We start from the raw sequence: 54,999 nt of genomic DNA on the forward strand, positions 1-54,999 counted from the left end.
GTACTAATAGGCCGATAACTTACACCACACACTCCTTTGCGTGAACGGATTCAAAAGACGTTCACACCAGCAGAGGAGTACAAAGAAACAAGACTGCTTGCGTCCACTATGTGGTTCCCAAACAACAAACCCGCCACGGGCACGTTGCTWGAAGGAACCAAAACTGAATAACAACACCACCACCGCCCCGCCACGGGCGGTAGCGGACAAGTTGTAACCACCAGATTTCCCACCCCAGGACAACCCTCACCAGGGCCCCRGGGGCGCGGACACAGGGTTACGGCGGTCATAGCGTGGGGGAAACGCCCGGTCCCATCCCGAACCCGGAAGCTAAGACCCACAGCGCCGATGGTACTGCACCCGGGAGGGTGTGGGAGAGTAGGTCACCGCCGGACATACATTAGGTCGAGAGCCTCCAACCACCAGGTTGGAGGCTCTCCCCCTTTAACCCCAAAAACGTATAGCGCCCCTCCCGCACTCCCGGCGTGCACACCACCGACCCTTGTAAAGTTGATGCCTATGGATAACCTCTTCAGCCACGCCGCGGCAGCCCCGGAACCCGAGCCGGCCGAAGGGCTGGAGCCGGTGGTATGCACCGTCGTTGTCCCCGGCCCCGTGGCTCGGGCTTTCATGGGTTTCACCGAGCACACGCACCTCTGGTGGCCGCTCGAGGGCCACAGCGTCTACGGCCCGGGCTCCTATGTTGAGTTCGAGGAAAGCCTCATTCTTGAGACCGCAGACGACGGCAGGACCGCCATCTGGGGGTCCATCGACGACTGGCAGCCACCCTTGTCCTTCCACGCCACCTGGCATCCCGGGACGCAGGCCCTGTGGTCCACGGAGCTGCGGGTGGCCTTCCGGGCCGTTGAGGGCGGCACCGAGCTCCGGTTGGTGCACAGCGGCTGGGAAGGCGCGCAGGACCCCGCCGCTACGCGAGCGGACTACCAGGCGGGCTGGCCCGGCGTGCTGCAGCGGTTCGTCCGGTTTATGGGCGGCGCCGATGACTGACGGTGAGCTGCCGGTGACCCGGCCCGTGATCCGTCGGTTCGAAGCGGGGGAGTGGAAACAGTACCGCGCCCTACGGCTGGAAATGCTGGAGGATGCGCCCACGGCTTACGTGGAGAGCCTCGACTCGGCCCGGGAGCAAACGGACCGGCAATGGCAGGAGCGCGCCGCGCTGATGGCGGCTTCGGGTTGCGTATCCCTCGTGGCCGGAGATGCCGCGGAGCCGGCTGATAGCCCGCATTCCGCCTCGCCGCTCCCTGCCGGCGGGGTGCCTGCCGAGGTCAAAGTGCCTGCCGGTGAAGACCTTGCCGCTGCCAGGCTGCGGGCACTGATGCGCGTTGTGCCGAAGGTCCCGCAGGATCCTGACCGTCCGCGCCAGGCAGTGCTGCTCAGCGTCTACGTGGGCCCGGAGTTGCGGGGCTCCGGCCTGGCCGACGAGATGCTGCGGCGGGCCATCGCCGGTGCCCGGGATGAGCTCGGCGCCGTGGTGCTGGAACTTGGCGTGCACGAGGCAAACGGCCGTGCCCAGGCGTTCTACTCCCGGCACGGGTTCAAGGACACCGGACGGCGGGAACCCTACCCGCTTGATCCGGACCGCTCGGAGATCATCATGGAACTTCCCTTGGACGCGCCCTGCGCACTAGAAGCACCAGAAGCTACAGAAGCGCCGGCAGAGTACAGCTAGCGCAAGGGTGCGGCGTCGGCCGGCGGGACGGCCGTGCTGGAACGGATCACAAATTTCGTCGGATACTCGGTGTCCGCCGCCGCCGTGTCCGCGCCGCCGTCGAGCCCTGCGAGCAGACGGCGGACCGCCATCGCCCCTTGACCGCGAGGATCCTGGTCGATGGTGGTGAGGCCGAATAGTTCGCCGAGTTCGTGGCCGTCGATGCCGATGACGGACAGATCCTGGGGAACGCGCAGTCCGAAGTCGCGGGCGGCGAGGATGGTGCCGATCGCCATCTCATCCGAGGCCGCGAAGACCGCTGTGGGGCGTTCCGGGGAACTGCCGAGCAGCTGACGGGCGCTGGCGTAAGCACCCTGGATGGTGAAGTCGGCGGAGACCAGCCATTCCGGACGGATCGTCAGCCCGGCGTCGCGCATGGCCTTGGTAAAGCCGCCCTGGCGCGTGCCCGGCAGCCGGAAGTCCTTCTCATACGCCGCGTCACCGGTCATATGCGCAATCCTGCTGTGGCCAAGCTGGATCAGGTGCCGGGCGGCCGCCTGGGCGATGCCCGAGTCGTTGATCCGGATCGTCGAGGCGCCCGGCAGGGGCCCGCCAATCCCCACGATGGGGCGGTGGATGGCGAGCAGCTGCTGGATCTCGGCCTCGCTGAGCTCCAGGGAGACCGCAATGACCGCGTCCACGCGCTTGCGCAGCAGGAAGTCGTTGAGCACGCTGTGCCGGCGCTCCTCGCCCTCGCTGACGTTGTACAGCGTGAGGTCGTAGCCGGCGTCGAGCAGGGTCGCGGATACGCCCTCCACCACCGAGGAGAAGAACCAGCGGTGCACGGACGGAACCACGACGCCGACGTTGTGGTTCCGCCCGGACGCCAGGCTGGAGGCGTGGTATGACAGGACAAAACCGAGCTCGGTTGCGGCGGCCTGGGCGCGCTCACGGCTCTGGGCCGAAACATTGCCCTTGCCGCTCAAGGCGCGCGAAACGGTGGCGATGGAGAGGCCGGCCCGTTCCGCGACGTCCTTGATGCCGGGCATTTTTAGCTCTCCGTGTCCTCGATGTAGATTTCCAGCCAAACAGTTTCACCTGAGCTTAACCGATGGGCGTCTTCACCCTGTTCCCCCGACACGGAGCTGCGCAGCAGCACCTGTCCGGCGGGCAGTTCGAGCGGCTCCTGCCCGACGTTCAGCAGCACCGCGGTGGTGCCGTTGAGGTAGGCCAGCGAGGTGTCCGTGCACCAGTTTTCAATCCAGTTGAGGGAGCCCTGGCCGAGGCTGAGCTCGCGCCGGAGCGCCAGCATCCGCCGGTACAGGGACAGGTGCGACGACGGCGACGCGGCCTGCGCGTCCCGGGCCAGCTCGGCGAAGCTCGCCGGCTGCGGCAGCCACGGATCCGCTCCGGCGCCGAAGCCCGCGTGGGGCTCGCCGGAACGCCATGGCAGCGGCACCCGGCAGCCGTCCCGGCCCAGACGCTCGCCGCCGGTCCGACCGAAGGTGGGGTCCTGGCGCTGGCTGTCCGGAATGTCGATGCCGTCGGGGAGGCCGAGTTCCTCGCCCTGGTAGAGGTACGCGCCGCCGGGCAGGCCCAGCATGAACATGGAGGCCGCCGCGGCCCGGGAGCGTCCGAGTTCCTCGTCCGGCTGCACGTCGGCGGGGCCGATGCCGTCCCCGTCGCGGGGCGCTGGTCCGTTGTAGCCGAAGCGGGTGGCGTGCCGGACGACGTCGTGGTTGGACAGCACCCAGGTGCTCGGCGCACCGACGGCGTCCAGGGCGGTCAGTGACTCCGTGATGACGTGGCGCATCCGGTGCACGTCCAGGCCGGCGTGCAGGTAAGGGAAGTTGAAGGCCTGGTGCATTTCGTCCGGGCGGACCCAGTCGGCGAGCCGGGGGAGCGGGTCCACGTTGGCTTCCGCGCAGAGGATGCGGTCGGGGCCGTATTCGGCCAGGATCCGGCGCCAGGTCCGGTAGATGTCATGCAGCGCCGGCTGGCCGAACATCGGGGCTTCGTGCCCGGGGAAGCCGTGCGAGCTGTTGCCGTCGGCGCGGCCGCCCCATTCGGGCAGGCCCGGCGCCTTGACGAGGGCGTGGGCGACGTCGACCCGGAAGCCGGAGACGCCGCGGTCCAGCCAGAAGCGCAGGACGCGTTCGAATTCGGCGTGGACGGCGTCGTTGTCCCAATTGAAGTCGGGCTGGGAGGTGTCGAAAAGGTGCAGGTACCACTGGCCGGGGGTGCCGTCCGGTTCGATGATCCGGGTCCACGCCGGTCCGCCGAAGTGCGACTGCCAGTTGTTCGGGGGCTGCTCGCCGGAATCACCGCGGCCGTCCCGGAAGATGAACATGTCCCGCTCCGGGCTGCCTGCGGGGGCTGCCAGCGCCGCCTGGAAGGCGGAGTGCTGGTCCGAGCAGTGGTTGGGCACGAGATCCACGATCAGCCGCAGCCCGAGGCGCGTGGCCTCGGCCATCATGGCGTCGAAATCCGCCAGGGTGCCGAACAGGGGATCGACGTCGCAATAGTCGCTGACGTCGTAGCCGGCGTCGCGCTGCGGGGAGCGGTAGAACGGCGAGAGCCAGACCGCGTCGATCTCCAGCTCGGCGAGCTGCGGGAGTTCGGCGGTGATGCCGGCCAGATCGCCGACGCCGTCGCCGTTCAGGTCCCGGAACGAGCGCGGGTACACCTGGTAGATCACGGCGGAGCGCCACCAGCCGGGGGTGTCATCTGCAGCGTGCACCAGGGTCAGCGGGCCGGCCAGTGCGGCGGGGGCTGTGAGTACTGAATCAACGGACATGCCGGTAATCGTAAGTCCCCGACGTCGAAATTGAAAACGCTTCCAGTCGATAAATCTTTTGAGTCTGCTCGGGGAGCCTGGGGTGGATCCGCGGCATGGGCCCGCATGTTCCGCGCCACTAGGCCTTCTAGAGGTGTCTGGCAGTCTCCCAGCGTGGTCGCCGCCCCGCGACACGCCACGCTAGAATGACTTTCCAAAGCGTCCATCACCGTGTAGCTTGGAAGCGCTTGCAGCTGTGAGCCACATCACCGACGATGCCACCGGGCCCAGGAGACTTCCGAAGAGCCCTACGCGTGGATGCAGGATTTTATGAAAGGGACACCAATGAAGGTGCAGAACACCCTCACAACCGGAACCAGCCGCCGGGTATTCACGGCCGGTGCGATCTCCGTTGTTGCAGCGCTGGCGCTCAGCGCCTGCGGCGGCGCAGCAGCCTCCGGTCCGGCCACGGCCACGGCCTCCGCCTCCGCGAAGCCGGACCTCAAGTCCGGCGGCGCCGGCACGATCACCATGTGGGTCGACGCCGAGCGTTCACCCGCTCTGAAGGACATCACCGCGAAGTTCAAGGCTGACACCGGAATCGACGTGAAGCTCGTCGTCAAGGACTTCGCAGCTGTGCGCGACGACTTCATCACCCAGGTCCCGACGGGCAAGGGCCCGGACCTCATCGTCGGCCCGCACGACTGGGTAGGCAAGTTCGTCCAGAACGGCGTGATCGCACCCGTCGAGCTTGGCGACAAGAAGGACGCCTTCCAGGAGTCCTCGATCAAGGCCATGTCCTTCAACGGCTCGGTCTACGGTGTTCCCTACGCGATCGAAAACATCGCACTGCTGCGCAACACGGCCATCGTGCCCGACGCGGCCAAGACCATGGACGAGGTCATTGCCAACGGCAAGAAGGCAGTCGCAGACGGCAAGGCCAAGTTCCCGTTCCTCGTCGGCATGGACCCGAAGCAGGGCGACCCGTACCACCTGTACCCGCTGCAGGCCTCCATGGGCTCGCAGGTCTTCGGCAAGGCTGCCGACGGCGGCTACGACCCGAAGCAGCTCCTGATCGGAGACGCTGCCGGCGTCGAGTTCGCCAAGAAGCTCACCGCCTGGGGCGACAAGGGCGAAAAGATCATCAACTCCAACATCACCGGTGACATCGCCAAGGAGAAGTTCCTCGCCGGCGAGTCCCCGTACTACCTGACCGGCCCGTGGAACCTCCCGGACGTACAGAAGAAGGGCATCAAGTTCGCCGTTGACGAGCTGCCGACCGCCGGCGACCAGCCGGCCCAGCCGTTCATCGGCGTCAACGGCTTCTTCATCAGCGCCAAGAGCGCCAACGCCCTGGCCACCAATGAGTTCGTCACCAACTACCTGACCTCCGAGGCAGCCCAGGACTCCATGTACAAGGCCGGCGGCCGCCCGCCGGCACTGAAGGCCTCCTTCGACAAGGCAGCCAGCGACCCGGTTGTTGCCGCCTTCGGCAAGATCGGCGCCACCGGCGTCCCGATGCCGGCTATCCCGGAAATGAGTGCTGTCTGGGCTGACTGGGGAGCCACCGAGCTCGCCCTGATCAAGGGCCAGGGCGACCCGGCTGCTGACTGGGCCAAGATGGCAGCCAGCATCAAGAGCAAAATCAAGGGTTAGTCCCCGCGCCGGTTCCTGACGCTTCCACGCGCCGGGAACCGGCAGCACCGGGCCGGGCGGCCACCAGGCTGCCCGGCCCGTTCCTGCATCACCCCAGCTTCTCCCAAGGACTGTAGACAGCCATGTCAGAAACCGAACTCCGCGAGGACACCGAGCCCGCAGCGTCGTCCGCCCCGGACCCCGCCACCACAACCTCCGGCCGGCAGGCCAGAACCCTCCGCCAACGCCGGACCGGCCCCGAGGGGGTGAAGGGCACCATCGCCAAGATCGTGCTGCTGGGCCTTGTCGATGCCCTCGCTGTCTACGTCCTGATCATGCTCTTCCTGAGCCAGTCCTGGCTGGCCCTGGGAGTCTCCGCCGCCGTCGTAGTGGTGATCAACTGGATCTACCTGCGCAAGGGCGGCCTGCCCGCCAAGTACCTGGCCCCGGGCGTGCTCTTCCTGCTGGTTTTCCAGGTCTTCGTGGTCATGTTCAGCGGCTACATCGCCTTCACCAACTACGGCGACGGCCACAACAGCACCAAGGATGACGCGATCGCCGCCATCCAGCTCACCGCACAGAAGCGGGTACCCGACTCCCCGGCCTACAAGACAGCCGTGCTGGCCAAGGACAACTCCTTCTACCTGCTCTTCACGGACCCGCAGGGCAAGGTCTCGCTCGGCAGCACCGAGACGCCGCTCAAGGAGGTCTCCGGGGCCGTCAAGGACTCCACCGGCAAGGCCAAGACGCTGGACGGCTACCAAACCCTGAACTTCCAGGAAATCGTGGCCAACCAGCAAAGCATCCTGGACATCACCGTGCCGGTCTCCGCGAACCCGGCCGACGGCACGCTGCGCACCGCGGACGGCAGCAACGCCTACCAGTTCAAGCCGGCGCTGAAGTACGACGCGGCCGCTGACACCTTCACCGACACCACCACGGGTGCGGTCTACCGCGACAACGGCAAGGGCGCCTTCGCCGCGGACAACGGTGAGACACTGTCCACCGGCTGGAAGATCGACGTCGGGATGGAGAACTTCGCCCGAGCCTTCACCGATCCGAGCCTGCGCGGACCCCTGCTGGGCGTCATCCTTTGGACCTTCACCTTCGCCGTGGCCTCCGTCGCGCTGACCTTCGCCATGGGCCTGTTCCTGGCCATCACCTTCAACCGCGAAGACCTCAAGGGCAAGAAGGTGTACCGGATCCTGATGATCCTGCCGTACGCTTTCCCCGCGTTCCTCACCGGCCTGGTCTGGTCCGGCATCCTCAACCCGGAGTTCGGCTGGCTCAACCAGACCCTGCTTGGCGGGGCCTCGATCGGCTGGCTTACGGATCCGGTCCTGGCCAAGATCAGCGTCCTGGTGGTCAACCTCTGGCTCGGCTTCCCCTACATGTTCCTGGTCTGCACCGGCGCCCTGCAGTCGCTGCCTAACGAACTGGACGAGGCCGCCCGGATGGACGGCGCCGGCCCGTGGCGCGTGTTCCGCTCCATCAAGCTGCCGCTGCTGCTGGTCTCGATCGCCCCGCTGCTGATCTCCTCCTTCGCCTTCAATTTCAACAACTTCAACGTGATCTTCATGCTCACCGGCGGCGGACCCCGGTTCGCCGACACCGACCGGGACATCGGAGCCACCGACATCCTGATCACCCTCGTCTACAAGGTTGCCTTCGGGCAGGGCACCGGCCGTGACTACGGCCTGGCCAGCGCCCTCGCCATCATCATCTTCATCATCGTGGCCACCGTTTCGGCCATCAGTTTCAAGCAGACCAAGGCACTCGAGGACGTGAACTCATGAACGGGTCAGCACCGCGCACCGCGGCTCCGGCGCACCAGGCCGAGCAGGGCATCACCACCGGCACCACCGACGTCGAATACCTCAAGTCGCTGCAGCGCCGGCGCCCCTTCGGCGTCTGGTTCAAGGACAAGGGCTGGCGCCACCTGGTGGGCGTCATCGTGACGATCTTCGCCGTCTTCCCGCTGCTCTACGTGCTCTCGGCGGCACTGAACTCCACCGGCACCCTGGTGGGTTCCAACGCGCTGTTCAGCAAGATCGACTTCGGGAACTTCACCGCCCTGTTCGACATGCCCTCGCGGCCCTTTGCGCAGTGGTTCCTGAACACCATGGTGGTGGGCGGCGTGACCTCCGCGGCCACGGTGTTCCTCGGGGCGATGGCAGCGTATGCCTTCTCCCGGATGCGCTTCACGGGCCGCCGGGTGGGCCTGCTGAGCCTGCTCCTGCTGCAGATGTTCCCGCAGCTGCTGGCCGTCGTCGCCATCTTCCTGCTGCTCAGCGGCATCTCCGAGGTCATCCCCGCCCTGGGCCTGGGCAGCCAGCTGGGCCTGATCATGGTCTACCTGGGCGGCGCCCTGGGCGTGAACACCTACCTGATGTACGGCTTCTTCAACACCGTGCCGCAGTCCCTGGACGAGGCCGCCAAGATTGACGGTGCGAGCCACAGCCAGATCTTCTTCGGCATTATCATGCGCCTGGTCACGCCGATCCTGGCCGTCGTGGGGCTGCTGTCCTTCATCGGCATCTCCGGCGAATTCGTGATCGCGTCCGTGGTGCTCACGGACCCGGACAGCCAGACCCTCGCCGTCGGGCTCTACTCCTTCGTGGCGCAGCAGCGCTCCGAGAACTGGGGTGTCTTTGCCGCCGGCGCGGTCATCAGCGCCATCCCGGTGATGGCCCTGTTCCTGTTCCTGCAGCGCTACATCGTCAGCGGGCTCACGCAGGGCTCGGTGAAGGGCTAGGCATGTCCGGCGCTGGCATGGCCGGGCTGCTGCCGCACCACGACGGGTCCGGCCTGCACGCACCGCAAACGGTGGAGGCCGGAGCCGCGGCCCGGCTCCGGATCCGCATCCCGGACGCGTGGGGCCGGGCCAGCCGGGTCTGGCTCCGCTCCGTGCACGACGGCGAACCCCGGTACACGGGCTGCGTGAACATCGGCGAGGCCGACGGCTGGGTGTGGTGGGAAGCTGACATGGCGGTCACCAACCCGGTGGCCCGCTACCGGTTCCTGATCGAGGCCGACGCGCGGTACTGGACCCTCAACGCGCAGGGCCTGTTCAGCAGGGACGTCTCCGACTACGCGGACTTCCGGCTGACTACGTTCCCGGCCGGCCCGCCGTGGCTGCGCCAAGGCACCATGTACCAGGTCTTCCCGGACCGTTTCGCGCGCTCGGCCCGGGCAGCGGCGCACCCGGTCCCGGACTGGGCCGTGCCCAGCGACTGGGACGGCACCGAAGTGCAAGGCTCGTCCGCCGAGACACCCTTCCAGTTCTACGGCGGCGACCTGCACGGTGTCACGGAACACCTGGACCACATCCAGGGGCTCGGGGCGGACATCATTTACCTGACGCCGTTCTTTCCCGCGCGGTCCAACCACCGCTATGACGCCTCGACCTTTTCCATGGTGGACCCGCTGCTGGGCGGCGACGCGGCCCTGGTCGAACTCGTGGAAGCGGCCCACGCCCGCGGCCTGAAAGTGTTGGGGGACCTCACCGCCAACCACTCCGGCGACGCGCACGAATGGTTCCAGCGCGCCCTGGCGGCACCGGACTCCGAGGAAGCCGGCTACTACTACTTCAACGAGGACCACAGCTCCTACGAGGCTTGGTACGGCGTGCCGTCGCTGCCCAGGCTGAACTGGTCCTCGGCCGGCCTGCGGGACAAGTTCGTCTTGGACGACGAATCCCCGGTGGCCCGCTGGCTCCGCCCGCCGTTCAGCCTGGACGGCTGGCGGATCGACGTCGGCAACATGACCGGACGGCTCGGGGAGACCGACCTCAATCAGGAAGTGGCCCGGCTGATCGCGGAGCGGGTCCGCGGAATCAACCCGGACGCGGCGCTGCTGGCGGAGGCGACCAACGACGCCGCTCCGGATTTCAGCGGCGAACATTGGCACGGCGCCATGACGTACTCCAATTTCACCCGCCCGCTGTGGGCCTGGCTCTCCGGCGACGCCGGGCACGTCAACTTCTTCGGCACACCGCTGCCCGGGCCCAACCGGATCGGGGCTGAAGATTTCCTCGCCACGCACCAGGACCTGGCCGCCGCCTTCAGCTGGGACGTCCGGCAGCAGAACATGAATGCCCTGAACAGCCACGACACCGCCCGGGCCGCCACGGTCATGATCGACGGCGGCCAGCAGCTGGGCGCTGTGCTGATGTTCACCCTGCCCGGCGTGCCGGTGGTGTTTGCCGGGGACGAGTTCGGGCTCAAGGGCGACAACGGGGAGTTTTCCCGCACGCCCATGCCCTGGACCGACCCCGCGCGGATCCTGGCCGACCTCCGTGGCACGTATGCCGCGCTTACCGCGCTGCGCCGGGAACAGCCCGCCCTCACCGGCGGCGGACTCCGCTGGCTGCACGCGCAGGGGGACGCGCTGGCCTTTGTGCGGGAAACCGCGGACAGCACGGTGCTGGTGGTCGTGGCCAGGACCGCCGCAGACGTCGAACTCGCCACTGGCCTGCTCTCCGCCGGGCAGCTCGCCGCGCTGGCGCAACCGCATGTCTTTGCTGCCGGCGACATCGTGGCGGAGCCGGGGGCCGCAGGCGCGCTCTTCCGCAGTGGCGGCCCAGCGGCCGCCCTCTGGGTGCTGCCGGGCGTGGTGCTGCCGGCACCCTAGACTGAAGGCCGAGACTGACGGCCGGATTCGACGGAGAACTGGAGAGCGCATGCGCGGCATTGTTGAGGAGTTGACGTCCGCCCTGGGCGGGGCGAAGGTCACCGTGGATGAGGCGGCCCTGGCGGCGTACGCCGTGGACCAGGCGCCTGTACTGGACTACCAGCTCCCGCAGGCCGTGGTCCTGGCCGAATCGGTGGCGGACGTCCAGGCCGCCGTCCGTGCCTGTGCCGCCCACCGGATTCCACTGGTGCCCCGCGGCGCGGGCACCGGGGTCTCCGGGGGCGCCCACGCCAGCGAAGGCTGCGTGGTCCTCAGCCTGGAACGGATGAACCGCATCCTGGACCTCAACCCGGACGACGAGACCGCCGTCGTCGAACCCGGCGTCATCAACGCCGCACTGAACGACGCCGCTGCGATGCACGGCCTGATGTACGCGCCGGACCCGGCCAGCTACCGGATCTCCACCATCGGTGGGAACGTCGCCACGAACGCCGGCGGCCTGCGCTGCGCGAAGTACGGGGTAACGCGGGACTCCGTGCTGGCGCTCGACGTCGTGCTGGCGGACGGCACGCTGATCCATACCGGGCACCAGACCTTCAAAGGTGTGGCCGGCTACGACCTCACGGGCTTGTTCGTGGGCTCCGAGGGCACCCTCGGGATCGTCGTCGGGATCACGGTGCGGCTGAAGTACCTGCCCCGGGAAGTCCACACCATCGCCGCGTTCTATCCCGACTTCCGCAGCGCCGCGGCGGGCGTCCTCGCGGTGGGCAAGGCGCGCGTGCAGCCGGCCATCATGGAACTGCTCGACGGCGGCTCGCTCGCCCAGCTCGACGACGCCCACGGCTCGGACCTGGCCTCGCGGGGCGCCTCGCTGCTGCTGATCCAGACCGACGGTTTCGGCGCCGCCGCGGAGGCCGCCGCGATCCGGCCGCTGCTGGCCGCCGGCGGAGCGGTGGTGACCATGGAAGCCAGTGCCGAGGCCGAACAGCTGGTGGAACTCCGCCGCAACAGCCGCGGCGTCGAGGTCGACGACGAATACCGGGTGGGCGAGGACGTCGCCGTGCCGCGGTCCCGGCTGGTGGACTACGTTGCGGAGCTGGAGGCGATGGCCGTGCGGCACCAGGTCAAGCTCAAGGTGGTGGCCCACGCCGGTGACGGCAACCTGCACCCCACCTTCTGGGTGGACCGGGCCGGCGATGCGGTGGACGCCGCGGCCATGGAACGGCTGGGAGCGGCCCTGGACAACTCGGTCACCGTGGCCCTCGCGATGGGCGGCACCATCACGGGGGAGCACGGCATCGGCCAGTACAAGCTGCGCTGGCTGGGCCTGGAGCAGACGGAACCGGTGCGCGAACTGCAGCGCCGGATCAAGGAGCTCTTCGACCCGGCCGGGATCCTTAACCCCGGCAAGGCGATTTAGACCGGCTGTGCCGGAACCGGTTCCACCCAACTAGCTCGCAATAGTTGTCGTTTTGAACTCTCAAAGCGACAACTAATGCGAGCTAGTTGGGCCGGGAAGCGGGTGTTCAGTCGTCGGAGTCCGGGTATTCGTCGATCGCCTCGTCGTCGCCGTACCGGGACTCCTCGGTTTCGACTTCCAGGATCTTGAGCAGTTCGGTGTCCGGGTTCAGCATGATCGCGGCCTCGTCCCGGCGGTGCCGGAGCTCGGAATCGATGTAGGACTGCACAGCCTCGGCCAGCGGAATGTGCCGGTTCTCCTTCTCGGACATGTACCAGCGGTGCTCCAGGATCTCGTGCACGGCCTCCGCCGGTTCGAGCTTCCCGGAGAGGTCGCGCGGGATCGAGCGGACGATCGGCTCGAAGATCTGGCTTACCCACAGGTGCGCGCTGTATTCCTCGTCCATGCCGGGGTTGTTATCCGCCCGGAAGGAGTCCATGTCGTTCAGCAGCCGCCGGGCCTGGTTTTCCTGCGCATCGAGGCCGGTCAGGCGCAGCAGCCGGCGCTGATGGTGCCCCGCGTCCACCACCTTGGGCTGAAGCTGGATCGTGGAGCCGTTCTGCGTGGTCTTGATGGCGTATTCCTCGACGTCGAAGCCCAGTTCGTTGAGCCGGCGGATGCGTGCGGCCACCCGCCAGCGCTCACCGATTTCGAAGGATTCCTTTTCCGTCAGCTCGGTCCAGAGCCGCCGGTAGCTCTCCATGATGAGCTCGCTGGTGGCGACCGGATCGACCTTTTCCTCGATCAGGCCGCCGTCGAGCAGGTCCATCAGTTCTCCGGCGATGTTGACCCGGGCGATTTCCAGGTCGTACTCGCGCTGTCCGGTGGACAGGTCCGGGTACAGCTCGCCGGTTTCGGCGTCCACGAGGTAGGCCGCGAAGGCGCCGGCGTCGCGGCGGAAGAGCGTGTTGGAGAGCGAGACGTCGCCCCAGTAAAAGCCGATCAGGTGCAGCCGGACCAGCAGCAGGGCCTGGGCGTCGATCAGGCGGGTCAGGGTGTCTTTGCGCAGCATCTGCGAGAACAGCGCGCGGTACGGCATGGAGAACTTCAGGTGCCGGGTGACCAGCACGGGATTCAGCGGCCGGCCCTCCGGGGTGGTGCGGCCGGTGATGACAGCGACCGGCTCCACGCAGGGGACATCCAGCCGGGCGAGCTTGCGGAGCATGTGGTACTCGTGCCGGGCGATGTGCTCCGAGGTTTCCTTGATGGCGATCACCGAGCCGCCCAGGTGGGCAAACCGCACGATGTGCCGGGAGATGCCGCGGGGGAGGGCGGCAAGATATTCCGCCGGCCAGTCCTCCAGGGCGATGTGCCAGGGCAGGTCCAGCAGTTCGGGCTCCGTGGCCGCGGCGGTGATGCTCAGCGAACTGGAGACGGCCTTGTCGTTGGCGCTGGCGGCCTCGTACCGGGGCAGCTTGCCGATCTGGCCGTAGTCAGTGGGTTCGTCGTGCCACTGGGCACCGTTGTCCTCGGTCATGCGGTTTTCCTCGGTCATAACGCAATTCTCCCGTACGAGGGCGGGCCTCGCCTAAAATCTGCCGGTTAACGGCCGACGGCGGCCCTCCCGGAGGAGGACCGCCGTCGGATGCTGACGTGGGCCCACGCCGGCAGGGATCCCTAACCGAAGCGAAGCGAGGTTAGGGGGCCGGTGGGTGGGCCCACGCCGGCAGGGATCCCTAACCGAAGCGAAGCGAGGTTAGGGGGCCGGTGGGGACTAGTCGCCCAGGCGCAGGCCGGTCTTGGTGTCGAACAGGTGCACGTGGCCCGACTGCGGGCGGACCCAGACGGTCTCGCCCTTCATCGGGGGACGGCGGCCGTCGACGCGGGCCACGATGTCGTGGTCCTTGCCGTCCAGCGTGGTGTGGCCGTAGACGTAGGCGTCGGCGCCGAGTTCTTCGACGACGTCGACCTCGACCTGGAGGCCCTCGCCCTGCGGCGCGGTCTCGAGGTCTTCCGGACGGGTGCCCAGCGTGACGGTGGAGCCGGAAGCGTCCTCAAGGACATCGCGCGGGACCGGGTAAACGGTGCCCCCGAACTGCACGCCGCCGTCGACAACGGGGAGTTCGAGCAGGTTCATGGCGGGGGAGCCGATGAAGCCGGCGACAAAGACGTTCTTCGGCTTGTCGTAGAGGTTGCGCGGGGTGTCCACCTGCATCAGCAGGCCGTCCTTGAGCACAGCGACGCGGTCGCCCATGGTCATGGCCTCGACCTGGTCGTGGGTGACGTAGACGGTGGTGACGCCGAGGCGGCGGGTCAGCGACGCGATCTGCGTGCGGGTCTGCACGCGGAGCTTGGCATCCAGGTTGGACAGCGGCTCGTCCATCAGGAACACCTGCGGGTTACGCACGATTGCGCGGCCCATGGCGACACGCTGGCGCTGGCCGCCGGAGAGGGCCTTCGGCTTGCGGTCCAGGTACGGCTCGAGGTCCAGGAGCTTGGCGGCTTCGCGGACACGCTCGGCGCGTTCTTCCTTGCTGACACCGGCAATCTTCAGCGCGAAGCCCATGTTGTCCGCGACCGTCATGTGCGGGTACAGGGCGTAGTTCTGGAAGACCATGGCGATGTCGCGGTCCTTCGGCGGGACGTCCGTGACGTCGCGGTCACCGATCAGGATCCGGCCGGAGTTCACGTCCTCAAGGCCTGCGAGCATGCGCAGCGAGGTGGACTTTCCGCAGCCGGAGGGTCCAACGAGGACCAGGAACTCGCCATCGGCGATTTCAATGTTGAGCTTGTCAACAGCGGGCTTCTCTGTGCCCGGGTACAGACGCGTAGCGTTATCAAAAGTAACTGTAGCCACAGTTATCAATCCCTTCACCGGCAGGTACGTGCCGGACGATCCGTAGTGAATGGTTCTTCATATTCAGTTGTGGCATCCGGAGGTGGATGCGCATGCTCCCCGGCCAAGGCCGAGGAGCATCCAATGACGCCGCACGGTAGTTGTGCGCCACATCACATACAGAGTATGTCAGATTTTTGGCTTTTGGGCTAAAAAGTTACGGATGTCACAGGTGAGGTTGCGCACTCAGGCTCTCCGGGCGGTCTGTATGCTGTGCCCATGACGGCCTTGCAGATCTATGTCAGCTTCCCCGGCACGGCGCGGGAGGCGCTTGGCTTCTACGCGGACGTTTTCGGCGGGGGCTTGTCCCTGTTTACGTATCAGGAGTTCAACCGCACCGACGGCCCGCCGGATGCCATCGCGCACGGGCAGCTTAACGGCCCTGTAGCCCTGGCGGGATCGGATGTGGCGGCGGGCCAGCAGGGTGTCCGGTGCGAAGGCCTGATGCTCTCACTCCTGGGGACCGCCGCGCCGGCCGTCCTGCACGAGTGGTTCGACAAGCTCTCGGCCGGCGGCCGGGTGGTGGACCCCCTGGGCCCGAAGCCGTGGGGCGCCTCAGACGGCCAGGTCGTCGACCGCCACGGACTTCACTGGCTGATTGGTTACGAACCGGAGTCCGCATCCAGCTAATGGGCGTTGAGGCCTTGATCGTCAGCTAATGGGAGTCAGTTTGGTTCGGTTCCGACTCTTTTCGCGGGCGGGCTTTGCGCGTGGGGTCCACCGTGCCATCGGTCCCGTAGTTGCCCTCGGAATACCGTCCGACTTCCGAGTCCGCGGTGCGCGCCGGCGCAGATCCGGCCCCGCCGTAGTCCGCCCTGACGTAGCGTCCCGATTCCCGGGCCTTGTCGCCTAGCGGTTCGGGCAGTCCACCTTCGGATCCCGCCGCGCCGTAGTTGCCTTCAATGTACTGGCCTTCCTCGTCGTCCGCGTGCCGGCCGGACTGTGCGCCGGACTTGCCGAAGTCGCCTTCGACGTACCGGCCCCGGAGGTCTTTTTCCTCGGGGTTCGTGCCGGAACCGGCTGCATCCGAGGTGTTTTCCTTGCCGCTGTTCTTGGTCATGATCGTTCCTTCCCGAAACGAAATCTGCGTCTTGTGCGGCGCAATTTAAGTCTAGCGAGGGCAGGCGGTCATCAACAGGATGTGCCGGGAGCGCCGTGGTGAAGGCGTCCAGGAGCGGAGCGGCGACTGCCTAGGCGCCGACGGCCTTTCGCCGTTCCCGCAGCAGCGCTTCCAGAAACTCGGAGACATGCACAGGCGCCTCCACCCGGAACTCAGCCTGGGTGAAGTCCAATCCGACCTTGACGCCCAGGTCCCCGCGGATGAGGCTGCCCAGGGCGTCCTCGTCCGTGGTGTCGTCGCCGGCGAAGACGACTGCGGTGGCCCCGGTGGCCTGGCGGAGGAATGAGATCCCCTCGCCTTTGGAGGCGTGCACGACGGCGGTTTCCAGCACACGGTTTCCGGTCTTGAGGAAGACGCCCGCGCGGTCCTGCAGAGCGGCCTTGGCGGCCGCCACGGCATCCTCGGCGACGTCGTCGGCGGCCAGGCGGGTATGCAGCACGACGCCGGCGGGCTTGTCTTCGAGCAGGGTGCCGGGCGCGACGTCCACGATCTCGGCCAGGATCCGCCGCACGTCCGCGAGCAGTTCCCGCTGCGCGTCGTCGAGCTGGAGTTCGGTGGAACCGGGGCCCATCCAGACTTCCGCGCCGTGGCTGCCGATCAGCAGGGTGTTCTCCGGCGGCGAGGCGACCGCCCGCAGGCTGTCCAGGGCCCGGCCGGAGATGAGCGCCGTCGTCGTCCGCGGCAACTCCGCGAGGGCGGCGAAGGCGGCGGCCGAGCGGGGCAGTGCCCGGGCGTCCCCCGCATGGTCCACCAGCGGGGCCATGGTGCCGTCGAAGTCCATGGCCACCAACAGCTGTTCCGTGCCGGCGACGCGGTGCACGGCCGCCAGCAGTTCGGGGGAGAGGGAGAGGCTGGTCCGGGCTGGGTTGGGCTCAGGAGTCATCGCGGACCACCTTTTCCTTGAGCGCGCTGAGGAAGTCCGCGGACCAGAGGTCGACGTCGTGGGTGAGGATCTGCTTGCGCATCGCGCGCATCCGGCGAGCGGCCTCGGCGGGCTGCATGTTGACCGCCTTCATGATGGTGTCCTTGAGGCCGTCGATGTCGTGCGGGTTCATCAGGAGCGCCTGTTTGAGCTGGTCCGCGGCGCCGGCGAATTCGCTGAGCACCAGGGCGCCGTCGTTGTTGGTCCGGGCCGTGACGTATTCCTTGGCGACCAGGTTCATGCCGTCGCGCAGGGCGGTGACGAGCATGACGTCGGCGGCCAGGTACAGGGCCACCATTTCCTCGATCGGGTAGCTGTGGTGCAGGTACCGGACGGCGGTGTTCTGCATCGTGTCGTAGGTGCCGTTGATGTGGCCGACGGTGCCTTCCACTTCTTCGCGCAGCAGTCGGTACTGTTCGACGCGTTCGCGGCTGGGGCTGGCAACCTGGATCAGGGAGGCGTCCTCCACCGTGACCTTTCCGTCCTGCAGGAGTTCCTCGTAGGCCTTGAGCCGGTGCCGGATGCCCTTGGTGTAGTCCAGCCGGTCGACGCCCAGCAGGATGGTCTTGGGGTTGCCGAGGTCGCGGCGGATCTGCTTGGCGCGCTCGATGATCTCCGGCTTCCGCGCCAGTTCACTGATCTGCTTCACGTCGATGGAGATCGGGAAGGCCTGCGCGCGGGCAATGTGCGTGGTTTCGCCGTCGGCGCCCTTGACGTGGACCTGCTGCTGTTTGACGCTGGCCCCGAGGAAGCGGCGGGCGGAGCGCATGAAGTTCCCGGCGTCGCTGCTGCGCTGGAAGCCCACCAGGTCCGCGCCCAGGAGCCCGTCGATGATTGCGCGGCGCCACGGCAGCTGCGCGAAAATCTCCGGTGGCGGGAACGGGATGTGGTTGAAGAAGCCGATCTTGAGGTCCGGGCGCGCCTCGCGGAGCATCTTGGGGACCAGCTGCAGCTGGTAGTCCTGCACCCAGACAGTGGCGCCCTTGGCGGCATGGCGGACGACGGCGTCGGCGAACCGTTTGTTGACCTTGCGGTACGAGTCCCACCAGGCGCGGTGGAACTCGGGAGGGGCGATCACGTCGTGGTAGAGCGGCCAGAGCGTGGCGTTGGAGAAGCCCTCATAGAAGAGCTCGATATCCCGCGTGCTGAGCTGGACCGGGATGAGGTCGATGCCGCCGTGGCTGAACGGCTCGAGGTGCTCGTCGGGGGCGCCGTGCCAGCCCACCCAGGCGCCGTCGGTCTTGGTCATCATCGGCGCCAGCGCGGTCACCAGGCCGCCGGGGGAACGGCGCCAGCCGTCCTCGCAGCCGGGCTCATCCGGGGAGCACCGGTCGACCGGCATGCGGTTGGACACCACCATGAAATCGAAGGTGGCGCCTGGCTCCGACGCGTTGGCGTGCATTTCGGTGGCGGGCTCGGTGTGTTGCCCCCCGTCGGCTGTCTGTGCAGTCTCCTGCTCGGCGCGCTGCTCAACGCTCTCGGTTGCTTGCATTGGTGCCCCCTGGGGTCGCTTGTGGCTCTCATCCACCCTAGCCGGGCGGAATCTTCTGTGCTATTCGTCCGTTGGGCACACGGAAGGAAACTTGAAAGCGCAAGCTCCTCAGGTTTCTCCCCTAAAATGATGAAGTTGCCACCCAGTGGACCATCCCAGGCCGATCGACACGAGGAACCAATGAGCGCCGCAAACGAACCCCGTCAGTCCAAAGCGGAGCGCACCGCCGCGGCCCGCGAGAAAGCCCGTGAGATCCGCGAGGCGCAGCTGAAGAAGGAAAAGCGCAACAAGCTGCTCATCGGCTGGGGCATCGTGGCCGCCGTCGTCGCCATCATCGTGATTGTGGCCCTGGTGGTCACCTCGAACATCAAGAACAACGCCCCGGTAGCCGACTCCGGCCCGACGCCGGCCAACGGCAACGTCCACGGCGGCGTCACCCTGCTGGCCAACACCGCAGTGGCGAAGACCGAACCGGCCACCGTCAATGTCGCGGACCTGCCCTCGCCCGCCGCGACGCCTCCCGCCGACATCAAGGCACCCGGCGCCGAGGCCGAGGCCGGCAAGCCGGTCAAGGTGGTCCTCTACATCGACTTCATCTGCCCGGTCTGCAAGAACTTCGAGGCGCAGTACAACCCCACCCTCACCAAGCTGCGCAACGAGGGCAAGATTACGGTCGAGTACCGTCCGCTGGGCTTCCTGGACAGCCGCTCCAGCACCAATTACTCCTCGCGGGCCGCCAATGCCGCGGCCTGCGTCGTGAACGAATCCCCGGAAAAGTACTCGGACTTCGTTGACGCCCTGTTCGCCAAGCAGCCGGCCGAGGGCACTGCGGGCCTCTCCGACGCGGAGCTCAAGACGATGGCGACCGACGTCGGGGCCAAGAGCATCGACAAGTGCGTGGATGACAAGACGTACCGCCCGTACGTGAAGTACACCACCCAGGAGGCGGCGGCCATCGGTGTCACGGGTACGCCGACGGTCTTCGTCGAGGGCAAGCAGTGGGGCAAGGGCGCCAGCGCGCAGACCCCGTTCGAGCAGTTCCTGCAGGCCGCGGTGGACGCCAAGAAGTAACCGCCGCACGAAACAGCAGCCCGGCCCCGGATCCGTCCGGGGCCGGGCTGTCTCGTTTCCGGCATTTTTCTCCGGCGGGGGTCCGTGGGCTACCCTTATCTAGCAGTCAGCGTCGGGCCGGATTTTCGGTCAGGCGACGACGGCGGATTGCCTCCTTAGCTCAGTTGGCCAGAGCACCGCTCTTGTAAAGCGGGGGTCGTCGGTTCGAATCCGACAGGGGGCCCCACGAACCCCTCCGTCCCGGCGATTTTGCCCGGGATGGAGGGGTTTTTTGTGCGCTTGGAGCCTGCCTGCGCCGCCGTTTCGACGGTTCCCTGCGCACTCGATGCTTCTCAACGTCGAGTGCGCAGGGAACCGTCGAAACGGGTCCCTGGGGAAGGCCGAGTTGAGCTGCCAGGGCTGCTGACCGAGGAGGCAAGCCTCAGGGAGGAGGTGCCCCGGAGCCGCCGCCGCTGCTTCGCCGCCGGAGCAGCCGCACTGCCCACGCGACAAGCAACGTCACGCCCTGCACCACAGCGGCTGCAGCCACTAGGAGTAGCAGGAAGACCGTGATATTCCAGCCCTCGAGTCTCATGGAGCTGTGATCCTGATCCCGGCGACCGCCCCGGTCCAGGCGCCGTCCGGGTGGACGCGGGTGAGCTGGGCGCCGACGGGCCCTTCCGCCAGCTGAACTACCTGCGTCTGGGTCCGTGAGCAGTCAACCTCGAATACCGTATGCTCGGTTCCGCTGTCCGTGTCCTGGGAGAGGTAGATCTGGGCATGCGGAATGCCGACGCAGGCCATGGTGACAGTATGCTGACCGGCCGACGGGACGGCCGCAGCCTTGCTGAATCCCACTCCCGGACCGTCGGCGGGGCCCGAGTCGGCCAGGATCACAGGCCCGAAAGCCTTCGCCAAGCGCCGCTCCAGTTCCGCGTAGTTGCGCGCCTCCACCGCCAGGACATCGGGATCCTTCGTCGCAGTGCTGGGCGCCGCCCCGTGGCTTTGGCTAGCCGTGCGTTGCGGATCGCCCGGATCCTCGTAAGTGCAGCCGCCCAGGCCCGCGGCCAGCAGCAGGCTGATGGTGAATGCCGCAATGGAGCGGACTGCCTTCGTTCCCCCAAAACCAGACATGCGCCGAGTCTACGGCCCCATTCCGCCACTTCGACGGTTCCCTGCGGATTCGACGCCTTGAAACGTCGAATTGGCACGGAACCGTCGAACCGGCCACTCACCCGCTCCTCACCCGCCCCTCACCCCTCCGGACGGGTGGCCTCTTCCAGGATTTCCAGCAGGTGCCGGTAGGAGTGGCCGGTGGCCTTGGACATGCCCAGTTCGCAGGTGCGGTTCGTTGAGGCGTAGGCGTCGAACTCGCGTTCGTTGATTTCCCGGGCCTGCTTGTCCGTGGCGGAGTCGGTCAGTTCCGGGTGCAGCAGGCCGCGGTCGCCGGCGAAGGCGCAGCAGCCCCAGTTCAGCGGCACAAACACGTCCCCGGTCACGGCCCGGGCGATGTCCATCAGCGCACCGTTGGTCCCCAGCTGGGTGGAAGAACAGGTCGGATGCAGGGCCATGGATCCCACCGGCGCGGTGACGGTCAGTTGCCCGAGCACGTGCTGGTGCACGAACTCCACCGAGTCCACGAACCGCAGCCCGGCGTACCGTTCCCCGCCCTCGGCCGCGAGCCGCTTCATGGTCTCCAGGCCCTCGGTGCAGGAGGCGGCGTCGCACACCACCGGCAGCCGGCCCTGGCCGCTGGCCTCGTAAAGGCCGTCCAGGACCTTCGCGGACATCGCCGCGTAGCCCTGCGCGAAGCCCTTGGATTTCCACGGGGTGCCGCAGCACAGGCTGCCGATGTCGTCCGGAACGGTCAGCCCCACGCCGGCGCGCTCGCAGAGCTCCAGGAACGCCTGGGCCGAGCCCTTGGCGGGGCCGCCCGCACCGCCCTCAGCGCCACCGGGCGTGTCCGCGGGGCCGAACATGGTGCCGATGCAGGCGGGGAAAAACACGGCGACGCTGTCCGGGTCGCGCCGCGGCCGGCGCCTGGAGCCGCCGCCGGGCAGCACTGCGTCGTAGGCGGGAACGGTCTCCGCGCCCAGCAACGCACGGCCGACGGCGGTCGCTGCCTTGGCCAGCGGCGCGGGCATCGCCTTCGCCACGGTCAGGGCCACGCCGCCGCCGGACGTGACCGCGCCCCAGTGGTCCGCCGCGGCGCTCCAGCCGGCTTCCGCGACGGCGTTCGCGTTTTCCTTCCGCAGCCGCCGGACCAGGTCCCCGGTATTGATCAGCACCGGGCAGGCGGTGACGCACATGCCGTCGGCCGCGCAGGTCTGCACGCCGTCGTACTCGTAGTCCTTGCGCAGCCGGGCGGCCAAGGCGTCGTCGCCGCGCAGTTCCGCGGCTGCCATCTCGCGCCGCAGCACGATGCGCTGGCGGGGCGTGAGGGTGATGTCCTTGCTCGGGCAGACCGGTTCGCAGTAGCCGCACTCGACGCAGCGGTCCACCTCTTCCTCCACCGTCGGCGCCACCTTGAGGTTCTGAACGTAGGAAAGCGGCTCCTCCGCGAGCAGCACGCCGGGGTTGAGGAGATTGGCGGGGTCGATCAGCCGTTTGATCTCCTGCATGACTTCATAGAGCTCGTCGCCGTACTGGCGGCGGACGAACGGGGCCATGATGCGCCCGGTGCCGTGCTCGGCCTTGAGCGAGCCGCCAGCGCCGAGGACCAGGTCCACCATGTCGTCGGTAAACGCCTGGTAGCGCAGCAGCTGGGCGGGGTCGTCGAAGCGCTCGTTGAGCATGAAGTGGACGTTGCCGTCCTTCGCGTGGCCAAAGATCACCGAGTCCTCGTAGCGGTGTTCGGCGAAGAGCCGGGTCAGTTCGCCGCAGGTATCCGCCAGGGCTGCAACCGGAACTACGATGTCTTCCAGCAGCGCGTTGGTTCCGGAGGGGCGGGCGCCGGCCACCGTCGTGTAGAGGCCCTTGCGCACGTGCCAGAGTGCCGCGCGGTCTTTCGGGTCCGTGGTCAGCGCGAACGGCGAGGCCAGGTCCAGGGACGCGAAGAGCGGCTGCGAGTTGTGACGCTTGCCGGTCAGTTCCGCGGCGTCGGCGCCCTGGTGTTCCACCAGCAGCGCGGTGTGTCCCTCGACCGGGAGCGAACGGATGGCCGCGGGCGCGTCGGCAGCGAGCTGCGCGACCTTCAACGCGGCGGCGTCCATCAGTTCGATGGTCGCCAGGCCGGATGCCACCAGCTCGGGCAGGGCGGCCGTGGCTGCGGCGAGCGTGTTGAAGACCAGCAGCCCGGTGGCGACGGCGGGCTTGACCTCGACGGTGCGGAAGACCGCTTCCGCCACGAAGCCGAGGGTGCCTTCGCTGCCGATCATCAGGTGCATCAGGATGTCGACGGCGCGTTCGTAGTCCAGGAACGAGTTTACCCCGTAGCCCATCGTGTTCTTCATCGAGAACAGCGAGGTGATGGTGCGCACCGACTCCGCGTTTCCGGCCACCCGGCGGCGCAGCCGCAGCAGGCCCTCGTGGAGTTCCGGCTCCAGTTCGCGCAGGCGCGCGTCCGCGTCGGCGTCGGCGGTATCGATGACTGTGCCCGAGGGCAGCACCAAGACCATGGATTCCAGGGTGCGGTAGGTGTTGAACTCCGTGCCACAGGCCATCCCGGAAGAATTGTTGGCGATCACGCCGCCCACGGTGCAGGCGATTTCGCTCGCCGGGTCGGGGCCGAGTTTGCGGCCGAACGCGGCCAGGCGGGCGTTGACGCTGCGGATGGTGGCGCCGGGCTGGACGCGGACGCGGGCGCCGCCGTCGAGGACCTCAATGCCGCGGAAATGCTGGCGGGTGTTGATCAGCAGGCTGTCGCTGAGCGCCTGGCCGGAGAGGCTCGTGCCGCCGGAACGGAACGTGGCGGGCAGGTTGAGCTCGCGGCTGCGGCGCAGCAGATGCCCGACGTCGTCGGCGTTGCGCGGGGTGGCGACGCCCTGGGGGATCAGCAGGTAGTGGGACGCGTCGTGCGCCATGGCCCGGCGGTCCAGGTCCCTTGTGCTGACCGTGTCGAGGTTCAGCTGGTCGATCAGGGGCGCGGCGGCGGCCGTGGCGGTCATGCGGTGCTCCAAGGTGTTACGGGGTGGGAGGGGATTGCGGTGGGGTGGCTTCCTGCGCCCGAAGGTAGAACCACTCGATGTGTTCGCGCAGCAGGCGGCCCGCAAGCTCGCCGTCGCGCGCCCGGACGGCATCGAAGATGCCGTGGTGCTGGCTCCGTAGCTCGCAGAGGACATCCGGCCAGGACTCCATCGCGTCCATGGCGCCCTTGACGTAGCCGACGATGGAGCCGCTGAGGGAGTCCATCATCGTGGCGACGACGGCGTTCCCGGCGAGCGAGCTCAGCGCGACATGGAACCGCGCATCGAGTTCGTGGAAGGTCGCCCGGTCAATCCCTGGATTGTCCATGGCGTCCAGCAGCGCGGCAGCCTGCTCCAGCTCTTCCTCCGTGCCGCCGCGGGCAGCCCCGGCCTGGGCCGACCAGGTCTCGAGCAGGATGCGGGTCTGCACAATGTCCTCGACGGGCAGCCGGTTGCTGGCCACATGCAGGCGCAGGGCGGAGGACAGGCCCGCGGACGGATCGGAGATAACGATGGCCCCGGAGGTTGGCCCGGAGCCTACGGAGCTGCGCAGCACGCCCATGGCGTCCAGGATCCGGATGGCTTCGCGGACCGAGGCCCGGGAGATCCCGTAGCTTTCCGCCAGGGTCCGCTCGCCCGGAAGGCGGTCGCCGAGCTTGATCTTGCCGGAGCGCAGATCGGCCTCGATGTCCTGCAGGAGCGCGTCATAGGTACGACGGCGGGGGGCTGCTCCTGCTTCGGCGGCTGTCACGGGCTTTTCCTTCCGGGCGGGAGTGCGGGCCGTGGCGCGGCCCGCACTCTTGAGTGCGTGGGGGGCTGGCGGCTAAGGCAGCATCCAGCCCAGGACGGGGGTGGACTGCAGGAAGGCAAGGGTGCACAGGACCAGCAGGAGAGCCACGCTCCACCCGACCACCTTACGCAGGATCACCGACTCCTGGCCGTCAAGGTTGACGGCTGTCGCCGCGATGGCGAGGTTTTGCGGACTGATCAGCTTGCCCACGACGCCGCCGGAGGTGTTGGCGGCCACCAGCAGGTTCGGATCGATGCCGGCCTTCAGGCCCGCCGTCTGCTGCAGCTTGGCGAACAGCGCGTTGGCGGAGGTGTCCGAGCCGGTCACGGCGGTGCCCAGCCAGCCGAGCACGGGCGAGAGGAAGGCGAAGAAGCTGCCGGTGCCGGCCAGCCAGGTTCCGATCGAGACCGTCTGGCCGGAGTTGTTCATGACGTACGCCAGGGCGAGCACCGTGATGATGGTCAGCCCTGCCCAGCGCATCTTGAAGATGGTCCGTCCGATCTCCCGGACCGCGTCGCCGACCGAAAGGCGGAAGCGGCCGCCGTCGTCGTACTTGGAGTAAACCAGCGCCACCAGCAGCCCGGTGATCAGCAGCAGCGTGCCCGGGCTGGACAGCCACTGGAAGGTGTACACGGTGGAGGAGACCGGCTTGCCCTCGGCGTTGACCAGGGCGTCGTGCAGGATCGGCCAGGGAATCTTGATGTCCGTGGCGGCGAGGAACGCGGGCAGGTCGACCCCGAGCTTCCAGAGCTTGGCGATGCCGAACACGACGATCACGAGGAAGTACGGAAAGAGGGCCAGCCACGTGCGCGTCGGGGTAAGGCCGCCGTCCGTGGCCTTTTCGGCGGTCACGACGCCGGCCTTGCCGGCATCCTGCGAGCCGCTGCTCCGGGCGGCGGTGCCGCGGGCAACAGCGTCGGCGGCAACGCCAAGGCGCTCGCGGGCGGCCGCGCTGCCCTTCGGCTTCCACATCCGGAAGAACACCACGGCGGCGCCGAGGCCGACCAGCGAGGCCAGGATGTCGGTGAGTTCGTAGGAGAAGAAGTTGGAGCACAGGAACTGGGCGACGGCGAAGGAGCCGCCGACCACCAGCGCGGCGGGCCAGCAGTCCTTCAGGCCGCGGCGGCCGTCGATGATGAAGAGCAGGATCAGCGGCACGAAGGCGGCCAGCAGGGGAGCCTGGCGGCCCACGATGGAGGCGATGTCGGTCGCGTGCAGGCCGGTCAGTCCGGCGGCGGTCGTAATCGGGATGGCCATTGCGCCGAACGCGACCGGTGCGGTGTTTGCCACCAGCACGGCGGCGGCAGCACGCAGCGGCGGGAGACCCAGGGCCAGCAGCATGGTGGCGGTGATCGCCACCGGGGCGCCGAAGCCGGCGAGGGCCTCAAGCAGGCCGCCGAAGCAGAAGGCCACCAGAACGGCCTGCAGGCGCACGTCGCCGCCGCCGATCACGTCGAAGACGCGGCGCAGGTCCTCGAACCGGCCGCTGAGGACGGTCACCTGGTAAAGCCAGACGGCCATAACGACGATCCAGAGCACCGGGAAGGCGCCGAAGACCCCGCCCTGGGTGGCCGAAAGGATCGCCAGGCCGGCCGGCATGTGGAAGGCGGCGATGCCGACCACGAGGGCGGCCAGCAGGGCGAAGGCACCGGCCACGTGGGCCTTGGTCTTCACAACGGCCAGCAGGATGAAGAAGGTGAGCAGCGGCAGTAAGCCAACGATGGCCGACCAGGCCACGCTGTTCAGCACCGGGTCGGTGGTGGGGGTGAAGTGGTCCACGGAAGTTCCTCTGCGTTGAGAGACGACGAGTTCTTTGGTCAGACCACTGTGGTCGGACCATGAGAGTGTAGCGCAGATCTCATTCGGCGTGTGAGGGGGTTCACTTCCCCGTTCAGGTTGGGAGTGGCGGGCATCACGTGCTTTACTATGGTCAGACCACACACGTCGGCGCTGCTCGAAAGGCTGTCATGAGAATCGCTTTGTTCGCCACCTGCATCGTCGATGCGATGTATCCGCGCACCGCGCAGGCCACCGTGAGCATCCTGGAACGGCTGGGGCACGAGGTCGTGTTCCCGTCCGACCAGGCCTGCTGCGGGCAGATGCACGTCAACAGCGGCTACCTCCAGGAAGCCGTCCCGGTCGTCGCCAACCACGTGCGCGCCTTCGACACCGGGGACTACGACGTCGCCGTCGCGCCGTCCGGGTCGTGCGTCGCCTCGGTCAAGCACCAGCACCCGATGGTGGCCCGCTCCTGCGGGGACAGCGCGCTGGAAGCCAGGGCTGCCGCCGTCGGCGCCAGGACCTACGAGCTCTCCGAGCTGCTGGTGGACGTGCTGGGCGTGACCGACGCCGGCGCCCAGCTGGGCTCCTACTTCCCGCACCGGGTCACCTACCACCCCAGCTGCCACGGTATGCGCCTGCTCCGCCTCGGCGACCGCCAGGCCCGGCTGCTGCGCAGCGTCCAGGGAATCGAGCTGGCCGAGCTGCCCGAAGCGGACCAGTGCTGCGGCTTCGGCGGCACCTTCTCGATGAAGAACGCCGACGTGTCCTCGGCCATGCTCGAGGACAAGACCGCCAACGTCCGCTCCACCGGCGCCGAGCTGTGCACGGGCGGGGACGCCTCCTGCCTGATGCACATCGGCGGCGGCCTGTCCCGGCAGGGCAGCGACGTGACCACCCTGCACCTGGCCGAAATCCTCGCCAGCACCGCGGAAGCGCCGGCGTCCGTCACCGGCGAGGTACGCGTTTCCACCGGAAAGGCAACACGATGAGCACCTTCCTGGGCATGCCCTCCCTTCCCGTCTTCGGCACGGGTAACCTGCATGCCGCCGAATCGTTCCCGACGGCGGCGCACCGCGAGCTGGGCAACGCCCAGCTGCGCGCCAACCTCGGCCACGCCACCCACACCATTCGCGACAAGCGTCTCCAGGTCGTCTCCGAACTGCCCGACTGGGAACAGCTGCGCGACGCCGGATCCGCCATCAAGGAATCCGTGATGGCCCGGCTCCCGGAACTCCTCGAACAGTTCGAGCAGCACTTCACCGCCCGGGGCGGAGTCATCCACTGGGCGCGCGAGGCCGACGAGGCTAACGAAATCGTCGCGGGACTGATCCGGGACACCGGCGAAACAGAAGTGGTCAAGGTCAAGTCCATGGCCACCCAGGAGATCGGGCTCAACGAATACCTCGAACAGCAGGGGATCACGGCGTTCGAAACGGACCTGGCCGAGCTGATCGTGCAGCTGGACCACGACAAGCCCAGCCACATCCTGGTCCCCGCCATCCACAAGAACCGCACCGAAATCCGCGACATCTTCCTGCGCGAAATGCCCGGCGCGGACCCGGAGCTGACCGATAACCCCGCGGTGCTAGCCATGGCTGCCCGCGCGCACCTGCGCCGCAAGTTCCTCACGGCCAAGGTGGCCGTGTCCGGAGCCAACTTCGCGCTCGCTGATTCCGGCACCCTGGCCGTCGTCGAATCCGAGGGCAACGGCCGGATGTGCCTGACGCTGCCGGAGACCCTGATCACCGTGATGGGCGTGGAAAAACTGCTGCCGAGCTGGCAGGACCTCGAGGTGTTCATGCAGCTGCTCCCGCGCTCCTCCACCGGGGAACGGATGAACCCCTACACCTCGTTGTGGACCGGTGTCACCGAGGGGGACGGGCCGCAAAACGTGCACCTGGTGCTGGTCGACAACGGACGCAGCGCCGCGCTCGCGGACGAGCTTGGCCGCTCCGCACTGCACTGCATCCGTTGCAGCGCGTGCATGAACGTCTGCCCGGTGTACGAGCGGACCGGCGGCCACGCCTACGGCTCCACCTACCCCGGCCCGATCGGCGCCATCCTTTCCCCGCTGCTGACCGGCATCGAGTCGGAGGAAAACAGCTCCCTGCCCTACGCTTCCTCACTGTGCGGGGCCTGCTACGACGCCTGCCCGGTGAAGATCAACATTCCGGACATCCTGGTGCACCTGCGCAGCGTGGACGTGGACAGCAAGCGCGGAAAGAAGAAGCTGCCCAGCCAGATGGACGTCGGCATGAAGGCCGCATCCTGGGCGCTGTCCTCGGGGAAGCGGCTCGGGCTGCTCGAAAAGGGCCTTCCCGTGGGCCGCCTGGTGGCCGGTCCGGACAAAAAGATCACCAAGCTGCCCGGCATCGCCGCCGGCTGGACACAAAGCCGCGACATCCCGGCGCCGCCGCAGAGATCCTTCCGCGACTGGTGGGCCAAGGAACACCACGGCCCGGAATCCGGCGGCACCCCCGCGGATACCCACAACAACGCCCAGGACAACGCCCAGGACAAGGAAGACGGAGCATGAGCGCGCGCGAAGATATCCTCGGCCGGATCCGTTCCGCGCTGCGGGACGCACCCCTAGCACCGCAGATTCCGCGGGAATACCGCGCATCATCCGAGCTGGACCAGGATGCGCTGATCCATCTGCTGGTGGACCGTTTGGTCGACTACAAAGCCCGGGTCTGCGTGGTGGACGCGGCCGAGGTGCCCGTGCGGATCGCCGAACTGCTCGCGGACGCCCGCAGCTACGTCGTGCCGGCGGGGCTCGACGCCGGCTGGACCGCCGGCATCGGCTCCGCCCCCGGCGGCGATCGCCGCCGCGTGGATTCCGTCTCTGAGCCGCTGACCGTTGCCGAGCTGGACGCCACCGACGCCGTCGTGACTGCCAGCGCCGTCGCCGTCGCCGAAACGGGGACGATCATCCTGGACGGGAGCCCCAACCAGGGCCGCCGTGCCATCAGTCTCGTCCCGGACCACCACATCTGCGTCGTGAACGCCGCCGACATCGCCGGCATCCTCCCCGAGGCGCTGCGGCGGATCGACGGTACCCGGCCGCTCACCATGATCAGTGGACCGAGCGCCACCAGCGACATCGAACTTGAACGCGTCGAAGGGGTCCACGGTCCGCGCACCCTCGACGTGATCATCGTGCGGTAGTCGCGGCGGTCCTGACCAACGCCGCAGGAAGGAAGCGTCCGTGGCCTATTACTGCCATCACGTCTGGCACGACCTGGTCGGCCTCGTCGTGGAGGTCCGCAGGGAAGGCGCGGTGGTCCGCGAAGGACTCGTCGACGCCGCCATGGCGGATTCCTCCGCCCTCTGGATCGCCGCCGACGGATTCCAGGACCGGGTGCTGATCGAAGCCGCAGAGGGCTATGAGGTGTGGCTTGAACCCCGTCGGCTGGACGGCAAGTCCGCTTATCGGCTGGCTCAGAGCTGGCGGGCTCCCCGGAGGCCCGGAATGGCATCTTCCTTGGTGGGGAAGTAGCCGAAGAGGACCTGCCGGGGCTGCCCTCGAATCCACTTTCTGCCAGACGCGACGACCGCCGGCGGGACGTTCGGCCCTTGACCGTCCCAAGGTCGCGGCGAAGTGTAGGCCTATGACTGATTCACATCCGGAACTGACGCCGGACATCAAGTCCACCGACCTCGAGGAAAAGCCGACGGCGGTGCTGCGCGAGACCGTGCCCATGAATGCGCTGCGCGAATTCTTCGACCGCGCCTACCGTTCCGTAATGACGGCCGTGCAGCAGCAAAACGTCCAGCTGGCCGGGCCGCCGTTTGCCCTGTATCGCGGCATGCCCACGGACGTTGTCGACGTCGAGGCAGGCTTTCCGCTGGCCGCGCCGTATCCGGGCGGGGGAGCCCAAGGGGAAGAATCCGGCGTGACGGCGGGCACGCTGCCTGCGGGACGGGCGCTCGAGGCGATGCACGTGGGGCCATACGAAACCTTGCCGGAGACCTACAATGCCGTGATGGCCAGGATGCAGGCGGAGGGCCTCACTCCGGGCGACGCCATGTGGGAGTACTACCTCAGCGACCCCGCCACGGAACCGGATCCGGCGGTTTGGAAAACCCTCATCGTCTGGCCGGTGGCCTGAGCCTGGACGCAAACCGGCGCTAATCGGCGTCGATCTCTTCGAGGAGCTTCCGGGCTGCTTCGGCGATATCGTCGTGGCCGTGTTGCGCGGCCCGGCTCTCCAACGAAATGACGGCGCAGCGATGGACTTTCTTGAAGTCGCCGAAGGGAAAGGTCACGCTGCCCTTGGTTCCCTCGGAAGCGTCGGGGTCCACCCCCAGATGCCAGTGGGAGAACTCCGCGAATCCGTTCTTTTCGATAAACTTGTTCTCCTGCTCGGCTGACGGTGCGTGCTCGCTCCAGTCGTCCCGGGTGTCCCGCTGGACCTTCCCGTCTTTGACCAGTCGGCGGGCGAGGGAGAGCGCTTGTTTGTTCAGTTTCGTAGCCATCATTGCCTCCAGATTGACCCTGTCCGGCGACGCTTAATGTCGCTTTCACCACACTATTCTTCATCTCCAAGGATGATGCCCTAAACTGCTTCACTGAGGTGCCTGAAATGGCGCTGCGCAGCAACGAAAGTGAACCCCGCTATGGCTACCGATTACGACGCCCCACGCAAGACAGAAGAAGAGTCTCCCGCTGAATCGCTGGAGGCCCTACAGGCATCCCGTGGCGGCGGTGCCCAGACTGCTGTTATCGACGTCGACGAGAACGACACCGCTGAAGGCATCGACCTTCCCGGCGCCGACCTCTCCGGCGAAGAACTGACCGTCATTGTTGTTCCCGAGCAGTCCGACGAATTCACCTGTTCCTCCTGCTTCCTGGTCCGCCACCGGTCCCAGGTGGCCAAGGAAAAGAACGGCCTGAAGTACTGCCGCGACTGCGAAGGCTAAAGCCCTCCCGCCCGGACCCCCGGGCTCGTTTCGAGAATTTTGATTTACCCAAAGCAAAGCGCCGGACGCCCGCCAGGGCCCGGCGCTTTGCCGTACTCGCCCGCTGCCGAACCCAACTGACTCGCAGCAGGTGTCGTTTTGAACCCTCAAAACGACACCTGCTGCCGGCTAGTTGGGGCTAACGACCTCTCGTCAACCCAGACGGGCGGTTCTACTCTTGAGGTATCCGGGTGAGGTGGATGCCGGATGATTCGAGGGGGCGGCTGTCGTGACAAAATCCCATGCGAACAGGCTCACCGTCTGGCTGGTGGCCTTGCTGACGGCGGCCGGGCTGGGGCTCCTGGCGCCCGGGCCGGCCGCGGCGTCACCCTATTGCGGACTCGTGTGGGGATCGCTCGCCAAGGCCGACGCCGCCATGAGCCAGGCGAAGGTGGTCAACGTCCGGACTGGCCAGCACTACTGCTTCGACCGCCTCGTCATCGACCTCAACGGACCGGCGGCCGGCTACTCGGTGCGGTATGTGCCCCAGGTGGTGCAAGACGGTTCCGGCCTGCCGATCCCGCTGCGCGGCCAGGCCTTCATCCAGCTCACCGCCAACGCGCCGGCCTACGACGGGGACGGGAAAGCCACCTACAACCCGGCCAACAAGGCCGAGCTGAGCAATGTTGCCGGGTACCAGACCTTCCGGCAGGTGGCCTGGGCAGGAAGCTTCGAGGGATATACCAGCCTGGGACTGGGGGTGCGCGCGCGGCTGCCCTTCCGGGTCTTCACCTTGGCCGGGCCTGGCTCGGGCTCCCGCCTGGTCATCGACGTGGCGCACTTCTGGTGACCAGGCTCTGCTGAGCCTGTGGCGCCCGACGGCGGTATCGGCTACAGCGCGCCGAGCTCCGCCCGAAGCGGGTACTCCTTGCCGTCCAGCACGAGCTGGGTGCAACGCCCGCTGGCGGGGTTGAACACGATCGGTGCCATCAGGTTCACCGTGGTGGACGCGGGGGAGTGGTTGACCACCACCAGCACCCGGGGCGAATCGCCGTCGGCAAGCTCCAGGGCTTCCAGCGCGGCGGCCGGAAGCGGCGGCGTATAGCCGGGGACGAAGACTGCGGCGTCCGCAAGGAACAGCCGCACCGGCGTGGAGCCGGATTCGAGGGCGAACAGGCCAGGGGCGCTGTCGATGTTCCGCAGGGCGAAGTCGTGTACCTTCTCCAACCCCGGCATCGGGGCAGTGAAGGTCACCGGGGTGCTGCTGAGGACGGAGTTCATCGCAGGAAGTCCATCAAGGTGGGCTGCAGGACCTTCGCCGTGGCGGCCAAGGCCACCTGGTAGTTGGTCTCCTGTAGCTTCAGGTCCATGATCACGCTGCCGAGGTCAGCTTTTTCGATGCCGGTCCGCTGGGCGTCCAAGGAAGCCTCCAATTCGGTGTTGACGTTTCCGGCACGTTCCAGCTGTGCCTGCCGTGTTCCAATTTCAGCACGGCCGTTGACGATGTTCTTGAAGGCGGTGTCGACGGCGGCCACCCGCGGGTCGATATCGGTGCCGGTCCGCAGGTCGGCCGCCAGCTTGCCCACGATGTCGAAGACGGAACCGGTGCCGTTGCCGAAGATCGTGGCGCCGTCGGCGTCAACCCGGACGGTCTGGGTGGCGCTGATCCGCCGCTCCACCGCGCTGGCACCCGTGCCGTTAAAAGTCGGCGGCGTGCCGGTGTCACTGGGAATACTGGGGTTGCGTGGCGTGCCGGTGGTGAAGGCGCCAGCGGCGTCCGAGTTGCCGGCGAAGATGTTCCGGCCCAGATGCTGGGAGTTGGCGATCGAAATCAGGTCCGTCTTCAGCGACTCCAGCTCGGCGGCGATCGCGTCCTTGCCGGACTGGTTCAGGGAGCCGTTGCCGGCCATCACGGTGAGGTCCTTGACCCGGCGCATCACGTTGGTGGCCTGCTCCAGCGCAGAATCCGCAGCGGTCAGCCAGGTGTTGCCGTCGTCAATGTTCCGGCCGTACTGGGCATTGGCCGCCTGAAGGGACCGCGTCGCCAAAGCCTGGGCCGTAGCGGCAGGGTCATCCGAGGGGCGGGAGATTTTGTTCAGCGAGGTGGCTTTTTCTTGCAGCTCGGCCAGCTTTGCCTGCTGGAACTGCAGCGTCCGCTGGGCGCTCGCATTCATGGTCAGGTTTGTTACCCGGTTCAGCATGATTACCTTCCTACCAGTCCGGTGCGGTTGATCAGGACGTCCAGGGCTTCGTCGACGGCGGTCATCACGCGGGCCGCCGCCTGATAGGCGTGCTGGTTGGAGAGCAGGTTGACGTTTTCTTCGTCCAGGCTCACCGACGCCTGCGAGGCGCGGCTGGTCGCCGCGGACGCCTGGGCCGCGGTGGTCAGGGACTCGCGCTGCTGTGCGCCGCGGGACTCGACGCCGATCCCCGTAACGATGCCGGACCACAGCTTGTCCGGTGAGGCCGGTCCGGTACCAAGCTGGGAAATCTGGTCCGCGATGCTGGTGTCCAGCGCGCCCTTGTTCGGGGCCTTGAGCGCGATGTTGTCGGTGCTGGCGGGGGTTTTGAGCCCGAGAGCAGCAGGCCCGGTGGCGCTGACCGTGAAAAAGTCGACGTTGGTGGCGCCGGTTCCGGTTTGGCCGGAGCGGTGCACGGTGTTGACGGTCTGGGCGAGGGAGCTGGCGAGCTTGTTGTAAGACTCAGCTGCCTCGGCGATGACGCCGCCGTTGCCGCCGGCAGCCGGGGCCAGCACCGAGAGGGCTCCGGCGATTTCACCGCCGTCGGCGGAAGCCACTCCCGCCGGGTTCTTCCAGAGCAGTTGCACGGTCGATCCGAGGGCATCCCCGGCCTGGCTGCCGGAGAGTTCCAGTTCCCGCACGGAGGTGCCCATTACGAGGGCATTGCCGCCGACATGGACGTCCACTGTGCCATCCGGCTGTTCGCGCACGGTGCCGCCGGCAAGCCGGGAAATGGTTTCGGTGAGTTTGGCGCGGGCGTCGATGAGTTCGTTCGCGGATCCGCCAGACGCCAGGGTGGAGCGGATGGTGGCGTTGTAGGCGGCCACCTGGTTGGCGGCGGCATTGACGACGCTGACGGCGTCGGCAGCCTGCGCGCGGACACTGCTCCACTGCCCTTGAAGGGCCTGGTAGGCGGAGGAAATCTTGGTCGTGAGGGAGTTGGCGGCGTTCAGCAGCAGACCCTTGGGGCCGTCCTCGCCAGGCTGGTTCGCGGCACCCTGCCACGCGGACCAGAACCCCTGGAGGGCGGCGGAGATGCCGTTGTCGCCGGGTTCCTGCAGGGTGGCCTCGATGCCTTGCAGGGCCGAGGAACGTATCCCGGCGTAGCCAGCCTGCGCACTGGCGGAGCGGACGCCGGCATCGAGGACGCTGCTGCCAAGCCGCGCGATGGCGTCAACCGAAACGCCCTGGCCCACCTGGACCGTGCCGCCGCTGAAGAGTCCGCGGGCCGGCGCGGCCAGAGCGGACTGCTCGACGCGCTGGCGGGTGTATCCCTCGGTGGCGGCGTTGGCGATGTTCTGGCCGGCAACGTTCATGCCCTGCTGGGCAGCAGTCAGCCCGCGGTAGGCGGTATTCAGGGCGCCGAAGGTGCTCATGGTCGCTTCCTTAGAATTGCTTGTCGAAGATGCGGGAGCCGGCGGATTCCCCGGTCTTGCCGTGGGCGTCGTACGTGCCGGGAGTGGCCGGCCGCAGATCGGCGAGGGACTCCTGGGTGGAGCGGACCGCGGTGCGCAAGTACTGCTCATTCGCATCGCGCAGTTCCTTGATCAGGGCAGTCTGGCGGGTCAGGGCTGCGAGATGCGCACTGAGCACCTCGGCCCAGGCGCCCTCCGGGGCCGCCTCAGCAAGCTCGCCGAGCGTGGCATCGGTGGGCAGTCCCCACATTTCGGCGACGACGGCGGCTTCGATGGTGCGCGCCAGGCTTGCCTGGGAGAGGTGCCCCAGGACCTGCTCCACTTCCCGGGTGCCGTGGGGCAGCCAGCGGGACTTGCCGGAGGTGAGCAGCAGCTGCTCCTCTTCCAGCTTGAAAGTCAGAACGTCCAGAAGTTCACGCTCCCGCCACAGCAGGGCAGAAAGTTCGTGGATGGCCATGGTCCGGACGGCTCCCTCAGGTGTATGGATAATGCGGGCGAGTAATGCATGAGTGCAGAGGCGTTGCTGCATCGTGCGGACGGTGCAGCCTTCTGCAGGGTTCGTACAAACTATCGGCAGGATTTGCGCACCCGTTAGCAGGAATAAGGCTGATAACACGCGGATTCTGACGGCCGGGAAATTCCGAAAAGAATTTTGGATTTCTCCTTACCTGTGCAACCCAAGTGGCGATAGCTACTGCTGAAGGCCCACGGACGGGCCATCGCTTACAGTCCCACTCACGGAGGAAATACCATGGGCTTCGTTATCAACAACAACCTCGCGGCTAACAACTCGTACCGCAACCTCAACTCCACCCAGAACGATCTCTCCAAGTCCCTGGAGAAGCTGTCCACCGGCCTGCGCATCAACCGCGCCGGCGATGACGCAGCAGGCCTGTCCATCTCCGAGGGCCTGAAGGCACAGGTCACCGGTTCGGCCCAGGCCGCCCGCAACGCCCAGGACGGCATCTCGGTCATCCAGACCGCTGAAGGCGCCCTGACCGAGGTTCACTCCATCCTGCAGCGCATGCGCGACCTCGCTGTCCAGGGCGCAAACGACACCAACAACGCGGATGCTCGTACCGCTATCAAGACTGAAGCTGACCAGCTCGGCGGGGAACTGTCCCGCATCTCCGAGTCGACCAACTTCGGCGGCATTAACCTCTTCCAGGCCGGTACGGTTGCCGGTCCCGCGACGCTGAAGATTCAGGTCGGCGCCGAAGGTGATGCCACCTCGCAGATCACGGTCAAGAACGCCGATCTCAAGACGGCTCTCACCGACGTCGTAACCCTTGTCGGTGGAACGGTTGGCACCGCTGCGGCTGGTTTCACGGTCACCGATGCGACTACGGCGCAGACGACCATCGAAAACATCGATAAGGCGATCAAGAACATCTCGACCTCCCGTGCGGACCTGGGTGCCTCTCAGAACCGTCTCGAGCACACCATCAAGTCGCTGAACGTTGCCGGTGAAAACCTGCAGGCCGCTCAGTCCCGCATCGCCGACGTCGACATGGCTCAGGAAATGGTCAAGTTCACCAAGGCAAACATCCTGTCCCAGGCCGGCACCGCAATGCTGGCCCAGGCCAACCAGTCCAGCCAGGGCGTTCTTTCGCTCCTGCGCTAGGCAAATCCGGCAGTTTAGCAGTAGGGCTGCCACCGGCGATCGGACGAAGAGACACCCCCGATCATCCAGCTGCGGAGGGGCCGGACGATGGCAAAACCATCGTCCGGCCCTTACGTGCAAGACCGATACTTCAGATACAGCAGCATTAATCATTCTTGACAGCAAGGAGAGGCAGCGATGGGAATCTCACTCGACGGACTGGCCAGCGGGCTCGATACCACCGCCCTCATCAGCTCCATCATGCAGTCGGAGGCCCTCCCGCAGACGCTGCTCAAGAACAAGTCCTACGACATCCAGTCCATGGTCTCCGCCCTCCAAGGGCTCAACGGCAAGGTTGCCGCGCTGGCAACCCAGGCCACAGCCGCCGCCAAGCCCGGCGCCCTGGACCTCTACGCCGCGACCACGAACAGCGACAAAGTCGTCGCCACCACCACCGCGGCCGCCAAAGCGGGATCCCTCGACTTCCAGGTCACCAAGTTGGCCCAGACCCAGGTCACCGTCACCCCCAAGGTGAATGCCGTGACCGGCTGGCCTTACAGCACCCTGACCATCAACAGCGGGGGCACGAACTACACCATCACGCCGGCCTCCAACAACCTGGACGACGTCGTGACCGCTGTCAACGCCGCCGGTGCCGGCGTCACCGCCAGCAAGGTCGACGTCGGCGGCGGAGACTTCCGCCTCCAGTTCACCGCGACGAAGTCCGGCGCAGCCGGCGCGTTCACCATCACGGACCCGGGAACCACCTTCACGGACGTCAAGACCGCCCAGGACGCAGAGATTTCGCTCTGGCCGGGCACCACCGCGGCGCAGCCCGTGACGTCCTCCACGAACACCTTTACGAATCTGCTGCCCGGCGTCTCCATCACCGCCAAAGACGTCACCACCACGCCCGTGACCCTCACGGTGTCCCGCGACAACGCCGGCATCACGAAGCTGGCCTCCGACCTGGTTGACGGAGTGAACGGCATTCTCTCACTGGTTGCCAGCAAGACCGCGGTCAGCACCACCACAAACACCAGCGGCACTAGCGTCTCCGCCGGAGTCTTCGCCGGCGACAGCACCGTGCGTTCCGTGAACCAGAGCATCCTCTCCGCCGCCTCGCTGCCCGTCGGCACCCCGCCGCGGTCGCCGTCGGAGATCGGCATCAGCATCACTAAGACAGGTTCGATGGAGTTCGACGCCACCAAGTTCGGCGCCGCCCTGGCCGCCGACCCGGCCGGCACCGCCGCCAAGGTGCAGGAACTTGCCGGCCGCATCGCGACCGCGGCTACCAACGCCTCGGACAAGTACACGGGCACGCTGACCACCAAGATCACCGGCCAGCAGTCCGAGGTCCGGGATCTGGCTGACCGGATCAGCGACTGGGATATGCGGCTCGCCTCCCGCAAGGCCACCCTGCAGCGCACCTACTCCGGCTTGGAAACCGCGCTGAGCAACATGAAGGCGCAGCAGTCCTGGCTCACCTCCCAGCTCGCGGGCCTCTCCGGCGGGAGCGCCCAGTAATGACCAGCACCCCCTACGGCTACGGCAATGGCTACGGCAATGGCTACGGCAGCGGCAGCGGCAGCGGCTTCGGCGGCGCAGCCCAGCGCAACCAGTACCTCGCGGATTCGGTCCTTTCCGCCCCGCCGGCACGCCTCCTCACCATGCTCTACGACCGGCTCCTGCTGGACCTCGGCCGCGCCGAGAGCGCCCAGCAGGCCGCCAACTGGCCGGTCGCCTCGGAGAACCTCCTGCACGGCCAGGCAATCATCGCCGAGCTGATCTCCTCGCTCAAGACGGATGCGTGGGACGGCGCGGACGGTCTCCTGGGCCTCTACAACTACGCCTTCACGGCGCTGGTCAACGCCAATATCCAGCGGGACGCGGCTTTGACCCGCGAAGCAATCGAGCTGCTGGAGCCCCTCCGCCAGGCCTGGCATGAGGCCGCCGCGGCCATCCCGGCAGCCCGGCCGGCCGGCCTGTCGGCGGCACCGGCCGCACCGGCCGCCACGCCCTTCGCTGCAGCCGGCGCCTGGAGCACGCAGCCGGGCGCCGCTGGCGGGAGCCTTGGTTTTGGCTGAGCCTGCCTACTGGGAGGACTACCCCCGCGCCGCGCAGTCCGCACCCGACCCGGCCCTCGCCGCGTGGATGCTGGTGCTGGACGTGCTAGAGATGGCCGTCGTCGCCGCGGAGAAGACGTTGAAGGATCCGCTCGGTCCCTTGTCCGCCCCGGAGCAGCCGGTGGCCGCTCTGCCGGTGGAGCGCTGGTCCCCGCCGACTCTTAGCGGCCCCTTGCCGCCCGAAGCGCGGCGCCGGGCCATGGCGTTGTCAGCAGCCCAGGAGCGCGTGGCCCGGCGTCTGGAAGCCGCGAAACAGGACGTGGCCAAGCAGCTGCAGGCCGTGAGTTCGGTGCCCGGCGTCGGCGATCCTGCCGGCGCGATTTACCTCGACGTGAACAGCTAAACCCGCCGTCGGCCGGTCAATTCAAAGAACCCGAATAAACCTTTCACATTTTCTCTAACGCGGCGCTGAACAGTGCCGATAACCACAGTAAGAGCACGGATCGCTCGTTTACCGGCCACGGATCGGCCACCCCACAATTCCCCAGGCAGGACTCTGTGCTCGAATCCGTGACTTCCGCAGCCCTGGCCAGCGCCATGGACGGGCTGGCTCTGCGCCAACGCGCCATCGCGAACAACATCGCGAACGTCAACACCCCGAACTACCACGCCAAGCGCGTCAGCTTTGAAGCTGCCCTTGCCGCGTCCGTGCAGTCCGGGGACGGCCACGCCGAGGCCACGACGGCGACCTCGCTCGAGCCCACCCAGCTCAACGGCAACAACGTCAATCTGGACACGGAAACCCTTTCCAACATCGACACGGTGCTGCGCTTCCAGTTCGCCGCCCGCGCCATCGGTGGGGAATTCAGCGCCGTCCGCGCCGCTATGAGGACCAACTAATGACCTTCGACGCAATCGGCATCGCCGGCTCCGCCCTCACCGTGCACCGCAAGTGGCTCGACGCGGTTTCGGACAACCTGGCCAACATGAACGACGCCTCCGCCACGTCCGGACCGGCGTTCCGCGCCAAGTACGTTGAAGCAGCCGAAGGCGCCGACGGCACCGGCGTGTACGTCAAAAGCACCCAGCTGGGCGACGGCGCGGGCCGCATCGTCTACCAGCCGGACCACCCGCTCGCCGACGCCAACGGCAACGTGAAGTACCCGGACATCGACATGGCCGAGCAGATGGGCGCCCTGATCATCGCCCAGCGCGGCTACCAGGCCAACGCCCAGGTCGTGGACCGCGCCCGCGAGACCTATCTCGCCGCACTTGAGATTGGAAGATCCTGATGCCTGTTTCCCCCATCGCGCCGGTCCAGGGCGTACTGCCCACGGACTACCTCTCCGGTGCCGCCTCGGTGCCTGCAACGGACGGTTACGGTTTTGCCTCTTCCCTCACCGGCGCCGTTGACAACCTCCAGCAGCTGCAGTCGACGTCGAAAGAGCTCGCCGTCTCCGCCGTGACCGGCAACCTCGACGACATCCACAACGCCACCATCGCCGCCAGCCGGGCACAGATCACCCTTGAACTCGTGGCCACGGTCCGGAACAAGGGCGTTGACGCGTTCAACGAGATCATGAGGATGCAGGCCTGATGCCTCCGCAGATCACCGTTTTCTTCCAGCGTTTCGGCGCCGGCCTTAAGAGCTTCACCACCGGCCAGCGCACGCTTGCCGTCATCGGCGCCGCACTGCTGATTGTTGGCGTTGTGGCGCTCTCCGCCTGGCTCACCCGGCCCACTCTGGCGCCGCTGTTCTCCGGCCTCAAGGACACGGATGCGAACGGCATCGTGGAGCAGCTGCGCAAGGACAACGTCCCCTACGAGCTCAGCGACGGCGGCTCCACCATCCTTGTGCCGCAGGACAAGGTCTACGACGAGCGCCTCAAAGCCGCCGCCGCCGGCCTTCCGACCGCCGCGGCCACCGGCTACTCGCTGCTGGACAAGATGGGCGTCACGTCCTCCGAGTTCCAGCAGTCCGTGACCTACAAGCGCGCCCTCGAAGGCGAACTGGCCAGCACCATCTCCGCCATGGACGGCGTGAAGACTGCCGCAGTCCGGCTCGCCATCCCGGAAAAGACCGTCTTCGTCTCGAAGACCCCGGACACCACGGCCTCGGTCTTCGTCGAGACCGCGCCCGGCGTGACCCTCTCCGGCGACAAGGTCCAGGCCATCGTGCACCTGACCTCCGCCGCGATCGAGAACCTCAAACCTGCCAACGTCTCCGTGGTGGACTCGCAGGGCAACGTCCTCTCCACTGTGGGCGGCGGGGCCGCGGGATCCTCCTCCAAGCAGGCCGCCGACTACCAGCAGCGCACCGGCGACGCCGTCCGCGCCGTCCTGGACCGCGTAGTGGGTCCCGGCAACTCCACCGTGGCGGTCGCGGCAGATGTCACTGGAGAATCCGCCCAGCAAAAGAGCGAAACCTTCTCCAACACCCCGGGCGCGCTGCCGCTGAGCGAATCCTCCAAGACGGAAAAGTACAGCGGAGGCGCGGGCGGTGCCGCCGGCGTCCTCGGACCGGACAACATCGCGGTCCCCGGCGGAACCAGCGGCAACGGCAGCTTCGACTCCACGACCGCGACCAAGAACAACGCCGTCAACAAGGTCACCGAGGACCGGGTCATCCCGCCGGGCGCCGTGAAGCGCCAGACCATTTCGGTGGCTGTCAGCCAGTCCGCCGCGGGCGGGCTGAACATCGGCTCACTCACCGCGCTGGTGACCTCCGCCGCCGGCGTCGACAAGGCCCGGGGCGACATCGTCACCGTCGAGGTGATCCCGTTCAGCACCGCGGCCGCGGATGCGGCCAACGCCTCCCTCGACGCGGCCAAGGCCGACCTCGAGGCCCAGAAGCAGCAGGCGTTCTTCGCAACCCTGGTCACGGCCGGCAGCATCCTGCTCGGACTGCTGATCCTGGCCCTGGTCGTCACCATCATCCTGCGCCGCCGCCAGAAGCGTGAGCCGGTGGACCTGGGCGAGCGCCTGGACCTGCTGCCGGCGATCCCCGCTGTGACGGCCATCGATCCGGCCCCCGCGACGTCGGCCATCCCGCTGACGGCCCTGCCGCTGCAGCCGCTGCCGGCGCCGCCCATGGAGGTGCTGGAAGCCGAACGCCGCATGCAGGAGATCGACAACATGGTCGCCGCCAACCCGGAGAAGGCAGCCGACTACCTCCGCAGCCTCATGGATGACAGGCAGCCCGCATGAAACTCGCCGAATCGACCCTCACCGGCACCCAGCGCGCCGCCGTCGTCCTGATGCAGATGAGTCCGCCCAACGCGGCCCGGGTGATGGCACAGTTGACGGACTCCGAGGCGGAGGAAATCGCCGCCGAGATTGTCCGCCTCCGCAAGGTGGATCCGGAGGTCGCCGAGCAGATCATGAAGGACTTCCACGAGGCTGCCCTGAGCAGCCCGCGGCAGGCCCGCGGCGGCCGTGAGCTCGCCGAAGGCCTGCTCGAGGCCTCCTTCGGCTCGGAAAAGGCCGCCGGCCTGATCAACCGGCTGACCGTCAACATGGCCGGCAAATCGTTTGAGTTCCTCGAAGACATCGAACCGGTGCAGATCCTCGCGCTGATCGACGGCGAACTTCCGCAGACCATCGCGCTGGTCCTGGCCCACCTGAGCCCGCGCAAGGCCTCGGCCGTGATGTCCGGGCTGCCCGGCTCGCTGCGGGCCGACGTCGCGCTCAGCATCGCCACCATGGGCTCGGGCGCGCCGGAAGCCATCGGCATCGTCGCGGACACGCTGAAGCTGCGCGGCGGCGCGGCCGTCTCGCAGCAGGCCTCCAAAGTGGTCGGCGGCATCCAGCCGCTGCTGGAAATCATCAACCGGACCGACGCCGGGACCGAACGCTCCGTCCTGGACGGGCTCGACCTGCTGGATCCGGACCTCGCCGTGGAAATCCGCGCCCAGATGGTGACCTTCGACGACATCGTCAAGCTGGAACGCCGCGACGTGCAGCTGGTGCTCCGCGGCCTGGACGCCTCCGTGCTCGCCGTGGCCATGAAGGGCGCCACCGAACCGGTGCTGGAAACCATCACCACCAACGTCTCCGGCCGCAACCTCGAAATCCTCGAATCCGAGATGGCGGCACTGGGACCGCTGCGCGCCTCGCAGATCGAGGAGGCGCGGGCCGCCGTCGTCCGCTCCATCCGCGAGCTCGAAGCCGAAGGCCAGATCACCATCCAGCGCGGGGACGAAGAAGACTATGTTTACTGACGGGTCGTTTACGGACGCCGGCTCCGCCGAAAGCGCCCCGGCCCGCATCGTCTTCCCCTCGCTGCGGTCCAGCGGACCGGCCAACGAGCAGGCCGGCTACACCGAGGGCCACGCCGCGGGCTACGCCGCGGGCGTCCGCGCCGCCGCCAAGGAACAGCGCCGCTGGCGCGACCGGATGGCTGCCGAGCAGGCCGCCTCGCTCGCCGCCGGGCAGCAGGACCTGGACCGTGCCGTCCGCGCCCTCGCCGTGGCCCGCACCGACTTCGCGCACCGCAACGTCCAGGCCCTGCACGATGCCGAAGAGGTCCTGGCCCGCACCGCGCTGGAACTGGCCGAGGCCATCCTCGGCTACGAACTTGCCGAGGGCACCCGGACGGCCCGCGCCGCCCTGGACCGCGCCCTGTCCGGAAACGACGCCGCCACCGTGCTGGCCATCCGGCTGCACCCGGCCGACATCGAGGTGCTCGCCAAGGAAGGCCAGGACCTGCCGGCCGGCCTTCCGCTGCTCGCCGACGCGTCCCTGCAGCGCGGCGACGCGAAGGTGGAATACCAGCAGGGCTGGCTGGACGCCAGCCTGGGCAGCGCCCTGGCCCGCGCCAAGGCGGCCCTGATGGGGGACCAGCAGTGGCCCGCCGATGCCCCGGATTCGCTCTCCGGCGGGCAGCCATGATCGCCCAGTGGCGGCCCAAGGGCGACGACTTCGCGGCTGCCCTCGCCGCGGCCGCGCCGCAGCGCGTCGGCACCGTCACCTCCGTGATGGGCCTGGGCCTGGAAGTGTCCGGCCTGGACTGCGCCCTCGGTGACCTGGTCACCGTGGGGGAGAACCCCGGACTCGACGCCGAGGTCGTGGCGGCCCTGGACGGCTCCGTGCGCTGCATGCCGCTCGGGCGCCTCGCCGGCGTCGCCGCCGGAGACCCGGTCCGCGCCAAGGGCGGCACCGTGCTGGTCCCCACCGGTGCGGGGCTCTTCGGCCGCGTCATCGACGGCCTCGGCCGCCCGATCGACGGCAAGGGCCCGCTGCTCAGCGGACCGCGCGTGCCGATCGACAACGAGGCGCCGAACGCCATGAAACGCGCACGGATCGACACCGCGCTGCAGACCGGCGTCCGGGTGCTGGACACCATGACCACCCTGGGCAAGGGCCAGCGCATGGGCCTCTTCGCCGGCTCCGGCGTCGGCAAGTCTTCACTGCTGTCCATGATCGCCCGCGGCACCGACGCCGAAGTATCCGTGATCGCCCTCGTGGGGGAGCGCGGCCGCGAAGTCCGCGAATTCCTGGAGGACGACCTTGGCCCCGCCGGGCTGGCCCGCTCGGTCGTCGTCGTCGCCACCTCCGACGAGCCGGCGCTGATGCGCATGCGCGCCGCGTTCACCGCCACCCGGATCGCCGAATCCTTCCGGGACCAGGGCCAGGACGTTGTGCTCATGATGGATTCGCTGACCCGCGTGGCCATGGCCCAGCGCGAGATCGGCCTCTCCGCCGGCGAGCCCCCCGCTACCCGCGGCTACCCGCCGTCGACGTTCTCCGTCCTGGCCCGGCTGCTGGAGCGGGCCGGCACCGCCGAATCCGGCTCAGTGACCGGCATCTACACCGTGCTGGTGGACGGCGACGACCACAATGAACCCATCGCCGATGCCGCCCGGTCCATCCTCGACGGCCATGTGGTGCTGGACCGGAAGCTCGCCGTGACGGGACACTTCCCCTCGGTGGACGTGCTGGGTTCGGTCTCGCGCGTTGCCTCCAAGGTCAACGCCCGTCACCACCTCGACGCCGCCTCCACGCTGCGCAGGGTCCTCGCGGCCCGCAAGGCAGCCCAGGACCTGATCGACGTCGGCGCCTACCAGGCCGGGACCAACCCGCTGGTGGATGCCGCCCTGGCGCATGAGGACTCCGTCAGCGGCTTCCTGCAGCAGCCGATGGACGAGTCCACCCCCTACCCCGAGTCCTGGCGTCAGCTGGACCACCTCACTTCGATCCTGGGAGCCGCGGCATGAACCGTCAATTCTCGCTCGCGGGGCTGTTGCGCCTCCGCCAGATCCAGCAGGACCAGGCGGCGTCCGGGCTGGCCCGCGCCCGTTCCCGGTCCACTTCGGTCCGGGCCCGGGAAGCCTCGGCCCGCCGGCAGCTGTCCGCCACCGACGAGGACATCGTCAGCTCCGCGTCGCTGCGCGCCGTCGCGGCGTCCCGCGCGGCGTCCCACAGCATGCTGGCGGACCTGGAGAACCTGGCCCGCGCAGCCGAGACGGACGAGGCCGCGGCGCGCGAGGAATTCATCGCCGCCCGCACCCGGTCCGTCGGCCTGGAAAAGCTGCAGGCCCGCCACCACGCCGAAGTGAACACCGCGGAGTTGCGCGCCGAACAGTCCACCCTGGACGAGATTTCCTCGACGATCTGGCACCGGGACGAACAGCAGGTGCGCTCATGAGCATGACCGAGGCGCTGGGCCGCATGCAGGGCATCCAGTCGATGATCGCTGAGCTCACCCGTCCCGCCCAGACCGAAAGCGCCGCGGCGCTGAAGTCCGCCGCAGCCACGTCCCTCGCCACCGGGACCGGCACCGGCGACGCCGGCTCCTTCACGGAGGCGCTCACCGCGGCCCTCGGCGGAAGCGCAAGCGCCTCCGGAACGGATCCCTCATCCCTGGCCGGCGGCCTGGGCCTGGGCGGCACCGCGGGCATCGGCGCCTTCAAGGGGCTCACCGCACCGGCACCCGCTGTGCCGGTAGCTGCAGGCAGCGCGACCGGCACGGACGTGGTGGCCATGGCCAAGAAGTACATCGGGGTGCCCTACGTCTGGGGCGGCACCAACCCGGCCACCGGGATGGACTGCTCCGGCTTCACGCAGCGGGTCTTCAAGGACCTCGGCGTCGAGCTTCCGCGGGTCGTCAGCGACCAGATGAAGCAGGGAACCCCGGTGGCGTCCCTCGCCGAGGCCAAGCCCGGCGACCTGCTGATCAGTTTCGGCGGGAACCACATCTCCATCTACCTCGGCAACGGCAAAGCCATCGACGCGCCCGTGCCAGGCAAGACCATCCAGATCCGCGACGCCTGGGAGCAACAGTCCAACCTGACCTCCATCCGGCGGATCGTCCCGGCGGGAGGCGCCTCATGAAGGGCATGGCTTCAATGGACCTGGCGACTGCGCTCGCCGGGTCTCCGGTGCAGGCCCGCGGCGCCCAGCAAGGGAGCCGCGCGCGCACAGACAGTGGGGCGCCCGACGCCGGCGGCTTCGGGTCCGTGCTGAGCGACGCGGTGAGCCACGAGGCAGCTTCCGCTGCCCCGTCGTCTGTCGCGGCTGCCCCCTCGTCCACCCCTTCGGCGCCCGGCACCGCCACGGCGCCCGGCGAGGCCAAGACCTCGAAAGACGGGACCCCGGCGGACGCCCCCGCCCAGGACGCAACTGCTGCCACTGAGGGCTCCGCCGCTGCGTCAGCGGCCGATGCCGGCATCCTGGCCGCTTCGGCCCAGTTCGCCGCCGCGATCCAGCCCGCCGCGGCCGCGGGGGAGACTACGGCCGCGACGGCGGAACCCGGCGGCATCGCCCCGCCGTCTGTGAGCCCAGCAGCCGCAGCTTCCGGCCAGCTCTTTGTGGACCCGCGGCTGGCGCCCCCGACCGGCGCTGTGACGGCCCCGTCCGCGGGGGAGATTGCGGCCGCGCCCGCACCGGTCGCGGCGTCCGTTGCCGGCGGTGTCGCCCTGCGCCACGAACCGGCGAGCAACCCAGCAGCGGGCCCCGCAGCAGCCGGCCTCGCCACAACACCGCAAGCCGGTGCGGCGCTTCCGGGCATCGTCCTTCCGGCCGCCGCGGCTCAGGCTGCCCTCCGCCCGGCGGGCGTCCCGGCGGGTGGCAAGCCGGCCGCTGGCACGGCCGCCGGCGTCGTTCCCGCCCAGGCTGTTGCCGCGGCCGGAGCCACGACCGCCCCCGCCGCGCCCGCGGATCCCGCTGCGGCGCTGCCCCCGGCAGCCGCTCCGGCGACGGGAGTTCCGCCGACGGCGGCGCAGACCGCAGCTGCGCCCACCGCTGCCGGCACGGCGGCACCGGGCCTGCCCGGCGTCGTCGTCGGGACCGGAGGGAGGCTCCCCGGCGGGGCCCCCGACGCTCCCGCCGAGAGCCGTCCGGCCGCTCCCGCAGCGACGGACAGCGTGGCCGCTGCCGGCGCCGCAGCGGTGGCCCCGCCCACGCCGGGCCCGGCCCGCAGCACGGCACTACCGGCGGCCGCGACTCCGGCTCCGGCCCAGCAGCCCGCCCTCACCCCGCAGCTGGCAAAGCCGCTGTTCACGCTCGCTGCGGCCCCGCACGGCCAGCACATCATGACCCTGAAAGTTACCCCCGAGGACCTCGGTCCGCTGACCGTGCGCGCCCACATCGACGGCGCCGGCGTTCGGATCGAACTGTTCGCTCCCGGGGACACCGGCCGGGAAGCGCTGCGCGGGATCCTGCCGGAACTGCGCAAGGAACTTGCCGACGCCGGCTTTGGTGCGACCCTCGACCTCTCGGACCACAGCGGACCGGCGGGCCGGGGCCAGGACGCAGGAGGGGACGCGGGACAGGGTGCAGCCGGCCACGAAGCCTCCGACGCCGGCAGCGCCGGCTCGGGACCCGGCGGCCGGAACGGGCCCGGCGAACCGCGGCCCGGGCACCGGTGGGACGCCCTGGCGGACCAAGCGTCGCTGCGCAGCACCAGGATCCTGAACGGTCCCCAAACCACCCTCGACATTCTCGTCTGACACGAAGGAACCCGACCCATGACTATCCAGCCCATCGCCCCGCAGCCGGTTACGGCCGCGGGGACGACCCCGCAGGCTGCCGCCGTCCGGGCCCCCGTGCAGTCCATGGACGCCAACGTGTTCATGACCCTCCTCGTGGCCCAGCTCAAGAACCAGAACCCCAGCGCCCCCATGGATACGAACCAGATGATGGCGCAGACCATCCAGCTTTCCATGATGGAAAAAATGACCGAACTGACTTCCAACAGCAAGGAGGGATTCTCCCTCCAGATGCGCTCGGCAGCATCACAGCTGATCGGCCACTCCGTTGACTACAAACTCGCCGACGGCACCACCGGCACCGGAATCGCCAGCTCGGTTTCCTTCGCCGACGCAGTACCGACCGTCAAGGTCGGCGATCTCTCCATCCCCCTCGACTCCATCACCGGCCTTACCGCGCCGGCCGCTTCCTGACCAGTTTCCTCCCGTAGAAAGGCAGTTCCCATGCTCCGCTCGCTGTACTCCGGAATCTCCGGCCTTCGTGCCCACCAGACCATGCTGGATGTCACCGGCAACAACATCGCCAACGTCAACACGGCCGGCTTCAAGGCGTCCTCCACGCAGTTCCAGGACACCCTCTCGCAGCTGACCCAGGGCGCGTCCGCGCCGCAGGGGGAGTCCGGCGGCAGCAACCCGGCGCAGATCGGCCTCGGCGTCCGCGTCGCCGGCGTCAGCACCAACTTCGCCCAGGGCTCCTCGCAGAGCACCGGCCGCGCCACGGACATGATGATCTCCGGCGACGGCTTCTTCGTCACCAGCAAGGGCGGCCAGCAGCTGTTCACCCGTGCGGGATCCATGACGTTCGACGCCGCCAGCCAGCTCGTCAGCCCGGACGGCGGCATCCTGCAGGGCTGGACCGCCAACAACGGCAAGGTGGACCAGGCGGGTGCCATCGGCGACATCACGCTTAACCCCAACACCATGATCGCGACCCCCACGACCTCCATGACGCTGGACGGCAACCTGCCCGCGGACGCCGGTTCGGCGTCGTTCGACCGCGTGGTCAAGGTCTACGACTCCGTCGGCGCCGCCAGCAACCTCACCCTCACCTTGGTCCAGCAGCCTGGCGGCTGGGGTGTGTCCACCGACGGCGGCGCCACCATCGCGGACCGGATGAGCTTCACCGACGGCCGACTGACCTCTCCGGGCAAGCTCAACGTTGCGGGCAAGACCATCGACGTAAGCCAGGTTTCCTCCTTCGCCGGCATGAGCTCGCTCACCGTCAGCGGCCAGAACGGCACCCCGGCCGGGAAGCTGGAATCCTTCACCCTCGGCAATGACGGCTCCCTGATCGGGTCCTTCAGCAACGGCACCAAGCAGGTCCTGGCCAAGATCGCGCTGGCGAAGTTCACCAACCCGGCCGGCCTGGAGAAGGCCGGCGGATCCTCCTACGTCGCCACCGCCAACTCCGGCAACGTCCAGCTGGGCGCGGCCGGCGACCCGGGCATCGGCACCCTGGCCGGCGGCTCGCTGGAGATGTCCAACGTGGACCTGTCCCAGGAGTTCACCAACCTGATCGTCGCCCAGCGTGGCTTCCAGGCCAACGCCCGCATCATCACCACCTCGGACGAGGTCCTGCAGGAGCTCGGCAACCTCAAGCGCTAACCGCTGGCGCACCGCGGTCCAAGGTCGCCAGCGAGGGGCGCACGGAAGACAGCCACGGGACTCATCCAGCTCCGAGGACCCGAGCTGTCCGCTCGCATGCACCCGTGCGACGGCAAACGCGGTGCCGGCCGTGTTTTTTCGCACCGGTTTTGGAAAAACGCGGCGCGGGCGGCCTGATGCGCCCCGGATCCGGGGCGCGCAGGCCCGTTTCCGCCGCGGGTGTCCGCTGCCGTAGCGAAATGCGGGCGAACGGCACGGCCGTGGAACGGCGGGCTACATGGAAGGGGTCCCTTGGGGACCCCTTTCGTGTGTCCGCGGCGCCTAACGAAAGCGCGGGGGCGGCCGACAGTAAGGGGAGAACACCCCTACCCGCCGCTTGGCCGCAACGCCAGGCAGTCCCCAGAGCAGAATCGGCCCATGATCGTTGTCACACGCCTCAACGGAACGCGCTTCGCGGTCAATCCGGACCTGATTGAACGGATCCACGAGAGTCCGGACACCCACCTGGTCACGCTCGACGGCGCCGCTTATGTTGTGCTCGAAAGCCTGGCCGAGGTGGTCGAGCTGATTGCCGACTACCGCGCCTACGTCCTGAACAAGGCGCGGGATTTTCCCGCCGTCACGGGCTACCCCTTGAGCCTGGTCCCGCCTGCCGGACCGGACGACGACGCCTCCGCACCTGAACCACCAAGGAAGTAAGCCATGGATCCCGCAACAATCATTGGACTGCTCCTCGCGTTTGGTTCCGTCGTCACCATGGTGGTCATTGAAGGTGGCAGCATCTCCGGCCTGCTGCTGCCCGGGCCCCTGGTCCTGGTCTTCGGGGCAACCCTGGCCATCGGGCTGGCCGGCAACACGCTCAAGGACGTGATCCAAGCGTTCAAGGCCGTGCCGGCAATGTTCATGGGAAAGACGTCGAAGCCCCAGGAAAGCATCGACCAGATGGTCCGCTTCGCGGAAAAGGCGCGCGCCGAGGGCCTGCTCTCCCTTGAGGAAGAGGCCGCGAGCGTCAAGGATCCGTTCCTGGCCCGAGCCCTGCAGAACATCGCAGACGGCACCGACGCCGAGGACCTCCGGCTGCAGATGGAGGACGAGATTGACACGAAGTCCCGCAGCGACCACGCGTCGTCGAAGTTCTTCGCCAGCCTCGGCGGCTACGCCCCTACCGTGGGGATCGTCGGAACTGTCGTGTCCCTCACCCACGTCCTCGAAAACCTCTCCAAGCCGGACGAACTGGGGCACATGATCGCCGCCGCCTTCGTCGCGACCCTGTGGGGCCTGCTCTCGGCCAACTTCATCTGGCTGCCGTTCAGTTCGCGACTGGCCAGGCTCTCCGAGTTGAACATCGAACGCATGACCCTCGTGATGGAGGGCATGCTCGCCGTGCAGTCCGGCGCCCAGCCCCTGCTGCTGGCCGAACGGCTCCGTTCCATGGTCCCGGAGCACCAGCTCAAGAGCGCCGACAAGGGCCGCAAGGCGCCCAGCGGTGACGGCACCGCGGAGTCGATGGACACCGCAGCGTGAGCGGACGCCGCCGGCCCCGCAAGAAACCCGAAGCGCACCACGTCGACGAACGCTGGATGGCCTCCTACATGGACATGGTCACCGTGCTCATGTGCCTCTTCATCGTCCTTTACGCCATGTCCACGGTCGACGCGAACAAGTTCGAGAAGCTGCGCAACTCGCTCGCCACCGGGTTCGGCGCGGTGGCCTCGGAAACCGTGGACACCGCCTCCGGGACCGTGGTCCCGGCCGAATTCGTCAACAAAGACCTCGAGGCCTTTGCCGCCGTCCAGTCGGACGACAAGAAAGCCCAGGACGCAGCCCTCGCCGCCGCGAAGAAAGAAGTGGACCGGCTGCGCGCCCTCGAGAAAAAGATGAAGGCCGGCCTGGCCGCCGCCGGGCTCAGCCAGAACGTGGAGTTCCAAATCGACCAGCGCGGCCTGACGGTCAAGCTCATCGGCTCCCAGGCCTTCTTCGCCCCCGACCGGCCCGAGCTCACCAACCGCGCGTCCCAGGTGCTGCACATCATCTCGCCCATCCTCGGCCCCGCGGCGCTGGAGATCATGGTGGAAGGCCACGCAGCGAAGGGCATTACCGCGTACCCGTCCACTTGGGAACTGTCCTCGGCGCGCGCGGTCAACGTGCTGCGCTACATGGTGGACCGCGGCGGGATCCCGCCGCAGCGGATCGGGGCCGTCGCCTTCGGCTCGGCCCGCCAGGTCAACGACGATTCCACGCCGGCGCTGATGGAGCGGAACCGGCGGGTGGACATCGTAGTCATCTCCGACAAGCCCGACGTCGTCCGGGCCCTCATTCCCCAGGCCTTGAAGCTGACCCAGAAATAGCGGCTCTTTCGCGTGCTGTCTGACGCCCCGTTTATTGCCTGGGGCAGACTGCTTACGACGGCGGATCCCTTGCCGATAGTGGCAACCGTGAGTGTTCTGGATGAGCGGGAAGTGGTACGGGAGCGGACCGTCAGCGTCTATGACTTCCGGCGTCCCGCGACGCTGGCGCGAGAGCACAGCCGCGTCCTGGAACTCGCCTTCGAGACGTTCGCCCGCCAGTGGGGCACCCAGCTGACCGCCAAGGTCCGCGTGAAGTCCGTGGTGCGGCTCGAGGACGTCGGCATGCAGAGCTACGACGAGTACGCCGCCTCCCTCCCGGCGGTGACCGCCATGGTGCTGTGCACCGTGGAGTCGCACGATTCCAAGCTGGTGGTGCAGTTCCCCGCTCCTTCGGCCCTGGGCTGGATCAACCGGATGCTGGGCGCCTCGAACGACACGGTGATGCCGGACCGGAAGTTCACGCAGATTGAACAGGCCCTGGTCAAGGGACTTATGGACGAGGCCCTCGAGGACCTCGGCTACTCGCTCGGGCCGCTGTTGAGCGAAACCATCCGGGTGGACACCGTCCAGTACAACTCCCAGTTCGCCCAGGCCGCAGCGCCCAGCGAACTCATGATTGTCGCCTCCTTCACGATCAACGTCGGCAACATCAGTGCCCCGGCCACCCTGGCGGTGCCGGCGGGAATCCTGCTGGGCCGGCTGAAGAAGGTCAACCCGACGGACAACCGCGGGGACGCCGCCGCCCGCATCAGCTCGCAGTTGGAGCGCGTCCCGGTGGAACTCTCGGTGCGGCTCTCGACGTCGTACGTCACCCCCAGCCAGGTGCTGGGCCTCGCGGTGGGGGACGTCCTGACCCTCCCGCACCTGGAAAACCGGCCGTTCGACCTCACCCTGGATGGCACGAGGCTGGCCACCGCCGCCCCGGCCCGCAACGGGTCCCGGGCCGCAGCCGTCATTGTCACAATCGAGGAGAATAACCAATGAGCATCACCCTGACCAAGCATGAATCGTCGGCGGAACGGCTCGTTGAGGAACTGCCGAGCCCGGTAGCCCTGAAGGTCGTCGCGCTGGTCCCGGCCCGCGCCGCAGCCCCCTACGCCCGCCAGGCCGTCACCGCGACCTTCGTCGGCTCCGTGACCGCAGACCTCGCCCTGATGCTCAGCGACCGCACGTTCCTGGACGAGGCGGCCGGGGGAATGGCCGGCGGCCAACTCGGCGTCGTCTCCGTCACCGATGTCCTCCGCCCCGCGATGGAAAGCGCAAGCTCGGTCTTCGGCGCCGGCGTGCTCTCGGACCTGCGCGAGTCCGACGCGTCCGGGCTGCTTTCGGACCCCGACACTGCCGTCTTCGAACTCTCCGACGGCACCAGCCCGGCGGCATGGTTCGCGGTCCGGCTGCGCGAACACGGCACCAGCCAGGACCGTGCCGGCGACCTCTTCGGCGGCGGCGACACGGTGGCCGGCCGGCTGGGCCGCATCAACAACATCGAGATGGCCCTGACCGTGGAGATCGGCCGCACCCGCATGTCCGTCCGCGACGTGCTCTCGCTCGAACCCGGCAAGATCATCGAACTGGACCGCTCCGCGGGCGCCCCCGCCGACGTTCTGCTCAACGGCCGGCTGATCGCCCACGGCGAGGTTGTGGTCCTGGACCAGGACTACGCCGTGCGGATCACCCGGATCCTCGACGTGGCCGAGGGGCTTAGCTGAATGGACTCGCTGATCCTCGGGCTGCGGGTAGCCGTAGCCCTGGGCGCGGTGCTTGGACTGATCTGGCTGCTGCAGCGCCGTCTCGGCAAAGGCACGGGACGACGCCGCGCTGACGCCGCCCTGAGCGTCGTCAGCCGCCAAAGCGTCGGCCAGCGTGCCTCCGTAGTGGTGGTCGACGCCGGTGGCCAGCGCTTCCTGCTCGGCGTCACCGACCACGCCGTCAACGTCCTGCACACCGGCGACATCCCGGCAGAGGCCGCAGAGGCCCTGGATCCGGAGCCCCGCCGCGCCGGCGCCGCCGGTGCCTTCGCGCAGATCCTCGCAAGCGCGGGAGCCGGAGCCGGAGCCGCTGCCTCGGCCGCACCCCTGAACGGGGCCGGGACCGCGGAACAGGGCGGCAGCCTGGCGGCTGGCGAGCCCGGGGCACCGGACCGGCCGCTGTCCCGCCGCAGCTCCATCCGCCGCGAACCCCACCCCCGGACCGTCCCGGGGCGCGGGACCGCGCCCGCCGCGTCCCACCCGCCGCTGCACGGGTCAATTCTGGCCGGTTCCACCTGGAAGCAGGCCGCTGCCGCTCTCAGGAGCGGACGCCGCAATTGATCCGCCCTGCCACCGCCCGCTCCGCCCGCGTCCCGTCCACCAGCAGCAGCCGAACCGGCATCAGCCGAACCACAAGGTTCCTGGCCATCGGCGTCGCCGCCGTGCTCTGCGCCGTCCTGCTGCTCTGGCTTAACGCCTCCGCCGGCCATGCGACTGCCCCCGTGCCGCCGGTTCCGCCAACCCCGCCGGCCAGCCCGGACACCGGCAGCGTCAACATCGAGATCAACGGCATGGACGGAAAGCCCTCCACAGCGGTCCTGACCCTGATCGGGATCACCCTGCTGTCCGTCGCGCCCGCGCTGCTGCTGATGATGACCTCGTTCACCAAGATCTTCGTGGTGCTCGCGATGACCCGCAACGCGCTCTCGCTCCCGTCCATACCGCCCAACCAGGTACTGGCGGGCCTGGCCCTGTTCCTGTCGATCTTCGTCATGTGGCCGGTCATCAACGAGATGAACACCATCGGCGTGCAGCCCTACCTGAACGGCACCTTGGATTTCAACGGCGCGCTCAGCGCCGGCTCGGGCCCGCTGCAGCACTTCATGCTGGCGCACACCCGCGAGGAAGACATCGCGCTGATGACCCGCGCCGCCGGCATGGAGAACCCGGCCACGCCGGAAGCGGTGCCGCTGCAGACGCTCATCCCGGCATTCATGATTTCCGAACTCCGGGCCGCCTTCATTATCGGCTTCGTCATCTTCATCCCGTTCCTCGTGATCGACCTCGTCGTCTCCGCGGCCCTGATGTCGATGGGCATGATGATGCTCCCGCCGGTGATGATCTCGCTGCCGTTCAAGATCCTGCTCTTTGTCCTCGTGGACGGCTGGGGCCTGATCATCACCTCGCTGATCCAAAGTTATGCAGGCTCGGGATGAACGCCAACGCCGTCCTGGACATCTGCCTCCAGGCCATGATCGTGGCCGCCAAGCTCTCGGCCCCGGTGCTGGTGACCGCGCTGGTGGTGGGCCTGGCGATTTCCCTGCTTCAGTCCATCACCCAGCTCCAGGAAGCCACCCTCTCCTTCGTGCCCAAACTGGCCGCCGTGGCCGTGGCGCTGCTGATCTGCGGACACTGGATGATCTCGGAGATGGTCGCGTTCACCAACGACCTCTTCGCCAAGATCCCCTCCCTGCTCGGAGGCTTGTGAGGTGGGCATCCCGATCGACCAGACGTGGCTGGAAGTTCTCCTGCTGGCCACCGTCCGGATGACGGCATTCCTGATCGTGGCACCGCCTTT

The 54,999-nt window shown here is 68.0% G+C and carries 57 protein-coding genes, 1 tRNA gene and 1 rRNA gene (1 of these 59 only partly in view); 43 read left to right on the forward strand and 16 right to left on the reverse strand.

Annotation, left to right across the window (positions count from 1 at the left end; genetic code table 11):
- Positions 1 to 278: 278 nt before the first annotated feature.
- The 3 genes from rrf (at position 279) to AC1DH3_RS08610 (ending at position 1,690) form a co-directional block, all read left to right on the forward strand.
- A 5S ribosomal RNA gene (rrf, locus tag AC1DH3_RS08600) occupies positions 279 to 395 on the forward strand.
- Between the two features lie 124 nt (positions 396 to 519).
- A complete protein-coding gene (locus tag AC1DH3_RS08605; RefSeq protein WP_476893189.1) occupies positions 520 to 1,008 on the forward strand; it encodes an SRPBCC domain-containing protein in 489 nt (162 codons plus the stop codon).
- Positions 1,001 to 1,690, forward strand: a complete 690-nt coding sequence (locus AC1DH3_RS08610) for a GNAT family N-acetyltransferase (protein ID WP_441418184.1) — start codon at positions 1,001 to 1,003, stop codon at positions 1,688 to 1,690. Before AC1DH3_RS08605 ends, AC1DH3_RS08610 begins: the two co-directional genes overlap by 8 nt.
- Here AC1DH3_RS08610 and AC1DH3_RS08615 read toward each other — a convergent pair.
- Together AC1DH3_RS08615 and AC1DH3_RS08620 are read right to left on the reverse strand one after the other, a co-directional pair.
- Positions 1,687 to 2,718, reverse strand: coding sequence for a LacI family DNA-binding transcriptional regulator (locus AC1DH3_RS08615; RefSeq protein ID WP_476909063.1), 1,032 nt, complete (start codon positions 2,716 to 2,718; stop codon positions 1,687 to 1,689). The genes AC1DH3_RS08610 and AC1DH3_RS08615 overlap by 4 nt on opposite strands.
- A gap of 2 nt (positions 2,719 to 2,720) precedes the next feature.
- Positions 2,721 to 4,466 (reverse strand): glycoside hydrolase family 13 protein, encoded by a 1,746-nt coding sequence (locus AC1DH3_RS08620; RefSeq protein WP_441418186.1) that lies wholly within the window; start codon positions 4,464 to 4,466, stop codon positions 2,721 to 2,723.
- Positions 4,467 to 4,790: 324 nt separating this feature from the next.
- On the opposite strand from AC1DH3_RS08620, the gene AC1DH3_RS08625 reads away from it, so the two are divergent.
- The 5 genes from AC1DH3_RS08625 to AC1DH3_RS08645 all read left to right on the forward strand — a co-directional run bounded on the left by AC1DH3_RS08625 (position 4,791) and on the right by AC1DH3_RS08645 (position 12,132).
- Complete coding sequence (locus AC1DH3_RS08625) at positions 4,791 to 6,101, forward strand: sugar ABC transporter substrate-binding protein (RefSeq protein WP_441418187.1); 1,311 nt, start codon at positions 4,791 to 4,793, stop codon at positions 6,099 to 6,101.
- 122 nt (positions 6,102 to 6,223) lie between these two features.
- Positions 6,224 to 7,876, forward strand: a complete 1,653-nt coding sequence (locus tag AC1DH3_RS08630) for an ABC transporter permease subunit (protein ID WP_441418188.1) — start codon at positions 6,224 to 6,226, stop codon at positions 7,874 to 7,876.
- Positions 7,873 to 8,835 (forward strand): sugar ABC transporter permease, encoded by a 963-nt coding sequence (locus tag AC1DH3_RS08635; RefSeq protein WP_441418189.1) that lies wholly within the window; start codon positions 7,873 to 7,875, stop codon positions 8,833 to 8,835. Before AC1DH3_RS08630 ends, AC1DH3_RS08635 begins: the two co-directional genes overlap by 4 nt.
- Positions 8,836 to 8,837: 2 nt before the next feature.
- A complete protein-coding gene (locus tag AC1DH3_RS08640; protein WP_476909064.1) occupies positions 8,838 to 10,712 on the forward strand; it encodes a glycoside hydrolase family 13 protein in 1,875 nt (624 codons plus the stop codon).
- Between the two features lie 49 nt (positions 10,713 to 10,761).
- Positions 10,762 to 12,132, forward strand: a complete 1,371-nt coding sequence (locus AC1DH3_RS08645) for an FAD-binding oxidoreductase (protein ID WP_476893182.1) — start codon at positions 10,762 to 10,764, stop codon at positions 12,130 to 12,132.
- A gap of 106 nt (positions 12,133 to 12,238) precedes the next feature.
- On the opposite strand, the gene AC1DH3_RS08650 is transcribed toward AC1DH3_RS08645, so the two are convergent.
- Both AC1DH3_RS08650 and AC1DH3_RS08655 read right to left on the reverse strand, forming a co-directional pair.
- On the reverse strand, positions 12,239 to 13,648 hold the full coding sequence (locus AC1DH3_RS08650; protein WP_441418391.1) for a DUF4032 domain-containing protein: 1,410 nt from the start codon (positions 13,646 to 13,648) through the stop codon (positions 12,239 to 12,241).
- Between the two features lie 237 nt (positions 13,649 to 13,885).
- Entirely contained in the window at positions 13,886 to 14,968 is a 1,083-nt protein-coding gene (locus tag AC1DH3_RS08655; RefSeq protein WP_476909065.1) for an ABC transporter ATP-binding protein, read from the reverse strand.
- Between the two features lie 258 nt (positions 14,969 to 15,226).
- Between AC1DH3_RS08655 and AC1DH3_RS08660 the strand changes: the two genes are divergently transcribed.
- A complete protein-coding gene (locus tag AC1DH3_RS08660) occupies positions 15,227 to 15,637 on the forward strand; it encodes a VOC family protein (RefSeq protein WP_441418193.1) in 411 nt (136 codons plus the stop codon).
- A 25-nt stretch (positions 15,638 to 15,662) separates the two neighbouring features.
- Here AC1DH3_RS08660 and AC1DH3_RS08665 read toward each other — a convergent pair whose 3' ends face one another.
- From AC1DH3_RS08665 to AC1DH3_RS08675, 3 genes are all read right to left on the reverse strand, one after another.
- Positions 15,663 to 16,067 carry a hypothetical protein gene (locus AC1DH3_RS08665; RefSeq protein ID WP_476893179.1) on the reverse strand — a complete coding sequence of 135 codons (405 nt, stop codon included), beginning with the start codon at positions 16,065 to 16,067 and terminating at the stop codon, positions 15,663 to 15,665.
- A gap of 130 nt (positions 16,068 to 16,197) precedes the next feature.
- On the reverse strand, positions 16,198 to 17,010 hold the full coding sequence (gene otsB, locus AC1DH3_RS08670; RefSeq protein WP_476893178.1) for a trehalose-phosphatase: 813 nt from the start codon (positions 17,008 to 17,010) through the stop codon (positions 16,198 to 16,200).
- Positions 17,000 to 18,451, reverse strand: a complete 1,452-nt coding sequence (locus AC1DH3_RS08675) for an alpha,alpha-trehalose-phosphate synthase (UDP-forming) (protein WP_441418392.1) — start codon at positions 18,449 to 18,451, stop codon at positions 17,000 to 17,002. The genes otsB and AC1DH3_RS08675 overlap by 11 nt, the downstream gene beginning before the upstream one ends.
- A gap of 270 nt (positions 18,452 to 18,721) precedes the next feature.
- Between AC1DH3_RS08675 and AC1DH3_RS08680 the strand changes: the two genes are divergently transcribed.
- Both AC1DH3_RS08680 and AC1DH3_RS08685 read left to right on the forward strand, forming a co-directional pair.
- A complete protein-coding gene (locus AC1DH3_RS08680; RefSeq protein ID WP_441418196.1) occupies positions 18,722 to 19,612 on the forward strand; it encodes a DsbA family protein in 891 nt (296 codons plus the stop codon).
- 149 nt (positions 19,613 to 19,761) lie between these two features.
- Positions 19,762 to 19,838, forward strand: a tRNA-Thr gene (locus tag AC1DH3_RS08685).
- A gap of 344 nt (positions 19,839 to 20,182) precedes the next feature.
- Here AC1DH3_RS08685 and AC1DH3_RS08690 read toward each other — a convergent pair.
- From AC1DH3_RS08690 to AC1DH3_RS08705, 4 genes are all read right to left on the reverse strand, one after another.
- Complete coding sequence (locus AC1DH3_RS08690; RefSeq protein ID WP_476909066.1) at positions 20,183 to 20,725, reverse strand: hypothetical protein; 543 nt, start codon at positions 20,723 to 20,725, stop codon at positions 20,183 to 20,185.
- Between the two features lie 119 nt (positions 20,726 to 20,844).
- The gene (locus AC1DH3_RS08695; protein ID WP_476909067.1) at positions 20,845 to 23,697 is read right to left on the reverse strand and encodes an FAD-binding and (Fe-S)-binding domain-containing protein; all 2,853 of its coding nucleotides are present in this window, start codon (positions 23,695 to 23,697) and stop codon (positions 20,845 to 20,847) included.
- 16 nt (positions 23,698 to 23,713) lie between these two features.
- Positions 23,714 to 24,466, reverse strand: a complete 753-nt coding sequence (locus tag AC1DH3_RS08700) for a FadR/GntR family transcriptional regulator (RefSeq protein WP_476909068.1) — start codon at positions 24,464 to 24,466, stop codon at positions 23,714 to 23,716.
- A gap of 72 nt (positions 24,467 to 24,538) precedes the next feature.
- On the reverse strand, positions 24,539 to 26,284 hold the full coding sequence (locus AC1DH3_RS08705) for an L-lactate permease (protein WP_476909069.1): 1,746 nt from the start codon (positions 26,282 to 26,284) through the stop codon (positions 24,539 to 24,541).
- Between the two features lie 188 nt (positions 26,285 to 26,472).
- Here AC1DH3_RS08705 and AC1DH3_RS08710 point away from each other — a divergent pair, with 188 nt between their 5' ends.
- From AC1DH3_RS08710 to AC1DH3_RS08730, 5 genes are all read left to right on the forward strand, one after another.
- Positions 26,473 to 27,276 carry a (Fe-S)-binding protein gene (locus AC1DH3_RS08710; protein ID WP_476909070.1) on the forward strand — a complete coding sequence of 268 codons (804 nt, stop codon included), beginning with the start codon at positions 26,473 to 26,475 and terminating at the stop codon, positions 27,274 to 27,276.
- Positions 27,273 to 28,823, forward strand: coding sequence for a LutB/LldF family L-lactate oxidation iron-sulfur protein (locus AC1DH3_RS08715; RefSeq protein ID WP_476909071.1), 1,551 nt, complete (start codon positions 27,273 to 27,275; stop codon positions 28,821 to 28,823). Before AC1DH3_RS08710 ends, AC1DH3_RS08715 begins: the two co-directional genes overlap by 4 nt.
- On the forward strand, positions 28,820 to 29,455 hold the full coding sequence (locus AC1DH3_RS08720) for a LutC/YkgG family protein (RefSeq protein WP_476909072.1): 636 nt from the start codon (positions 28,820 to 28,822) through the stop codon (positions 29,453 to 29,455). The genes AC1DH3_RS08715 and AC1DH3_RS08720 overlap by 4 nt, the downstream gene beginning before the upstream one ends.
- Before the next feature lie 40 nt (positions 29,456 to 29,495).
- The gene (locus AC1DH3_RS08725) at positions 29,496 to 29,786 is read left to right on the forward strand and encodes a hypothetical protein (protein WP_476893170.1); all 291 of its coding nucleotides are present in this window, start codon (positions 29,496 to 29,498) and stop codon (positions 29,784 to 29,786) included.
- Between the two features lie 112 nt (positions 29,787 to 29,898).
- On the forward strand, positions 29,899 to 30,399 hold the full coding sequence (locus AC1DH3_RS08730; protein WP_476909073.1) for a GyrI-like domain-containing protein: 501 nt from the start codon (positions 29,899 to 29,901) through the stop codon (positions 30,397 to 30,399).
- A gap of 19 nt (positions 30,400 to 30,418) precedes the next feature.
- Here AC1DH3_RS08730 and AC1DH3_RS08735 read toward each other — a convergent pair whose 3' ends face one another.
- Positions 30,419 to 30,766, reverse strand: a complete 348-nt coding sequence (locus AC1DH3_RS08735) for a hypothetical protein (RefSeq protein ID WP_476909197.1) — start codon at positions 30,764 to 30,766, stop codon at positions 30,419 to 30,421.
- A 141-nt stretch (positions 30,767 to 30,907) separates the two neighbouring features.
- Here AC1DH3_RS08735 and AC1DH3_RS08740 point away from each other — a divergent pair, with 141 nt between their 5' ends.
- Together AC1DH3_RS08740 and AC1DH3_RS08745 are read left to right on the forward strand one after the other, a co-directional pair.
- Entirely contained in the window at positions 30,908 to 31,210 is a 303-nt protein-coding gene (locus AC1DH3_RS08740) for a DUF4193 domain-containing protein (protein ID WP_056741192.1), read from the forward strand.
- 268 nt (positions 31,211 to 31,478) lie between these two features.
- Complete coding sequence (locus tag AC1DH3_RS08745; protein ID WP_476909074.1) at positions 31,479 to 32,039, forward strand: AMIN-like domain-containing (lipo)protein; 561 nt, start codon at positions 31,479 to 31,481, stop codon at positions 32,037 to 32,039.
- 41 nt (positions 32,040 to 32,080) lie between these two features.
- On the opposite strand, the gene AC1DH3_RS08750 is transcribed toward AC1DH3_RS08745, so the two are convergent.
- From AC1DH3_RS08750 to AC1DH3_RS08765, 4 genes are read right to left on the reverse strand one after another with little or no spacing between them, the layout of a single operon-like run.
- Positions 32,081 to 32,470, reverse strand: coding sequence for a flagellar assembly protein FliW (locus tag AC1DH3_RS08750; RefSeq protein ID WP_476893167.1), 390 nt, complete (start codon positions 32,468 to 32,470; stop codon positions 32,081 to 32,083).
- Positions 32,467 to 33,390 carry a flagellar hook-associated protein FlgL gene (gene flgL / locus AC1DH3_RS08755; RefSeq protein WP_476893166.1) on the reverse strand — a complete coding sequence of 308 codons (924 nt, stop codon included), beginning with the start codon at positions 33,388 to 33,390 and terminating at the stop codon, positions 32,467 to 32,469. The genes AC1DH3_RS08750 and flgL overlap by 4 nt, the downstream gene beginning before the upstream one ends.
- A 2-nt stretch (positions 33,391 to 33,392) precedes the next feature.
- Positions 33,393 to 34,805 (reverse strand): flagellar hook-associated protein FlgK, encoded by a 1,413-nt coding sequence (gene flgK / locus AC1DH3_RS08760; RefSeq protein WP_476909075.1) that lies wholly within the window; start codon positions 34,803 to 34,805, stop codon positions 33,393 to 33,395.
- Positions 34,806 to 34,815: 10 nt separating this feature from the next.
- Positions 34,816 to 35,301: a flagellar protein FlgN gene (locus AC1DH3_RS08765; RefSeq protein WP_441418211.1), complete on the reverse strand. Its 486-nt coding sequence runs from the start codon at positions 35,299 to 35,301 to the stop codon at positions 34,816 to 34,818.
- Positions 35,302 to 35,595: 294 nt separating this feature from the next.
- Between AC1DH3_RS08765 and AC1DH3_RS08770 the strand changes: the two genes are divergently transcribed.
- The 25 genes from AC1DH3_RS08770 to AC1DH3_RS08890 form a co-directional block, all read left to right on the forward strand.
- Positions 35,596 to 36,468 (forward strand): flagellin N-terminal helical domain-containing protein, encoded by an 873-nt coding sequence (locus AC1DH3_RS08770; protein WP_476909076.1) that lies wholly within the window; start codon positions 35,596 to 35,598, stop codon positions 36,466 to 36,468.
- Between the two features lie 177 nt (positions 36,469 to 36,645).
- Positions 36,646 to 37,974, forward strand: a complete 1,329-nt coding sequence (gene fliD / locus AC1DH3_RS08775) for a flagellar filament capping protein FliD (RefSeq protein WP_476909077.1) — start codon at positions 36,646 to 36,648, stop codon at positions 37,972 to 37,974.
- Positions 37,974 to 38,534: a flagellar export chaperone FliS gene (gene fliS / locus AC1DH3_RS08780; protein ID WP_476909078.1), complete on the forward strand. Its 561-nt coding sequence runs from the start codon at positions 37,974 to 37,976 to the stop codon at positions 38,532 to 38,534. Before fliD ends, fliS begins: the two co-directional genes overlap by 1 nt.
- Positions 38,527 to 38,916 carry a hypothetical protein gene (locus AC1DH3_RS08785; protein ID WP_476909079.1) on the forward strand — a complete coding sequence of 130 codons (390 nt, stop codon included), beginning with the start codon at positions 38,527 to 38,529 and terminating at the stop codon, positions 38,914 to 38,916. The genes fliS and AC1DH3_RS08785 overlap by 8 nt, the downstream gene beginning before the upstream one ends.
- Positions 38,917 to 39,071: 155 nt before the next feature.
- Positions 39,072 to 39,413 (forward strand): flagellar basal body rod protein FlgB, encoded by a 342-nt coding sequence (locus AC1DH3_RS08790; protein WP_441418216.1) that lies wholly within the window; start codon positions 39,072 to 39,074, stop codon positions 39,411 to 39,413.
- Positions 39,413 to 39,805 (forward strand): flagellar basal body rod protein FlgC, encoded by a 393-nt coding sequence (locus AC1DH3_RS08795; protein ID WP_441418217.1) that lies wholly within the window; start codon positions 39,413 to 39,415, stop codon positions 39,803 to 39,805. Before AC1DH3_RS08790 ends, AC1DH3_RS08795 begins: the two co-directional genes overlap by 1 nt.
- A complete protein-coding gene (gene fliE / locus AC1DH3_RS08800; RefSeq protein ID WP_476909080.1) occupies positions 39,805 to 40,110 on the forward strand; it encodes a flagellar hook-basal body complex protein FliE in 306 nt (101 codons plus the stop codon). The genes AC1DH3_RS08795 and fliE overlap by 1 nt, the downstream gene beginning before the upstream one ends.
- Positions 40,110 to 41,720, forward strand: a complete 1,611-nt coding sequence (gene fliF / locus AC1DH3_RS08805) for a flagellar basal-body MS-ring/collar protein FliF (protein ID WP_476909081.1) — start codon at positions 40,110 to 40,112, stop codon at positions 41,718 to 41,720. Before fliE ends, fliF begins: the two co-directional genes overlap by 1 nt.
- Positions 41,717 to 42,733, forward strand: coding sequence for a flagellar motor switch protein FliG (fliG, locus tag AC1DH3_RS08810; RefSeq protein WP_441418220.1), 1,017 nt, complete (start codon positions 41,717 to 41,719; stop codon positions 42,731 to 42,733). Before fliF ends, fliG begins: the two co-directional genes overlap by 4 nt.
- On the forward strand, positions 42,723 to 43,403 hold the full coding sequence (locus AC1DH3_RS08815; RefSeq protein WP_476909082.1) for a FliH/SctL family protein: 681 nt from the start codon (positions 42,723 to 42,725) through the stop codon (positions 43,401 to 43,403). The genes fliG and AC1DH3_RS08815 overlap by 11 nt, the downstream gene beginning before the upstream one ends.
- A complete protein-coding gene (locus AC1DH3_RS08820) occupies positions 43,400 to 44,728 on the forward strand; it encodes a FliI/YscN family ATPase (protein ID WP_476909083.1) in 1,329 nt (442 codons plus the stop codon). Before AC1DH3_RS08815 ends, AC1DH3_RS08820 begins: the two co-directional genes overlap by 4 nt.
- Positions 44,725 to 45,159 (forward strand): flagellar FliJ family protein, encoded by a 435-nt coding sequence (locus AC1DH3_RS08825; RefSeq protein WP_441418223.1) that lies wholly within the window; start codon positions 44,725 to 44,727, stop codon positions 45,157 to 45,159. The genes AC1DH3_RS08820 and AC1DH3_RS08825 overlap by 4 nt, the downstream gene beginning before the upstream one ends.
- Positions 45,156 to 45,845 carry a C40 family peptidase gene (locus AC1DH3_RS08830; RefSeq protein ID WP_476909084.1) on the forward strand — a complete coding sequence of 230 codons (690 nt, stop codon included), beginning with the start codon at positions 45,156 to 45,158 and terminating at the stop codon, positions 45,843 to 45,845. Before AC1DH3_RS08825 ends, AC1DH3_RS08830 begins: the two co-directional genes overlap by 4 nt.
- A gap of 5 nt (positions 45,846 to 45,850) precedes the next feature.
- Entirely contained in the window at positions 45,851 to 47,461 is a 1,611-nt protein-coding gene (locus AC1DH3_RS08835) for a flagellar hook-length control protein FliK (RefSeq protein WP_476909085.1), read from the forward strand.
- Between the two features lie 18 nt (positions 47,462 to 47,479).
- A complete protein-coding gene (locus AC1DH3_RS08840) occupies positions 47,480 to 47,914 on the forward strand; it encodes a flagellar hook assembly protein FlgD (RefSeq protein ID WP_441418226.1) in 435 nt (144 codons plus the stop codon).
- A gap of 30 nt (positions 47,915 to 47,944) precedes the next feature.
- A complete protein-coding gene (locus AC1DH3_RS08845) occupies positions 47,945 to 49,105 on the forward strand; it encodes a flagellar hook protein FlgE (protein ID WP_476909086.1) in 1,161 nt (386 codons plus the stop codon).
- Between the two features lie 417 nt (positions 49,106 to 49,522).
- Entirely contained in the window at positions 49,523 to 49,804 is a 282-nt protein-coding gene (locus tag AC1DH3_RS08850; protein WP_476909087.1) for a flagellar FlbD family protein, read from the forward strand.
- A gap of 3 nt (positions 49,805 to 49,807) precedes the next feature.
- Entirely contained in the window at positions 49,808 to 50,629 is an 822-nt protein-coding gene (locus AC1DH3_RS08855) for a motility protein A (protein WP_476909088.1), read from the forward strand.
- Positions 50,626 to 51,453: an OmpA/MotB family protein gene (locus AC1DH3_RS08860; RefSeq protein WP_476909089.1), complete on the forward strand. Its 828-nt coding sequence runs from the start codon at positions 50,626 to 50,628 to the stop codon at positions 51,451 to 51,453. Before AC1DH3_RS08855 ends, AC1DH3_RS08860 begins: the two co-directional genes overlap by 4 nt.
- Before the next feature lie 87 nt (positions 51,454 to 51,540).
- Positions 51,541 to 52,437, forward strand: a complete 897-nt coding sequence (locus tag AC1DH3_RS08865; RefSeq protein ID WP_476893159.1) for a flagellar motor switch protein FliM — start codon at positions 51,541 to 51,543, stop codon at positions 52,435 to 52,437.
- On the forward strand, positions 52,434 to 53,162 hold the full coding sequence (gene fliN / locus AC1DH3_RS08870; protein ID WP_441418232.1) for a flagellar motor switch protein FliN: 729 nt from the start codon (positions 52,434 to 52,436) through the stop codon (positions 53,160 to 53,162). Before AC1DH3_RS08865 ends, fliN begins: the two co-directional genes overlap by 4 nt.
- Positions 53,163 to 53,762: a flagellar biosynthetic protein FliO gene (gene fliO, locus AC1DH3_RS08875; protein ID WP_476909090.1), complete on the forward strand. Its 600-nt coding sequence runs from the start codon at positions 53,163 to 53,165 to the stop codon at positions 53,760 to 53,762.
- 59 nt (positions 53,763 to 53,821) lie between these two features.
- Positions 53,822 to 54,637, forward strand: a complete 816-nt coding sequence (gene fliP, locus AC1DH3_RS08880) for a flagellar type III secretion system pore protein FliP (RefSeq protein WP_441418393.1) — start codon at positions 53,822 to 53,824, stop codon at positions 54,635 to 54,637.
- Entirely contained in the window at positions 54,634 to 54,909 is a 276-nt protein-coding gene (gene fliQ, locus AC1DH3_RS08885) for a flagellar biosynthesis protein FliQ (protein WP_175321994.1), read from the forward strand. Before fliP ends, fliQ begins: the two co-directional genes overlap by 4 nt.
- A gap of 1 nt (position 54,910) precedes the next feature.
- On the forward strand, positions 54,911 to 54,999 hold the 5' end (the start) of the coding sequence (locus tag AC1DH3_RS08890; RefSeq protein WP_476909091.1) for a flagellar biosynthetic protein FliR. Its footprint extends 670 nt past the window's final position; only the first 89 of its 759 coding nucleotides appear in the window; its start codon is at positions 54,911 to 54,913; the stop codon falls past the right edge of the window.

Source organism: Arthrobacter sp. 05L428 (assembly GCF_056397665.1).

Bases quoted from the DNA above. Each gene is read 5' to 3' on its own strand.
- AC1DH3_RS08605 (WP_476893189.1), top strand. From the start codon at position 520: ATGGATAACCTCTTCAGCCACGCCGCGGCAGCCCCGGAACCCGAGCCG.
- AC1DH3_RS08610 (WP_441418184.1), top strand. From the start codon at position 1,001: ATGACTGACGGTGAGCTGCCGGTGACCCGGCCCGTGATCCGTCGGTTC.
- AC1DH3_RS08615 (WP_476909063.1), bottom strand. From the start codon at position 2,718: ATGCCCGGCATCAAGGACGTCGCGGAACGGGCCGGCCTCTCCATCGCC.
- AC1DH3_RS08620 (WP_441418186.1), bottom strand. From the start codon at position 4,466: ATGTCCGTTGATTCAGTACTCACAGCCCCCGCCGCACTGGCCGGCCCG.
- AC1DH3_RS08625 (WP_441418187.1), top strand. From the start codon at position 4,791: ATGAAGGTGCAGAACACCCTCACAACCGGAACCAGCCGCCGGGTATTC.
- AC1DH3_RS08630 (WP_441418188.1), top strand. From the start codon at position 6,224: ATGTCAGAAACCGAACTCCGCGAGGACACCGAGCCCGCAGCGTCGTCC.
- AC1DH3_RS08635 (WP_441418189.1), top strand. From the start codon at position 7,873: ATGAACGGGTCAGCACCGCGCACCGCGGCTCCGGCGCACCAGGCCGAG.
- AC1DH3_RS08640 (WP_476909064.1), top strand. From the start codon at position 8,838: ATGTCCGGCGCTGGCATGGCCGGGCTGCTGCCGCACCACGACGGGTCC.
- AC1DH3_RS08645 (WP_476893182.1), top strand. From the start codon at position 10,762: ATGCGCGGCATTGTTGAGGAGTTGACGTCCGCCCTGGGCGGGGCGAAG.
- AC1DH3_RS08650 (WP_441418391.1), bottom strand. From the start codon at position 13,648: ATGACCGAGGACAACGGTGCCCAGTGGCACGACGAACCCACTGACTAC.
- AC1DH3_RS08660 (WP_441418193.1), top strand. From the start codon at position 15,227: ATGACGGCCTTGCAGATCTATGTCAGCTTCCCCGGCACGGCGCGGGAG.
- AC1DH3_RS08665 (WP_476893179.1), bottom strand. From the start codon at position 16,067: ATGACCAAGAACAGCGGCAAGGAAAACACCTCGGATGCAGCCGGTTCC.
- otsB (WP_476893178.1), bottom strand. From the start codon at position 17,010: ATGACTCCTGAGCCCAACCCAGCCCGGACCAGCCTCTCCCTCTCCCCC.
- AC1DH3_RS08675 (WP_441418392.1), bottom strand. From the start codon at position 18,451: ATGCACGCCAACGCGTCGGAGCCAGGCGCCACCTTCGATTTCATGGTG.
- AC1DH3_RS08680 (WP_441418196.1), top strand. From the start codon at position 18,722: ATGAGCGCCGCAAACGAACCCCGTCAGTCCAAAGCGGAGCGCACCGCC.
- AC1DH3_RS08690 (WP_476909066.1), bottom strand. From the start codon at position 20,725: ATGTCTGGTTTTGGGGGAACGAAGGCAGTCCGCTCCATTGCGGCATTC.
- AC1DH3_RS08695 (WP_476909067.1), bottom strand. From the start codon at position 23,697: ATGACCGCCACGGCCGCCGCCGCGCCCCTGATCGACCAGCTGAACCTC.
- AC1DH3_RS08710 (WP_476909070.1), top strand. From the start codon at position 26,473: ATGAGAATCGCTTTGTTCGCCACCTGCATCGTCGATGCGATGTATCCG.
- AC1DH3_RS08715 (WP_476909071.1), top strand. From the start codon at position 27,273: ATGAGCACCTTCCTGGGCATGCCCTCCCTTCCCGTCTTCGGCACGGGT.
- AC1DH3_RS08720 (WP_476909072.1), top strand. From the start codon at position 28,820: ATGAGCGCGCGCGAAGATATCCTCGGCCGGATCCGTTCCGCGCTGCGG.
- AC1DH3_RS08730 (WP_476909073.1), top strand. From the start codon at position 29,899: ATGACTGATTCACATCCGGAACTGACGCCGGACATCAAGTCCACCGAC.
- AC1DH3_RS08735 (WP_476909197.1), bottom strand. From the start codon at position 30,766: ATGGCTACGAAACTGAACAAACAAGCGCTCTCCCTCGCCCGCCGACTG.
- AC1DH3_RS08740 (WP_056741192.1), top strand. From the start codon at position 30,908: ATGGCTACCGATTACGACGCCCCACGCAAGACAGAAGAAGAGTCTCCC.
- AC1DH3_RS08750 (WP_476893167.1), bottom strand. From the start codon at position 32,470: ATGAACTCCGTCCTCAGCAGCACCCCGGTGACCTTCACTGCCCCGATG.
- flgL (WP_476893166.1), bottom strand. From the start codon at position 33,390: ATGCTGAACCGGGTAACAAACCTGACCATGAATGCGAGCGCCCAGCGG.
- flgK (WP_476909075.1), bottom strand. From the start codon at position 34,805: ATGAGCACCTTCGGCGCCCTGAATACCGCCTACCGCGGGCTGACTGCT.
- AC1DH3_RS08765 (WP_441418211.1), bottom strand. From the start codon at position 35,301: ATGGCCATCCACGAACTTTCTGCCCTGCTGTGGCGGGAGCGTGAACTT.
- AC1DH3_RS08770 (WP_476909076.1), top strand. From the start codon at position 35,596: ATGGGCTTCGTTATCAACAACAACCTCGCGGCTAACAACTCGTACCGC.
- fliD (WP_476909077.1), top strand. From the start codon at position 36,646: ATGGGAATCTCACTCGACGGACTGGCCAGCGGGCTCGATACCACCGCC.
- fliS (WP_476909078.1), top strand. From the start codon at position 37,974: ATGACCAGCACCCCCTACGGCTACGGCAATGGCTACGGCAATGGCTAC.
- AC1DH3_RS08795 (WP_441418217.1), top strand. From the start codon at position 39,413: ATGACCTTCGACGCAATCGGCATCGCCGGCTCCGCCCTCACCGTGCAC.
- fliE (WP_476909080.1), top strand. From the start codon at position 39,805: ATGCCTGTTTCCCCCATCGCGCCGGTCCAGGGCGTACTGCCCACGGAC.
- fliF (WP_476909081.1), top strand. From the start codon at position 40,110: ATGCCTCCGCAGATCACCGTTTTCTTCCAGCGTTTCGGCGCCGGCCTT.
- fliG (WP_441418220.1), top strand. From the start codon at position 41,717: ATGAAACTCGCCGAATCGACCCTCACCGGCACCCAGCGCGCCGCCGTC.
- AC1DH3_RS08815 (WP_476909082.1), top strand. From the start codon at position 42,723: ATGTTTACTGACGGGTCGTTTACGGACGCCGGCTCCGCCGAAAGCGCC.
- AC1DH3_RS08820 (WP_476909083.1), top strand. From the start codon at position 43,400: ATGATCGCCCAGTGGCGGCCCAAGGGCGACGACTTCGCGGCTGCCCTC.
- AC1DH3_RS08825 (WP_441418223.1), top strand. From the start codon at position 44,725: ATGAACCGTCAATTCTCGCTCGCGGGGCTGTTGCGCCTCCGCCAGATC.
- AC1DH3_RS08830 (WP_476909084.1), top strand. From the start codon at position 45,156: ATGAGCATGACCGAGGCGCTGGGCCGCATGCAGGGCATCCAGTCGATG.
- AC1DH3_RS08835 (WP_476909085.1), top strand. From the start codon at position 45,851: ATGGCTTCAATGGACCTGGCGACTGCGCTCGCCGGGTCTCCGGTGCAG.
- AC1DH3_RS08840 (WP_441418226.1), top strand. From the start codon at position 47,480: ATGACTATCCAGCCCATCGCCCCGCAGCCGGTTACGGCCGCGGGGACG.
- AC1DH3_RS08845 (WP_476909086.1), top strand. From the start codon at position 47,945: ATGCTCCGCTCGCTGTACTCCGGAATCTCCGGCCTTCGTGCCCACCAG.
- AC1DH3_RS08850 (WP_476909087.1), top strand. From the start codon at position 49,523: ATGATCGTTGTCACACGCCTCAACGGAACGCGCTTCGCGGTCAATCCG.
- AC1DH3_RS08855 (WP_476909088.1), top strand. From the start codon at position 49,808: ATGGATCCCGCAACAATCATTGGACTGCTCCTCGCGTTTGGTTCCGTC.
- fliN (WP_441418232.1), top strand. From the start codon at position 52,434: ATGAGCATCACCCTGACCAAGCATGAATCGTCGGCGGAACGGCTCGTT.
- fliO (WP_476909090.1), top strand. From the start codon at position 53,163: ATGGACTCGCTGATCCTCGGGCTGCGGGTAGCCGTAGCCCTGGGCGCG.
- fliQ (WP_175321994.1), top strand. From the start codon at position 54,634: ATGAACGCCAACGCCGTCCTGGACATCTGCCTCCAGGCCATGATCGTG.